Origin of the sequence: Lewinella sp. IMCC34183 (assembly GCF_003390915.1) — a bacterium.
Classification (GTDB): Bacteria; Bacteroidota; Bacteroidia; order Chitinophagales; family Saprospiraceae; genus Neolewinella.
The window spans coordinates 1-56,995 of the sequence record NZ_QMEM01000001.1 but is presented as its reverse complement, the minus strand read 5'-3'; the positions used below and the strand labels follow the sequence as shown (position 1 = coordinate 56,995).

General features: G+C 62.6%; 52 protein-coding genes (1 of these 52 cut by a window edge). 27 read left to right on the top strand and 25 right to left on the bottom strand.

The genetic code is table 11. From position 1 onward, the window contains the following. The 4 genes from DQG19_RS00260 to DQG19_RS00245 form a co-directional block, all read right to left on the bottom strand. Positions 1-40, bottom strand: the beginning of a protein-coding gene (locus tag DQG19_RS00260) for an inositol-3-phosphate synthase (RefSeq protein WP_198661608.1). 1,214 nt of this gene lie to the left of the window's left edge; the window shows 40 of its 1,254 coding nt (coding positions 1-40); its start codon is at positions 38-40; its stop codon lies beyond the left edge, outside the window. Positions 41-109: 69 nt separating this feature from the next. Further along, entirely contained in the window at positions 110-325 is a 216-nt protein-coding gene (locus DQG19_RS00255) for a PspC domain-containing protein (RefSeq protein WP_116124227.1), read from the bottom strand. A 68-nt stretch (positions 326-393) separates the two neighbouring features. Then, positions 394-981 carry a pseudouridine synthase gene (locus tag DQG19_RS00250; RefSeq protein WP_232826404.1) on the bottom strand — a complete coding sequence of 196 codons (588 nt, stop codon included), beginning with the start codon at positions 979-981 and terminating at the stop codon, positions 394-396. A gap of 4 nt (positions 982-985) precedes the next feature. Beyond that, positions 986-2,707, bottom strand: a complete 1,722-nt coding sequence (locus tag DQG19_RS00245) for a dynamin family protein (protein WP_116124225.1) — start codon at positions 2,705-2,707, stop codon at positions 986-988. Positions 2,708-2,755: 48 nt separating this feature from the next. On the opposite strand from DQG19_RS00245, the gene DQG19_RS00240 reads away from it, so the two are divergent. After that, positions 2,756-3,448 (top strand): hypothetical protein, encoded by a 693-nt coding sequence (locus DQG19_RS00240; RefSeq protein WP_116124224.1) that lies wholly within the window; start codon positions 2,756-2,758, stop codon positions 3,446-3,448. Here DQG19_RS00240 and DQG19_RS00235 read toward each other — a convergent pair. Beyond that, positions 3,436-4,020 (bottom strand): WbqC family protein, encoded by a 585-nt coding sequence (locus DQG19_RS00235; RefSeq protein ID WP_116124223.1) that lies wholly within the window; start codon positions 4,018-4,020, stop codon positions 3,436-3,438. The genes DQG19_RS00240 and DQG19_RS00235 overlap by 13 nt on opposite strands. Positions 4,021-4,097: 77 nt before the next feature. Here DQG19_RS00235 and DQG19_RS00230 point away from each other — a divergent pair, with 77 nt between their 5' ends. Further along, entirely contained in the window at positions 4,098-5,012 is a 915-nt protein-coding gene (locus DQG19_RS00230) for an SDR family oxidoreductase (protein ID WP_116124222.1), read from the top strand. Between the two features lie 37 nt (positions 5,013-5,049). Continuing rightward, positions 5,050-5,901: a ChaN family lipoprotein gene (locus DQG19_RS00225; protein ID WP_116124221.1), complete on the top strand. Its 852-nt coding sequence runs from the start codon at positions 5,050-5,052 to the stop codon at positions 5,899-5,901. Positions 5,902-5,912: 11 nt separating this feature from the next. Here DQG19_RS00225 and DQG19_RS00220 read toward each other — a convergent pair whose 3' ends face one another. From DQG19_RS00220 to DQG19_RS00205, 4 genes are all read right to left on the bottom strand, one after another. Then, a complete protein-coding gene (locus DQG19_RS00220) occupies positions 5,913-6,281 on the bottom strand; it encodes a diacylglycerol kinase family protein (RefSeq protein ID WP_116124220.1) in 369 nt (122 codons plus the stop codon). A 39-nt stretch (positions 6,282-6,320) separates the two neighbouring features. Continuing rightward, positions 6,321-6,581: a hypothetical protein gene (locus DQG19_RS00215; protein ID WP_116124219.1), complete on the bottom strand. Its 261-nt coding sequence runs from the start codon at positions 6,579-6,581 to the stop codon at positions 6,321-6,323. Beyond that, positions 6,578-7,942, bottom strand: coding sequence for a vanadium-dependent haloperoxidase (locus tag DQG19_RS00210; RefSeq protein ID WP_116124218.1), 1,365 nt, complete (start codon positions 7,940-7,942; stop codon positions 6,578-6,580). Before DQG19_RS00210 ends, DQG19_RS00215 begins: the two co-directional genes overlap by 4 nt. Positions 7,943-8,048: 106 nt before the next feature. Then, entirely contained in the window at positions 8,049-9,005 is a 957-nt protein-coding gene (locus DQG19_RS00205) for an alpha/beta hydrolase (RefSeq protein ID WP_157974239.1), read from the bottom strand. Between the two features lie 96 nt (positions 9,006-9,101). Between DQG19_RS00205 and gldG the strand changes: the two genes are divergently transcribed. From gldG to tpiA, 6 genes are all read left to right on the top strand, one after another. Continuing rightward, on the top strand, positions 9,102-10,835 hold the full coding sequence (gene gldG, locus DQG19_RS00200) for a gliding motility-associated ABC transporter substrate-binding protein GldG (protein WP_157974238.1): 1,734 nt from the start codon (positions 9,102-9,104) through the stop codon (positions 10,833-10,835). Further along, positions 10,832-11,806: a DUF4340 domain-containing protein gene (locus DQG19_RS00195; protein WP_116124216.1), complete on the top strand. Its 975-nt coding sequence runs from the start codon at positions 10,832-10,834 to the stop codon at positions 11,804-11,806. The genes gldG and DQG19_RS00195 overlap by 4 nt, the downstream gene beginning before the upstream one ends. A gap of 1 nt (position 11,807) precedes the next feature. Beyond that, positions 11,808-12,989: a zinc dependent phospholipase C family protein gene (locus tag DQG19_RS00190; protein WP_157974237.1), complete on the top strand. Its 1,182-nt coding sequence runs from the start codon at positions 11,808-11,810 to the stop codon at positions 12,987-12,989. Then, positions 12,982-14,427, top strand: a complete 1,446-nt coding sequence (locus DQG19_RS00185) for a glycosyltransferase family 39 protein (protein WP_116124214.1) — start codon at positions 12,982-12,984, stop codon at positions 14,425-14,427. The genes DQG19_RS00190 and DQG19_RS00185 overlap by 8 nt, the downstream gene beginning before the upstream one ends. A 93-nt stretch (positions 14,428-14,520) precedes the next feature. After that, on the top strand, positions 14,521-15,528 hold the full coding sequence (gene bioB, locus DQG19_RS00180; RefSeq protein WP_410503613.1) for a biotin synthase BioB: 1,008 nt from the start codon (positions 14,521-14,523) through the stop codon (positions 15,526-15,528). A 122-nt stretch (positions 15,529-15,650) separates the two neighbouring features. Continuing rightward, the gene (gene tpiA / locus DQG19_RS00175) at positions 15,651-16,406 is read left to right on the top strand and encodes a triose-phosphate isomerase (RefSeq protein WP_116124212.1); all 756 of its coding nucleotides are present in this window, start codon (positions 15,651-15,653) and stop codon (positions 16,404-16,406) included. 26 nt (positions 16,407-16,432) lie between these two features. Here the strand turns inward: tpiA and DQG19_RS00170 are convergent, their stop codons facing one another. Both DQG19_RS00170 and ubiE read right to left on the bottom strand, forming a co-directional pair. Then, a complete protein-coding gene (locus tag DQG19_RS00170) occupies positions 16,433-17,173 on the bottom strand; it encodes a porin family protein (protein WP_116124211.1) in 741 nt (246 codons plus the stop codon). Beyond that, complete coding sequence (ubiE, locus tag DQG19_RS00165) at positions 17,122-17,859, bottom strand: bifunctional demethylmenaquinone methyltransferase/2-methoxy-6-polyprenyl-1,4-benzoquinol methylase UbiE (RefSeq protein ID WP_116124210.1); 738 nt, start codon at positions 17,857-17,859, stop codon at positions 17,122-17,124. The genes DQG19_RS00170 and ubiE overlap by 52 nt, the downstream gene beginning before the upstream one ends. A gap of 136 nt (positions 17,860-17,995) precedes the next feature. On the opposite strand from ubiE, the gene gyrA reads away from it, so the two are divergent. Then, positions 17,996-20,578, top strand: a complete 2,583-nt coding sequence (gene gyrA / locus DQG19_RS00160) for a DNA gyrase subunit A (RefSeq protein ID WP_116124209.1) — start codon at positions 17,996-17,998, stop codon at positions 20,576-20,578. Between the two features lie 227 nt (positions 20,579-20,805). Beyond that, complete coding sequence (locus DQG19_RS00155; RefSeq protein WP_116124208.1) at positions 20,806-22,125, top strand: tetratricopeptide repeat protein; 1,320 nt, start codon at positions 20,806-20,808, stop codon at positions 22,123-22,125. 110 nt (positions 22,126-22,235) lie between these two features. Here DQG19_RS00155 and DQG19_RS00150 read toward each other — a convergent pair whose 3' ends face one another. Continuing rightward, positions 22,236-23,495 carry a putative DNA modification/repair radical SAM protein gene (locus DQG19_RS00150; RefSeq protein WP_116124207.1) on the bottom strand — a complete coding sequence of 420 codons (1,260 nt, stop codon included), beginning with the start codon at positions 23,493-23,495 and terminating at the stop codon, positions 22,236-22,238. 518 nt (positions 23,496-24,013) lie between these two features. Then, positions 24,014-24,799, bottom strand: coding sequence for a formylglycine-generating enzyme family protein (locus DQG19_RS00145; protein ID WP_116124206.1), 786 nt, complete (start codon positions 24,797-24,799; stop codon positions 24,014-24,016). A gap of 43 nt (positions 24,800-24,842) precedes the next feature. On the opposite strand from DQG19_RS00145, the gene DQG19_RS00140 reads away from it, so the two are divergent. The 6 genes from DQG19_RS00140 to DQG19_RS00115 all read left to right on the top strand — a co-directional run bounded on the left by DQG19_RS00140 (position 24,843) and on the right by DQG19_RS00115 (position 33,065). Further along, on the top strand, positions 24,843-25,832 hold the full coding sequence (locus tag DQG19_RS00140) for an agmatine/peptidylarginine deiminase (protein ID WP_116124205.1): 990 nt from the start codon (positions 24,843-24,845) through the stop codon (positions 25,830-25,832). A 16-nt stretch (positions 25,833-25,848) separates the two neighbouring features. After that, the gene (locus tag DQG19_RS00135) at positions 25,849-26,865 is read left to right on the top strand and encodes a N(4)-(beta-N-acetylglucosaminyl)-L-asparaginase (protein WP_116124204.1); all 1,017 of its coding nucleotides are present in this window, start codon (positions 25,849-25,851) and stop codon (positions 26,863-26,865) included. Further along, entirely contained in the window at positions 26,858-27,601 is a 744-nt protein-coding gene (locus tag DQG19_RS00130; RefSeq protein WP_116124203.1) for a copper homeostasis protein CutC, read from the top strand. The genes DQG19_RS00135 and DQG19_RS00130 overlap by 8 nt, the downstream gene beginning before the upstream one ends. A gap of 223 nt (positions 27,602-27,824) precedes the next feature. Further along, entirely contained in the window at positions 27,825-29,579 is a 1,755-nt protein-coding gene (locus DQG19_RS00125) for a DUF4331 domain-containing protein (protein ID WP_116124202.1), read from the top strand. A 65-nt stretch (positions 29,580-29,644) separates the two neighbouring features. Further along, positions 29,645-31,723, top strand: a complete 2,079-nt coding sequence (locus DQG19_RS00120) for a DUF4331 family protein (protein WP_232826403.1) — start codon at positions 29,645-29,647, stop codon at positions 31,721-31,723. A 94-nt stretch (positions 31,724-31,817) separates the two neighbouring features. Continuing rightward, on the top strand, positions 31,818-33,065 hold the full coding sequence (locus DQG19_RS00115; protein WP_116124201.1) for a tetratricopeptide repeat protein: 1,248 nt from the start codon (positions 31,818-31,820) through the stop codon (positions 33,063-33,065). Here DQG19_RS00115 and DQG19_RS00110 read toward each other — a convergent pair. Both DQG19_RS00110 and lysA read right to left on the bottom strand, forming a co-directional pair. Then, positions 33,058-33,882, bottom strand: a complete 825-nt coding sequence (locus DQG19_RS00110) for an MOSC domain-containing protein (RefSeq protein WP_116124200.1) — start codon at positions 33,880-33,882, stop codon at positions 33,058-33,060. The two genes, DQG19_RS00115 and DQG19_RS00110, sit on opposite strands and share 8 nt — an antisense overlap. After that, a complete protein-coding gene (gene lysA, locus DQG19_RS00105; protein ID WP_116124199.1) occupies positions 33,882-35,135 on the bottom strand; it encodes a diaminopimelate decarboxylase in 1,254 nt (417 codons plus the stop codon). Before lysA ends, DQG19_RS00110 begins: the two co-directional genes overlap by 1 nt. A gap of 89 nt (positions 35,136-35,224) precedes the next feature. On the opposite strand from lysA, the gene DQG19_RS00100 reads away from it, so the two are divergent. From DQG19_RS00100 to DQG19_RS00080, 5 genes are read left to right on the top strand one after another with little or no spacing between them, the layout of a single operon-like run. Then, positions 35,225-35,551: a hypothetical protein gene (locus DQG19_RS00100; protein WP_157974236.1), complete on the top strand. Its 327-nt coding sequence runs from the start codon at positions 35,225-35,227 to the stop codon at positions 35,549-35,551. Positions 35,552-35,587: 36 nt separating this feature from the next. After that, positions 35,588-37,294 carry an LptF/LptG family permease gene (locus DQG19_RS00095; protein ID WP_116124197.1) on the top strand — a complete coding sequence of 569 codons (1,707 nt, stop codon included), beginning with the start codon at positions 35,588-35,590 and terminating at the stop codon, positions 37,292-37,294. A gap of 13 nt (positions 37,295-37,307) precedes the next feature. After that, a complete protein-coding gene (locus DQG19_RS00090) occupies positions 37,308-38,057 on the top strand; it encodes a phosphatase PAP2 family protein (protein ID WP_116124196.1) in 750 nt (249 codons plus the stop codon). Continuing rightward, a complete protein-coding gene (locus DQG19_RS00085) occupies positions 38,058-39,284 on the top strand; it encodes an NAD(P)-dependent oxidoreductase (RefSeq protein WP_116124195.1) in 1,227 nt (408 codons plus the stop codon). An 8-nt stretch (positions 39,285-39,292) separates the two neighbouring features. Beyond that, complete coding sequence (locus tag DQG19_RS00080) at positions 39,293-40,312, top strand: threonine aldolase family protein (RefSeq protein ID WP_116124194.1); 1,020 nt, start codon at positions 39,293-39,295, stop codon at positions 40,310-40,312. Here DQG19_RS00080 and DQG19_RS00075 read toward each other — a convergent pair. The 7 genes from DQG19_RS00075 to ppk1 all read right to left on the bottom strand — a co-directional run bounded on the left by DQG19_RS00075 (position 40,284) and on the right by ppk1 (position 47,024). Further along, positions 40,284-40,520: a 4Fe-4S binding protein gene (locus tag DQG19_RS00075; RefSeq protein WP_116124193.1), complete on the bottom strand. Its 237-nt coding sequence runs from the start codon at positions 40,518-40,520 to the stop codon at positions 40,284-40,286. The genes DQG19_RS00080 and DQG19_RS00075 overlap by 29 nt on opposite strands. Next, positions 40,517-41,692, bottom strand: a complete 1,176-nt coding sequence (locus tag DQG19_RS00070; protein WP_157974235.1) for an NAD(P)/FAD-dependent oxidoreductase — start codon at positions 41,690-41,692, stop codon at positions 40,517-40,519. Before DQG19_RS00070 ends, DQG19_RS00075 begins: the two co-directional genes overlap by 4 nt. Positions 41,693-41,765: 73 nt before the next feature. Continuing rightward, positions 41,766-42,368: a hypothetical protein gene (locus tag DQG19_RS00065; RefSeq protein WP_116124191.1), complete on the bottom strand. Its 603-nt coding sequence runs from the start codon at positions 42,366-42,368 to the stop codon at positions 41,766-41,768. 36 nt (positions 42,369-42,404) lie between these two features. Next, a complete protein-coding gene (locus DQG19_RS00060) occupies positions 42,405-43,901 on the bottom strand; it encodes an ATP-binding cassette domain-containing protein (RefSeq protein ID WP_116124190.1) in 1,497 nt (498 codons plus the stop codon). Positions 43,902-43,913: 12 nt separating this feature from the next. After that, on the bottom strand, positions 43,914-44,378 hold the full coding sequence (locus DQG19_RS00055; protein ID WP_232826402.1) for a type I restriction enzyme HsdR N-terminal domain-containing protein: 465 nt from the start codon (positions 44,376-44,378) through the stop codon (positions 43,914-43,916). Continuing rightward, positions 44,371-44,949: an ACP phosphodiesterase gene (locus DQG19_RS00050; protein ID WP_116124188.1), complete on the bottom strand. Its 579-nt coding sequence runs from the start codon at positions 44,947-44,949 to the stop codon at positions 44,371-44,373. Before DQG19_RS00050 ends, DQG19_RS00055 begins: the two co-directional genes overlap by 8 nt. Next, on the bottom strand, positions 44,946-47,024 hold the full coding sequence (gene ppk1, locus DQG19_RS00045) for a polyphosphate kinase 1 (protein ID WP_116124187.1): 2,079 nt from the start codon (positions 47,022-47,024) through the stop codon (positions 44,946-44,948). Before ppk1 ends, DQG19_RS00050 begins: the two co-directional genes overlap by 4 nt. Before the next feature lie 134 nt (positions 47,025-47,158). Between ppk1 and DQG19_RS00040 the strand changes: the two genes are divergently transcribed. Both DQG19_RS00040 and DQG19_RS00035 read left to right on the top strand, forming a co-directional pair. Beyond that, positions 47,159-48,085 carry a methyltransferase domain-containing protein gene (locus DQG19_RS00040; protein WP_116124186.1) on the top strand — a complete coding sequence of 309 codons (927 nt, stop codon included), beginning with the start codon at positions 47,159-47,161 and terminating at the stop codon, positions 48,083-48,085. Between the two features lie 3 nt (positions 48,086-48,088). After that, positions 48,089-48,937, top strand: coding sequence for a methyltransferase domain-containing protein (locus DQG19_RS00035; protein ID WP_116124185.1), 849 nt, complete (start codon positions 48,089-48,091; stop codon positions 48,935-48,937). A gap of 437 nt (positions 48,938-49,374) precedes the next feature. On the opposite strand, the gene recN is transcribed toward DQG19_RS00035, so the two are convergent. Then, positions 49,375-51,039: a DNA repair protein RecN gene (gene recN, locus DQG19_RS00030; RefSeq protein WP_116124184.1), complete on the bottom strand. Its 1,665-nt coding sequence runs from the start codon at positions 51,037-51,039 to the stop codon at positions 49,375-49,377. Between the two features lie 151 nt (positions 51,040-51,190). On the opposite strand from recN, the gene DQG19_RS00025 reads away from it, so the two are divergent. From DQG19_RS00025 to cysM, 3 genes are read left to right on the top strand one after another with little or no spacing between them, the layout of a single operon-like run. Beyond that, entirely contained in the window at positions 51,191-51,709 is a 519-nt protein-coding gene (locus tag DQG19_RS00025; RefSeq protein WP_116124183.1) for a DUF1761 domain-containing protein, read from the top strand. Continuing rightward, the gene (locus tag DQG19_RS00020) at positions 51,709-52,830 is read left to right on the top strand and encodes a helix-hairpin-helix domain-containing protein (RefSeq protein WP_116124182.1); all 1,122 of its coding nucleotides are present in this window, start codon (positions 51,709-51,711) and stop codon (positions 52,828-52,830) included. Before DQG19_RS00025 ends, DQG19_RS00020 begins: the two co-directional genes overlap by 1 nt. Next, positions 52,827-53,702, top strand: a complete 876-nt coding sequence (gene cysM, locus DQG19_RS00015; RefSeq protein WP_116124181.1) for a cysteine synthase CysM — start codon at positions 52,827-52,829, stop codon at positions 53,700-53,702. Before DQG19_RS00020 ends, cysM begins: the two co-directional genes overlap by 4 nt. On the opposite strand, the gene DQG19_RS00010 is transcribed toward cysM, so the two are convergent. Together DQG19_RS00010 and lipA are read right to left on the bottom strand one after the other, a co-directional pair. After that, positions 53,684-55,042 carry an HTTM domain-containing protein gene (locus tag DQG19_RS00010; protein ID WP_116124180.1) on the bottom strand — a complete coding sequence of 453 codons (1,359 nt, stop codon included), beginning with the start codon at positions 55,040-55,042 and terminating at the stop codon, positions 53,684-53,686. The genes cysM and DQG19_RS00010 overlap by 19 nt on opposite strands. Positions 55,043-55,051: 9 nt before the next feature. Further along, entirely contained in the window at positions 55,052-55,924 is an 873-nt protein-coding gene (lipA, locus tag DQG19_RS00005; protein ID WP_116124179.1) for a lipoyl synthase, read from the bottom strand. Positions 55,925-56,995: the final 1,071 nt, after the last annotated feature.

Genomic DNA, 56,995 nt, shown 5'->3' with positions numbered 1-56,995 from the left:
GGGGGGTGGACGCGTTCGGGGTTTCTGTTGATTCGGTCACGGAGCAGAGTATTGGTAACGGGCCCGCAATGTAGGTTACCGTCGCTACACCGCACCCGCGTCCGCGCCGTTATAGCCCCATCTGTCGGCGTCCTTCACGCATGTACTCGCGAACGTTCAGCCAAAAGGCGGCGAAGAAATAAAACAGTAAGGAGGAGCCGAGGGAAAGGCACGAGAGGTAGATGAAGTAAAGCCGCACGCGCGTCCGCCGGATGCCCATCTTGTCGCCCAGCCAGCCGCACACGCCGAAGGCGGAGCGCTCGAGGGTTCTGCGTAGCCGTTCCATAGGGGTGGGGTGTTTGGTTACCAATGCGTTGGCTAAGAACGCGATTTATTCGTAGAATACCAACCCCCCTACCGAGGTTCGAGGCGATCGCGGAGCCAGTCGCCGTCCACCTCCCGTACCCGCTCCCCCAGCAGGTCCGCCCGGCTGACCCCGGCTATGGCTTGCCGCACCAGCCGCAGCACCGGATAGCCCACGGCCGCACACATGCGCCGTACCTGCCGGTTTTTTCCCTCGGTCAGGGTAAGGGCCAGCCAGCTGTCGGGTACGTTCTTGCGGTAGCGCACGGGCGGATCCCGGGGCGGGAGCGCGGGTGCGATGGGTTCAACCGTCAGCGGCAGCGAAGCGTGGCTTTTACCCTTGATGCGTATGGTAGGTCCGGCGGCCAGGCGGTGCAGGTCCGCGGGCGTCGGTGCCCCCTCTATCTGTACCCAATAGGTGCGCCGGTGCCCGTGGGCGGGTTGCAGCAGGCGGTGGTTCAGGCGGGTATCGTCGGTCAGGATCAGCAAGCCCTCACTATCCCGGTCGAGCCGGCCCACGGGGTAGACACCGGCCGGAAAGGCGTGCAGGTCGGCCAGTGTCCGGTGCTCCGGTAGCTCGCGGGTAAACTGCGAAAGCATGCCGTAGGGCTTGTCGAGGAGAAAGTATCGATGGGCCACGGAATCAGGGCGTTAGCTCTTCCTCCAGCACCGCCAGCTCCTGCCGCACCTCCCGGTGGGTGCCCTCGAGGATCAGCAGGTTTTTCTCCTCGCGCTCCAGCATCTCGTCGAAGCGGCCGAAGTTGCCCTCGATGCGGCGGCGCAGGGTGGCGATGTAGCTCTTGAGCTTCTCCTCGAGCTCGGTAGCCAGCCGGGTGCGGCCCGTGCTGATCTCCTCCTCGAAGCCTTCCACGATCCGCTTGCGCTTGCCGCGAGTACTGAAGCCGGCAAAGATGATGCCCACGGTGGTCAGTACGCCACCGGTTACGTCCACCACCGGCAGCGTGCTCAGGGCCATCAGGATGACGCCGAGTGCCGCGATACCCCCGCCGGCAGCCAGGTTGGGAGCAATATTCTCCCGGTCGGCGAAGAGGCTCTCGTCGGTAAAGTTCTCCGTCTTGCTAACGAAGCGATTGAACTGGTCCTGCAGGTCGCGCAGGACGTTCTCCCTACGTTCGGCGATGCTGCTGAAGATTTCGTGGTCGTTGCTGAGGATCGTCTGGCTGCCCCGCAGTTTCAGGTCGATGGTCTTGACCATTTGCTGGATGGTCTCGGCCAGGTCCACGACGTTTTCGTTGAGGCGGGCGCGCAGTTTTTCGTTCAGGTCGGTCTCGAGGCCGCTGGCCAGGTTCTCGAGCCACTCCTTGGCGCCGGGCGTACTGCCGAAGGTGGAGGCGATGCTGCGCTTCACCAGGCCGAACATACTTAGCCCGCCCCGCAGCTCGGCCAGCTTGTCGCGGGTGATGCCGTCGTAGGTGAGCAGCAGGTTCTCGACCATCAGGTCCACCTGCTTGTTACTCTGGGCTACCTGCTCGTCGAGGGTCTGCTGGATATCCTGCCGGAAGGCGGCGTCGGCCTCGTACTGCCGGCGGCGGGTCAGGAGGCCGTCGGCGATCTTTTCGTTGATGGTCTGGGCGGTGAGCACGCTGTTGTTGAGCTTCAGGCGGGGCGCCCGTCCGCCGGTGATGTTGTCGGCGATGTACTGCCGCAGCGGCGCGAAGCCGGTATCGGCCTGGCCGGCCTGTTCGTCGCGGGCGCTCACGGCAAAGACCTGGGGCGCCTCGATTCCCTCCTTTCGCGCCTTTTCGGCCACGCCCTCCCGGTTGACCGCCAGTTCCTGTTCGGTGGCCAGGTCGCGCTGCTGGAGCACGAAGATGGTCTTCTTGCGCCAGTCGCCGTGGATGTACTTGAAGAAGTCCCAGGCCGACTGCCGGTAGGGGTTCTTGGCTTCGAAAACGAAGACGATCAGGTCGCTGGCGGGAATGAACTGCTCGGTGATCTCCTGGTGGTATTCCACAATCGTGTTGGTACCGGGCGTATCGACGATGGCGATCTCCCGGAGGATCTCGACCGGCAGGAAGATCTTCTTCAGGTAGGGGTTCACGGTCACTTCGCGCCGCTCTTCCCCGTAGATGATCTGCTGGATGGTATCGGTCATCGGCTGGGGGGCGGCCTTGGCGATCTCCTCACCGGTAGCCAGCAGGGCGTTGACGAAGCTGGACTTACCAGCCTTCACCTCCCCGACGATCACGAACATGAAGGGTTCGAAGATGCGGTTGCGCAGGTCGCTCACCGTACGGGCCATCTCTTCGTGGCCGATACGGATGGTGAGTTCGTGCAGCCGCTTGATGATCTCCTCAAGGCGGGCGCGGTCGGCCTGGAGGCCGGCGTCGATTAGGTTGGACATGCTACGAAGGTAAAGCAGCGGCGACTACCCGCACCGCGTTGTCAGGTCATGAATGCTCGCCACCCCCGGTTCCTGCCAATCATCGTACTGGTCATCTGCGCCGCTTCGGTGATGTCCGGACAGTCGATCGCGGAAACCGCCCCGGAAGGTCGCTTGCGGCCGTACGTCGCCTGGTCGCCGCCCAAACTGCTCGAACCAGTCAATCGGGGACTCCTCGGAGCCGTGGGCCTGGTCTGGCCCGCCGGCTGGTCGGCCGAGGTCGGCTACCTGTGGCTCCTCCCCCAGGATGAACCGACGGTCAATGTCAGCGATCAGCGGGGCGGGCGGCTGCACCTTACCGGCCGGCGCTATTTCGTGCAGCGCCCCGAAACCCCGCTCGTTCCCTTCGTGCAGGTCCGGGGCGATCTGCTTTGGCGCACCCACCGCACCGTGGCCACCTTCCAGGAAGAAACGGAGACCGGCGAGTTCATCCTTCACGATGATTCGGTCGGGGTGGATACCCGCACCCGTACGCTGAACCTGATGGTCGGCGCAGACTGGGCCATCACCGCGCACCTGGCGGTAGAATTTTCCGCAGGGGTCGGTACGCGCTTCCGTCGCGTGCGCCACGTCGACAGTGCCTACGGGAGCGATACGGAATACCGCCTGTTCCTGGAGGACGCCTGGGACAGTCGTAACAACGTGGGTGAGTTTACCACCTTCAATCTTCCGTTCGACCTGCGCCTGATTTACCGCTGGTAAGCCAGCAACGGCAATTCCGGGCCCAGGCAAAACAGCCCGTCGAGCAGGGAAAGCTGCCCCTGAAAGCCGTGCCGGTCGGCAAAAACCTGCGGATATTCCGGTACCGGCTGTTCCACCGCACCCGCGTCCGCGCCGAGAAACTCCTCAGTCGATGAGAGCGTCAGGTCCGGGCCCAACGCATCCACAACGTGCTCGATCAGCCTCCAATTGAGGTCCCACAACTGCTCTGGCGGGGCATCCAGTAGGGTCAGCAACGACGGGCCGTAGTGCTCGAAGTAGGGTGCCCGCCCGTAGGCCGAGCGGATAGCCTGCTGGTGCTGCCGGGGCCAGTCGTCGTGGTAGCTGATACCCACCTCCCGAATCGGCCGTTGCTGGTGCTTACCTTTATCCAGCGGAATAGTAAGCAGGAGCGGTCCGTTGGCGGCAGCGATCCGGCAGCGGTTGCGCCACCCGCCCTTCTGGTAATTCTCGTGCGCCTCCCAACACCACTCCCCCCGGCGCAGGGCGGCCAGCAGCCAGGAGAGCGGCGGGAAATAGGCAGTTGTGGTAGTAAGCGGCTTGTTAGGCTCCAGCGGTCGAGGGTTTTGGCAAACATATGGGAAATGCTGCCCGTTAGCCGGGTATCAAGTGCATTAATAAACAACATTTTATGTCTACTACCACCAACAACCTAACCGACCGGTACCGTAAGCAGAACCCGCTCGAACAGTACCCCGCACCGCCCTTCCCCCGCCAGCCGCAAAACCGTCCCGGCAGCGTCAACAAGATGGAGCCCGAGCCCGATCACGGCGAAGAAAGCTACGTGGGCTTCGGCCGCCTGGAAGGTCGCAAGGCCCTGATCACCGGGGGTGACTCCGGTATCGGCCGCGCCGCCGCCATCGCCTACGCCCGGGAGGGTGCCGACGTGGCCATCTGCTACCTGCCCTCGGAGGAGCAGAACGCACAGGAAGTCATTAAACTCATCGAAGCCGAGGGGCGCAAGGCCGTAGCCATTCCCGGCGACATCGTCGAGGAGTCCTTCTGCCAGGAACTGGTCGAGAAGGCCGTTTCCGAGCTCGGCGGTATCGATATCCTCGTGAACAACGCCGGTCGCCAGACCGCCGTGAAGAAGATCGACGAGCTGACCACCGAGCAGTTCTCCAATACCTTCCACGTTAACGTCTTTGCCCCCTTCTGGATCACCAAGGCCGCACTGAAGCACATGGAGGCCGGAGCCGCCATCATCAACACCGCCTCGGTACAGTCCTTCGACCCCTCCGCTACCCTGATCGATTACGCCCAGACCAAGGCCGCTAACGTAGCCTTCACCAAGGCCCTGGCCGCCCAGGTAGCCGAACGCGGCATCCGTGTCAACGCCGTAGCTCCCGGACCCTTCTGGACGCCCCTGCAGTCGTCCGGTGGACAGCCCCAGGACAAGATCGAGAAGTTCGGCAGTTCCACCCTGCTCAAGCGCCCCGGCCAGCCCGTCGAGCTTGCCCCCGCCTACGTACTTCTCGCCAGCCAGGAAGGCAGCTACATGACCGGTGAGGTCATCGGTGCCACCGGCGGTGAGATGCCCTACTAAATCGTAACTTGGCGGGTCCCCAACCTACCCCGCCGCGATGCTTCGACTTACGTTTTTCCTGTTGTTCTTTTCCACTATCCTGGTCGCCCAGGACAATCCGGCCTACCAGCTGTACAACCAGAAAGGTCGCTCGGTAAAGTTTGGAAAGATGATGCGGGAACTGCGCGACGCAGACGTGATTCTGTTCGGAGAATACCACGACAACCCCATCGCCCACTGGATGGAACTAGAGATCCTGGATCATCTGGACCGCTACACTCTGGGCATGGAGATGTTTGAGACCGACGAGCAGGAGGCGCTGGACGCCTTTCAGGCCAATGAGGTCACCGTCGGTGAGCTCGACAGCCTCACGGGTGGCGTGTGGCCCAATTTCCACACGGACTACCTGCCCATCCTGCAGGCCGCTCGCGCCGACAGCGCCAAAGTGATCGCAACGAATACGCCCCGCCGGTTCGCCAGAATGGTGTTCCAGCGGGGCTTTGTTGTGTTACGGAGCCTGCCCGCGGAAGACCAGGCCCTGCTGCCGCCCCTCGCGCCGGTCCCCTACGACCCGGAATTGCCCGGCTACAAGGCCATGCTGGTCGAGGGCCACGGATCGCCCCACGGCGGAGAGAACTTCCCCAAGGCCCAGGCCATCAAAGACGCCACCATGGCGTGGTACATTGCCAAGAACGCGACGGAGGGCGTGCCCTTCGTCCACCTAAACGGGAGTTACCACAGCGATAATTTCGAAGGAATCAGCTGGTACCTGCGGCAGTACAAGCCCCAACTCAAGGTCGTGACGATCACCACCCTACAACAGCCGGACATCGACGAACTGCAACCAGCATCGGAGGGAGTCGCGAACTATACGTTACTGGTGCCGGCCAACATGATCAGCACCTACTAGCCGGTAACGGTTTATAGCAGGGCGTCCACGACCAACAGGATCGCCACCAGCCCGGAAAACACCGCCGTAAACAGCACCGCCCCCGCCGCCACGTCCTTGGCTTTGCCGGCCAGAATGTTGTACTCCGGGCTGACCAGGTCGACGACGTACTCGACGGCGGTATTCAGGGCCTCGGCGGCCAGCACCATGCCGCTGCAGATGAAGAAGGCCACCCACTTCCACAATGGGAAATCGAGCACCCACGACAGGGCGAACATGGCCACGAAAGCGGCCATGTGAATCTTGGACGGGGCATGGTTCCGCAACAGGTCGTAGGCACCGCGGAAAGCGTAGCCAAAAGCGGACAACCGCCCGCGGGAGTAAGCAAGAAATCGCTTCATACGCCTAATCAAGCAGCACCGTGCCGCACATGTTCGGGCTCACAACCAGGCAACGCCTCCCCGGAGAAAAATGAAGCCGAGCAAAGCGATGAGCGGAGCGACCCAGACGGTCAGCAGGTAGCGGTAGTACCGCGGCGAGACCCGGCTGGCCTGTATCCACTCCACCACGTAGCTCAGAACCCATACGGCAAGGGCGATCACACCCAGAATGAGGGCCAGCAGCGTGCCGAGGTAATCGTCGTATAGCAATATGAGCAGATACCCGATCAGCTGGGCAAGCAGGGCCAGGAGATAATTCACCGGCCCGGGCGCTCCTCCGTAATGAGGGGGCGGGTGCTCACGCGTTCCAGCAGGTGCTTGCCTACGGCCTCACCCTGGGCAATGCCGTATTCGATCGCCGGGCGGTAGTGAATACCCCCGTAGAGGCGGCTTAGGGCGGCCTCCTCGCTGGCGGCCAGGAAACTGGGAAACTTGCGCGTCGGCAGGTCGTATTCCTCCTCGCTGTCGTCGGCGAAGGCAAAGTTATCTCCGTACAGGTCGGTCAGTACGATGGCGCAGGCGCGGCTCACGACCGAGTGCCCGCTGGTGTGCTCCGGGAAGGGCGGCGTCTGCAGCAGCGGACGCCATTCCTGGTCGATGTGGCGGTTGATGAAGGTCTCCGGGCGCACCAGTTTGCTGCGGTACTTCTCATCCCAGCAGCTGATGAAGGCGTCGTACATGGCCATGCTGGTGAGGGCGTAGGTTTCCACCGTTCGGGTGAAGTCGGCGTCGGCCTTCTTGGCCGCGATGGCGGCGATGTTGATCCAGTGCCCCCCGGGGGTGATCTTTTTGGTGGCAAACATCAGGTGGCCCACGGTGTGACTCACGTAGGGATTACAGTCCCAGAACTGCGCGATGGCCTGCCGCTCGGCCGATTGCTGTTCGTCCACGCCGGAGAACACGGTATACACCTCATTGACTTCCCGCATCCACTTGCTATCCGGGTCGAGGCTGTATTCGGTGGGCGGCAGCGGGCGGAACTGGCTGGCACTGTCGAGGGCGAACGGCCGGATCTTCATCCAACTCGGTTCGATACCGTCCATGTAGTCTGGCGGCGTAGGTTGCCACTTGCTTTCGTCCTGCGTAATGGAGTATTTGGGGTAGGTACGCGTCTGCTTGTACATGTCGCCGTTGTACCAGGCGATCACGTGATCGGCAACGGCCTCCCCGTAGGCTACCGATGCGTCATAAACCTCCACGGGCATACGTATCTCAAGCATTTCGGCCATCAATTGATTACGGAATTCGTCCATTCTATCCTCACTGAAAATGAGGCTTTTACCAACTTTAAGCTGCGCCGTTATTGCGGCCAGCGGGTAGGCGATCTCGACGCCGGCGGGGGGCGCGGGCGCGGGTGCCAGGTGGGGGATCTGTCCCGCTAACGACTGCAGGTTAGGGTCTCCGGCGGCCAGGGCTTCGTAGCCGGCTAGGCTAGAGTAACTGTAGATCCGGCTGGCGACCGGCGGGGAGAAGATATCGTGGACGATCACGTCGGTGAGCTGCTTTACCGAGCGGTGGAAGTAAGCGGGGTTGGCCACTTCCTTCTGGTAATCGGGATTCACGTCCTCGGTGCAAGCCGACAGCAATGCCAGCAAAAGAAATAAGGGGAGCAGTCGATTCATTCGTAACATGGCGTGCGCGATTTGCTAATGATCGGAGTCGGGCACGTCTTTGGTGGGCCGTCAAAAATACAACGCCAGCGGTCAAACAACTAACTCCCGTGCCTTTCTATCGCGGCGTGCGGGTGACGGAAGTGCAGAAATCTGGTGCCCGTTCGGCGATAAAACGCCTGACCAGGTCCGCGTATTCCCCGGGGCGCCACACGATATTGTGGGCGTGCCACGCTCCCCAGTTGAGGCGGCGGTAGGTAAGCAGCTCCTCCGGCAGGCGCTCGGCCAGCAGGTCCGACTGGGCGGGGTCCGTAAGGGTATCTGCCAAAGAGTGGATCAGCAACACGGGTGCGCGCACGTCCGGCGCCGCGCGCAGCGGACTGGCCGCCGCCACGTCTACACCGCTGCGGTAACTGGCCCAGCGGAACGTGCCCGGTGCGATGACCGACAATACGGGGCCGTACTGCCGTGCACCTCGTTCGGTGATCGCCGACTCCCAGTCGGCGTAGGGGCTCTCGGCGACCACGAAGGCCGGCCGGCCGGAGCTGTCCGCCGCCGCGATCAGGGCCGCCGAGGCACCCCAGCTTTCCCCTACCCACCCGATACGTTCGTCGGGCAGTCCCGTTGCCGACCGCAGGAAGGCGTGGGCCGCCAGCAGGTCGCGCGCCTCGTTCACGCCCCCCGTGGCGTAAGCTTCGTCGCTCTCGCCGAATCCGCGATGATCGTAAAGCAGCAGGTCGCAGTGGCAGTCGGCGAAGACCGGGGTGTACTTCAGCATGCTCACGCGATTGTCGTGGTAGCCGTGGGCGAAGAGCACGGCGCAGTCGCTTTCCGGGCGGCGATACAGCCAGCCGCGCAGGGTGATGCCGTCGACCGGGCTTTGAAAACTGACGCCCTCCGGGGTCGGCAGCGCGGCCCGGAGGCTGTCCATATTGAGGTGCCAGCGTTCGGAACCGATGCGGTACGATTCCTCGAAGGTACGGAGGGGGGTGTCCAGGACCTGGTTGCTGACCACGAAGGTGATGAGCAGGTAGATGACCAGAAGCGTACCGAGGCCGACAAGGAGTTTTTTCACGGGAAAACGGATTTCGTGCAGGCCGACGTTAGGGAACCGGGCAGCCCCCTACGGGGCAGTGTCCGCCAGTACCTATCTTCGCCGTCCAATCGACCTATGCCCTCTCTCGAACGAAAGCACCGGATACAGAGCCTGATCCAGTTTGCCCTCGCCGTGGTCCTGCTGGTCGCGGTAAATGTACTGGCTAATGCCCGCTTGGGCGGTACGCGCCTATACGGAGCACTGGACCTCACCGAGGACAAGCGCTTCACCCTCACCGAAAGTACCCGCGACCAACTGTCGCGCCTGCGGGAGCCCGTCTTCGTGCAGGTGTTGCTGGAGGGGGAGCTGCCCGCCAGCTACCAGCGGCTGCGGACCGCGGTGGAGGAAACACTACAGGACTTTACAGCCTACACCAACCAGATTGAGTACACTTTCGCCGACCCCCTCGCGGGTTCCCCGGAGGAGGTCAAACAGCGGCAGGAGGACATGCTGCAGGACGGCATTATCCCGATGACCGACTTCCAGCAAACGGCCGGGCAGCGGTCCACCCAGGCCGTTTACCCCTACGCGATCGTGTACTACGGTGACCGGCGCCGGATCGTGCCCCTGCTGCAGACCGCCCGCCCCGACGTGCCCCTGGCCCAGCAGCTCAACCAGGCGGAAAGCCTGCTGGAGTACAACCTGACCGCCGCCATCGACGGGCTGACCGACAACGACCGGCCGGTGATCGGATTTACCCTCGGCAACGGGGAGCTGGGTGCCCGGCAGTTCGCTGACCTGGTAGCCGAGCTCCGCCGCGATTATGAGGTCGGTCCGGTGTATTTGGACAGTTTCGCCACGCTCTCCACCGACATCGACCTGCTGATCGTGGCCAAGCCCACCGTACCCTTTACCGATTTCGAGGCCTTCAAGCTCGACCAGTACGTGATGAACGGGGGGAAGATCATCTGGGCGGTAGACGCCGTGGCCATGGACTTCGACAGCCTGCGCGCCACCGGCGAAGCTTATCCCCAGAGCCGGGAACTGGGCCTAGACGCACTGTTCTTCAAGTACGGATTCCGCCTCGGCAACCAGCTGGTCCTGGACCTGGTCAACACCCCCATTCCGATCGCCACCAGCCAGGGACCGAGCGGCCCGAAGGTCGACCTGGTCCCCTTCCCCTACCACGTTCTCGCCCTGCCGGAGGCCGATCACCCTATCGTACAAAACATCGACGCGGTAGACCTGCGCTACCCTACCCTCATCGAGCTGGTCGGCGAAAACCCTGGTACGGAAGAAACCACCCTGCTGGCCAGCAGCGACCGCAGCCGGCGGCAGCGGCTGCCTTCGCCCATCGATCTGGACGCCCAGAAATTCAGCGTCGACCTCGACCGCTTCAACGAAGCGGGCCTGCCCCTGGCGGTACTGCTGGAGGGAACCTTCGACAGTCCCTACGCCAACCGCCTCAGCCGGGAAAATGAACAGCTGCTACGGCAGAACGGAATGGAGTACCGGGCAACGTCGGTACCCACCGCAATGATCGTCATCAGCGACGGCGACGTACTGGCCAACAGCGTCAACAGTCGCGGAGAAGTGGGCTACCTGGGCGTGAACCCCTGGAACAAGATCCCCTACGCCAACAAGACTTTCATACTGAACGCCGTGGAGTACCTGCTTGACCCCGAAGGCGTGATCACCAGCCGGAGCAAACAGGTTCGGCTGCGGCTGCTCGACCGCGATACCGCCGTGGCCGAGGCCGGCTACTGGCGAGCCCTTAATCTGGGAGTACCCCTACTGGTGCTGGCCCTATTTGGCATCGTATTCAATTACTTGCGGCGTCGGCGGTACGCTACCAACCGCCCGGCATGAAACGTACCCTGATCCTGCTGACGGCTACCCTGCTGCTGGCCGGCCTGGCCTACCTGGCCACAACCTACACGCCACCGGCCCCCGATGCGGCGGAGCGGGCCTTTGGCTACGCAGATACGAAAGACATCGCCCGCATATTCATTGCCGACCGGGAAGGAAACCAGGCCACCTTCGAGCGCGGCGGCCCGACGAGCTGGCGCTACAACGACTACCCCGCCAACGAAAACGCGATGAAGAACCTGCTCCAGGCCCTCGAACGATTGGAGGTACAGCGACTCCCCCCAAGCGCCGCCGTGCCCACCCTGGTCCGCAGCCTGGCGAGCGCGGGCATTCTGGTGCAGCTCTTCGACGCATCCGGCAACAAGCTGCGGGGGTACTACATCGGCGGCGGCACGAACGGAGAAACCGGCACGGCGGCCATCGTGGAGGGCAGCAACAACCCCTACGTGGTGCACCTCCCCATGTGGACCGGCAACGTGCGTCACCGTTTCAACCTGCGCGGCGACGAGTGGCGCTCCAAGGAGCTGTACCACGCCGACCCGGAGCGGGTCACGTCGCTCAGCATCGAATATCCCCGGCAGCAGAACAAAGGGTTCCGGCTGGAGCGGTCCGAGGAAGGCACCTTCCAATTGTCTCCCCTGGTGCGCGGACAGGCACCCGCACGCGAGGTTCCCAGGGGCGTGGCCGAGGGAATCCTCAGTCGCTACGAATCGTACTATATAAGCCGGTGGGAGAACGGCGATACCGCCAGCATCGCCGCGGCCCGGGAGCGCCTGCCCTTCGCGATCATCCGGCTACAGGAGGTGGGCAAAGCAGAGCAGGTCGCCCGAATCTTTCCCCGCTACCGCTGGCCCGACACCCCCGACCAGACCCTGGAAGCTTATACCGCCCTGGTGAACGACGACCGGGACTGGGCCCTGCTGGCCGTGGAAACCACCCAACCCTTACTCCTTGGTTATGACTCCTTCTAGCATGAGGTACGGGACAATGCTGGTGGTTTGCCTGTTGGCATTGGTCGCCGTTGCCCCCGCACCCACGGCACCGGAGTGGGGTTTCTTCGGGCACCGGCGCATCAACCGCCTGGCCACCTTTACCCTGCCGGCCGGTATGGGACTATACTTCCGCGACCACATTGACTACCTCAGCGAGCACGCCGTGGATCCCGACAAGCGGCGTTACGCCAGCGACTACGAGGCGGTCCGCCACTATATGGACCTCGACCACTGGGGCCATCCGCCCTTCTCTACCCTTCCCCGTACCTACGCCGATGCCCGTGCGGCCTACGGCCACCTGCTTGACATCGGTCCGACGGGCGATACCACGGTCTGGTACCCGGATACGCTCCTGGCCGACCACGACCTGCTGCTCCTGCGCTCCGCCGACCACACCGTAGACGTGGCCTACGGCGAATACCGGCGCCTATGGTACGCACGGATGGAGGAAGTAGCGGGGGATTCGCTTCGCAATTTGGGTATCCCCGTCACCGGCGAGCTGTCCCTCCTGGAGGATCCCCTGAGCGCCCACGGCATCCTGCCCTACTACCTTCCGCAGCACCACCGTCGCCTCACCCAGGCCTTCGTTGACCGCGACGCCGAACGAATCCTGCAGTTGGCCGCGGAACTGGGCCACTACGTTGGCGACGCCCACGTGCCCCTGCACACCACCGAGAACTACAACGGGCAACTGAGCGGGCAGACGGGCATCCACGCCTTCTGGGAGAGTCGGTTGCCGGAGCTGTTTGCCGACGCCGAGTACGACTATTTCGTCGGGCCGGCCGATTACATTGCCGACCCGGAAAGCTATTACTGGGACATCGTACTGGAGAGCCACGCCCTGGTCGACAGCGTACTCAATACCGAGCGCCGCCTTCGCGCCACCTACCCGGTAGACCAGCAACGCTGCTACGAGGAGCGGCTGGGCCGGACCGTAGCTACGGAATGCAGCGAATTCTCCCGGGCGTGGTCCGCTGCCATGAACGGCATGGTGGAGGCGCGTTTCCGGGCCGCCATCCGGGCGGTGGGGTCGGCCTGGTACAGCTGCTGGGTCGATGCCGGCCAGCCGGACCTGCGCGAACTCGATCCGGCCCTGGCCGCCACGCTGGCGGACACTACTCGTAGTACCGTAGGACAACACCCCCTCCGCCCCCATGAGTAGGCGCTGGTGGGCGGCGGCCGCCCTGTTGTTCGCCGTAGCGGCCTGGGGATCGGAGGGCCACCACCAGGGCGACGAGCACTTCCAGATCCTTGAATTCGCGGGCTACAAACTGGGGCTGGCGACGGCGGACGACCTGCCCTGGGAATTCCACGAGCGGATGCGGCCAGCCCTGCAGCCCGCCATCGCGTACGCTACCTACCAGGTGGTTGGCCTGGGCGGCCCGGCCAACCCCTTTACGGTGGCCCTCATGCTGCGGCTGCTGTCGGCGGTCTTTACGTTGCTGGTCGCGCGGAGCTTGTGGCGCCGTTGCCGGCATAGCCTGCCGGAACCCTTGCGGCGCCCCTTCCTGCTGGCGCTGCTCTTTCACTGGTGTGCGTACTACTGCGGAGTGCGTTTTTCGAGTGAAAACTGGTCGGGCCTGACGGCCGTCATCGCCATGTTGCTCTATCCGCTGCCGGCGGTGGGCACCGGGCAATTTCTTCCCGCCGGGGGCCGCAGCGTCTTCGGGGCCGGCGTGCTCTTTGGAGTGGCCTTCCTGTTTCGGTACCAAGCGGCCCTGCTGGTGGCGGGTTTCGGGCTGTGGCTATTGGTCGTGCGGCGGGAGCACTGGAGTCGGTTGCTGGCGTGCACGGGCGGTGGGCTGCTGGCCCTGCTTGTCGCGTATCCGCTCACCTACTGGCTCTACGGCACCTGGACCCTGCCGGCCTGGAACTACTTCGCACAAAACCTGGTAGCGGGTAAAGCGGCCGGCTACGGTATTTTGCCGTGGTACGGCTACGTAGAACTAGTGCTGCTGCGGGGTATCCCGCCGGTGAGTTTGCTGTACCTGGGAGGCTTCGGGTATTTCTGCTACGCATACCGCCGCGATCCGCTGGCGTGGGCGGGGCTGGTCTTTGTTCTGGTGCATTCGCTGCTCGGCCGCAAGGACATCCGGTTTCTCTTTCCCCTGGTGCCGCTACTGCCGGTCTACGTGGCCGGAGCCGCCGCCGCGCTGCACGATCGCTACGGCGCGTTCTGGCACGGGCGGTGGATACGGATTGCCGGCTGGACGGTAGTAGCCGTAAATGTGCTTCTGCTACTGTCGGTGCTGCTGCGCCCGGCCGCTTCGGAGATCGGCCCGTCCCGCTTCGTTTACGATACCTACCCTTCCGGGGTCCGCATGACTGGTCCGCAGCCGCAAATCATTCGGGCGGAGGGTGCCGTGTCGCGCTTCTACCACCGCCCGGCGACCGTGGTGGATACCGCAGAAAGCGCCGTGGCTCCCGTCGATTCAACATTACCGCTGCTGTGGCTCGACCACACCCGCGACAGGCCGTCGCCCGCGCCCGGCGCACGCCTGGTGTACGCCGGCCGGCCCGCCTGGCTCGCCCCCCTGAACGTGGGCGGCTGGCTCGACCGGCAAAAGTGGTGGTACATATATGCCCTCCCCGACGGTTGATTTCTATATTTGCGGCCTATGACCGCTTCTCCCGCCCCAACCCTCACCACCTGGACCCTGGATGATCTGCAGACACTGCACGATCTCCCGCTCATGGAACTGCTCTTCCGTGCGGCCACCGTGCACCGCGAGCACCACGATCCGAACGAGGTTCAGGTATCGAGTCTTGTAAGTATCAAAACGGGGGGTTGCCCCGAAGACTGCGGGTATTGCCCCCAGGCGGCGCGCTACCACACCGACATCGAGGAAAATGCCCTGATGTCCGTCGAGCAGGTAAAGACCGCCGCCGAGCGCGCCAAGGGCCTGGGCAGCAGCCGCCTCTGCATGGGGGCCGCCTGGCGGAACGTGCGCGACGACGGCGAATTCGAGCAGGTATTGGAGTTGGTCCGGACGGTCAACGGCCTCGACATGGAAGTCTGCGCTACCCTCGGTATGCTTACCCCCAACCAGGCCGAGCGCCTGGCCGCTGCCGGTCTGTACGCCTACAACCATAACCTGGACAGCAGCGAAGATTACTACAAGGAGGTGATCTCTACCCGCGGTTACGAAGACCGGCTGGAAACGATCGGCAACGCCCGCAAGGCCGGACTGACCGTCTGCTCCGGCGGCATCATCGGCATGGGTGAAAGCATCACCGACCGCCTGAAGATGCTGCTCACCCTGGGCAGCCTCCGGCCCGTCCCGGAATCGGTCCCCATCAACGCCCTCGTTGCCGTACCGGGCACCCCCCTGGAGGACCAGCAGCCCGTCGATATCTTTGAGATGGTGCGCATGATCGCGGTCACACGGATCGTCCTGCCTACCACCACCGTACGCCTCAGCGCCGGCCGCACCGAGATGAGCCCCGAAGGTCAGGCGCTCTGCTTCTTTGCCGGTGCCGGCTCCATCTTCGCCGGCGACAAGCTCCTCACCACCCCCAATCCAGAGGCCTTTGCCGACATGGAACTCTTCAGTGCCCTCGGCCTCAAAGCCACCCGCGCCTACGCCAAGGGCGAGCGCCCCGTCCCGAAGGAAGATCCCGGCCCTCCCGGCGAAAAGCAACGCATCAAGTGGAGCCGCCCCGGCCACCGCATCGAGCGTAACGAAGCCAAACGGAAGTGACGGGAATGTTAGTTCGGTAGTTCTGTAGTTCGGTAGTCCGTCCCTACCCGACTAAAGAACTACAGAACTACCCGACTACAGAACTACAGAACTACCCGACTAAAGAACTAACCTCCCACCCTATGAGCCGCTCCATCGTCGCCGGAAATTGGAAAATGAATACAACGCCCAGTGAGGGCAAGGCACTCGTGCAGAAGATCCTGTCCGAAGTGCCGCAACCCGGTACCCGGGTGATCTTCGGTGTTCCGGCCATCCAGCTGATGCAAATTCAGCAGATAGTATCCGGTCACGCCAACTACGCCGTAGCGGCGCAGAATATCCACGAAAAGGAAAGCGGTGCCTACACCGGGGAGATCAGCGCTGCCATGCTCGTCGACGCCGGCATCGAGTACGTGATTCTCGGCCACAGCGAGCGGCGCGACTACAACGGGGAAGATGACGACCTCATCAACCTGAAGCTTACCACGGCCCTCGAGCACGGCCTCAAGCCAATCTATTGCTGCGGTGAGAAACTCGACATCCGCGAGGCGGGTAACCAAGAGGTCGTGGTCGGCCGCCAGATCGAGCAGGCGCTGTACTCCCTCGACCCCGAACAGATGAAACAGGTCGTCATCGCCTACGAACCCGTCTGGGCCATCGGTACCGGTAAGACGGCCACCAACGAGCAGGCGCAGCAGATGCACGCCTACATCCGCCGCATGATCACCAACCAGTTCGGTAGTGACATTGCCAACAACACCAGCATCCTGTACGGGGGATCCGTGAAGCCGGGCAACGCCGCCGAGCTGTTCGCCGAATCCGACGTGGACGGAGGACTAGTCGGTGGCGCCAGCCTCGACGCTGCGGGCTTTGCGGCCATCATCCGCGCGGCGCGGTAGTAAGCTGTTTGGGCGGGGTCCTATCCTTACCCCTCGATGTGGAAGGACAGGGTGAAGGTGCGACTGGTCACCTTCTCCAGTACCCGGCTTTCCGGCAGCGTAGGATTGAAGAGCAGGGTGTTTCCGATACCGTGGCTAATCTTGAATTCCGGTGACAGGATAAAGTAGGGGAAGAAAATCTGGATACCCGCCCCGTACTCGATCGAGTAGTCGTGGGGACTGATGCGTACCAATTCCTCCGCCTGCCGGGTCCGCGACTCGCTGGCCACGTCGAAGCTATACTTCATACCCGCGATGAGGAAAAGTCGCTTGTCGCGGTAGGGCGCCGACTTATACCGGAAGTAAAATGGCATCTCGATGAAGACCGATTCTACCTTCTCCTGCGTCTCGACTTGCTGCTGCCGGTTCTGGGTGTAGTTCAGGGTACGCTCCGCGAAGCTGAAGCCAGGCGTGAACCGGAAATCGAAATACTTGCCCAATTTGAGGTTACCGATCAGGTTAAGGTTGAAGCCGGGTCCATTAAGGCTTTCTACGCCCACGATGGAGTCGGTAAAGATGAACTCCTCGCTCCGGAAGGGCGTGTAGCGGCTCGAGTTGAAGCCCAGCGTAATCCCGAAGTAGTAGGGCTTATTCTGAAAGTCGTAAAAGTTACGGTTGTTACCGCCGGTGAACTGGGCGCGGGCGCAGGTGCTGAGGGCCAGCAACAACGCGAACGTCAGCGGGTAGCGGTATAGATGGAAGCGATTCCGAAAGTAAGTGCGTGGCATTCAGTGTTGTTATAGCCGACCCGATCCAGGATCGTTACGAAATCCGCGCCGCTCGGGAAGGCCTGTACACTCTCGAAGAGGTAGGCATAGGCCCGCGGATCCTTACTCTGTAAACGGCCGATCAGCGGCATAATTTTGCCGAAGTACAGATTAAAGCCCCAACGTACGGGTGCGTACCGGATCCGACTGAATTCCAGCACCACCAGTTTGCCACCGGGCCGGAGCACGCGGCGCATCTCGGAGAGGCCACGCTCAAGGTTCTCGAAGTTACGTACTCCGAACGCCACGGTCACGGCATCAAAGGTCTCATCCGCGTAGGGCAGGTTCTCGCTGTCGCCCTGCTGCAGGGTGATGCGGTCCTCCAGCCCGGCGGCTTTCACCTTCGTGCGTCCGTAGGCCAGCATGCCCTCGCTGAGGTCCAGTCCGGTGACGTGGTCGACGTTGGCGCGCCGCACCGTCTGTATCGCCACGTCGGCGGTACCGGTGGCGACGTCCAGGATGCGACGGTGAACGGAGGGATCGAGCTGGGCGATCAGTTTACGGCGCCACAGCGTATCCACCCCGAGGGAAGTACCGCGGTTGAGGAGGTCGTAGGTAGGGGCGATCGCATCGAACATGCGCCCCACTTCCTGCTTCTTGGAATCCCCTTCCCCGTAAGGTTTGACTACTTTTTCGCTGGCTGACATATGGTGAAGGTAACCCCTGACAAAGCCATTGGTTTAGCTAGGTTTTCCGGCACGATTTTTGTACCTTCGCGCGTAGGCGAATGCGCCCCCAAACGGGGAAAAACCTGGCTTTTTCCCATCTAATTTTTAGCACTTTATGCCAAATCAACGCATCATCCCGGTTAACATCGAGGATCAGATGAAATCGGCCTACATCGACTATTCGATGTCGGTCATCGTAAGCCGCGCGCTGCCCGACGTCCGCGACGGCCTGAAGCCGGTGCACCGGCGGGTCCTGTTCGGCATGTCCGAGCTCGGCCTGAGCTACCGAGGCTCCCACAAGAAGTCGGCACGTATCGTCGGTGAGGTGCTGGGTAAGTACCACCCCCACGGCGACAGCTCCGTGTACGACACCATGGTCCGTATGGCCCAGGAATGGTCCCTGCGCTACCCCCTCGTCGACGGCCAGGGCAACTTCGGCTCCATGGACGGCGACAGCCCCGCCGCCATGCGCTACACCGAGGCACGCCTGCAGCGTATCTCCGATAGCATCCTCGGCGACCTGGACAAAGACACCGTCGACTTCCAGCTGAACTTCGACGATACCCTCAAGGAGCCCACCGTGATGCCCACCCGCATCCCCAACCTGCTGGTCAATGGCGCCTCCGGTATCGCCGTAGGTATGGCCACCAACATGCTCCCCCACAACCTCAATGAGGTGGTCGACGGCGTGATCGCGATGGTCGACAACGCGGACATTACGGTAGACGAGCTGATGGAGTACATCAAGGCTCCCGACTTCCCCACGGGTGGTATCATCTACGGTATGGACGGCGTGCGGGAAGCCTTCCGCACCGGCCGCGGCCGCGTCGTCGTGCGCGGACGGGCCGATATCAAGGTCGATAACAACGACCGCGAGACCATCATCATCAGCGAGATCCCCTACCAGGTCAACAAGGCCACGCTGGTGGCCAAGATCGCCGAGCTGGTCAACGACGGCAAGATCACCGGCGTCAGCGCCGTACGCGACGAATCAGACCGCGACGGACTCCGCATCGTCATCGAGATCAAGCGCGACGCGATGGCCTCTATCGTACTCAGCTACCTTTACAAGTACACCCCGCTGCAGACCAGCTACGGCGTGAACAACGTGGCACTGGTCGGCGGACGGCCCATGACGCTCAACCTCAAGGACCTGATCGAGGAGTTCGTTGCTTTCCGCCTGGAAGTGATCCAGCGGCGCACGGTCTTCGAACTTAACAAGGCCCTCGCCCGCGCCCACATCCTCATCGGCCTGCTAATCGCGCTGGATTACCTCGACGAGGTGATCCGCCTCATCCGCGCCAGTGACAGTCCGGACGAGGCCCGCGACGGACTTATGGCCGGCGACTTCGTCGAGGACAAGACCGCCTTCTGGAACAAATTCGGCGGGCTCGTTAAGGAGGTGCAGACGGAGGAGCTGATCGTCCTCGAAGGCAACGTCATGAGCGAAGAGCAGGCACGCGCCATCCTGGATATGCGCCTGCAAAAGCTTACCGGCCTGGAGATCAACAAGATCCGGGAAGAATACGCCGAGATCCGCGAACTGATCGACCGCCTGCGGGCCATCCTGGAAAGTGAGGAACTGCAGCGTGGTATCATCAAAGAAGAACTGCAGGACGTCCGGGCCCGCTTTGGCGACGAGCGCCGCTCGGAGATAAGCCTGGACACCGCCGATATCTCGATCACGGATATGATCGCCGACGAGGACGTGGTGGTCACCATCTCTCACCTCGGATACATTAAGCGTACCCCGGTGGCCGAGTACCGGGCCCAGGGCCGCGGAGGCCGGGGCAGCCGGGGTAGCAAGACGCGCGACGCCGACTTCGTGGAGCACCTCTTCATTGCCAGCAACCACAACTACCTCCTACTCTTTACCGAGCAGGGACGGTGCTTCTGGCTCCGTATCTACGAGATCCCCGAAGCCGGCAAAAACAGCGGCGGCCGCGTCATTCAGAACATCCTGGCGATCCCCAAAGAGGACAGCGTGCGGGCCTACATTAGCGTAGCCGACCTCACCGACGAGGAGTTTCTGCAGCAGCATTCCGTCATTTTCGCCACCAAGCGCGGGCAGGTTAAGAAGACCAGCCTGGAAGAGTACAGCCGTCCCCGTACGAATGGCGTGAATGCCATCACCATCAATGAGGGCGACGAACTACTGGAAGCCCGCCTCACCAACGGCAGCAGCCACGTTTTCCTGGCCACCCGCAAGGGACAGGCAATTCACTTCGAGGAGGAGAAGGTGCGCAACATGGGCCGCAACGCCGCCGGCGTACGGGGCATCAGCCTTAACGGCGAAAAAGACGCCGTTGTCGGCATGGTAACGCTCGACCACGAGCGGGATACCGACAAGACCATCCTGGTAGTTAGCGAGAAAGGAATGGGCAAACGCTCCGACTGGGGCGACTACCGCATCACCAACCGCGGCGGCAAGGGCGTCTCGACGATGAAGATCAGCAAGAAGACCGGCGAGCTCGTGACCATCAAGGCCGTCAGCGACGACGATGACCTGATGATCACCAACCGTTCGGGAATCCTCATCCGCACCTCCATGGAAGACCTGCGGGTCATGGGCCGGTCCACCCAGGGGGTTCGCCTAATCAAGCTGGATGGCGACGACGCCATCGCCGACGTGGCCGTGGTCAGCATCGACGAGGAGCAGCTCAGTGCCGAAGGTATTCTGGGTACCGAAGAAGAGTAAGTTTGCCAGGAAACGCGGGGAGGATACCCGGGGGACGAAGTCCGCCGGGCCCCTCCTCCTCTACCTCTACCCCGCATGAACACTAGCTATTGCGGGGCGTTTCACTAACTTTAGGAAGGTATTAACGATACTTGCCCGCTATAATAACGTTTTGCATATATCCTTTGCGGCCCGAAACCGTCTACAGGACAGCACACAAACCAATCAACAACCAACAAACTTTACCCATGCGTAATTTTATGCTTAGCGCGATCATCGCCGTCTTTGCCGTTTCTGCCGCCTTCGCGCAGAGTGGAGAAGACGCGTTTAAGAACGCCGAAAAATCGTACAAAACTTACCAATCCGGTCAGGACCTGATGGACCTGCAATCCGCCGTCGACGCTATCCAGGTAGCTATGGACGACTCCCAGATGCAGTCCGACGTCGATGCTTACCTCACCGCCGGTGACATCTACGCCACCGCCGTTCAGCGGTACATCCAGGACCGTGCCCTCGCGGGTGACCAGCCCATGGAACCCGTCGTGGCTCAGGCCGCTGTGAAGTCTTCCAAGATGTATATGAAGGCCTACGAAATGGCCGATAAGAACCGCGACCGCAAGACCGCGCTCAAGGGTCTTGAGGAACTGCAGGCCAATATCTCCAATGAAGGCATTTACGCCATCCAGGACAAGAACTACAACGACAGCTACCAGGCGTTCAACACAAGCGTGGCCGTTCACGAGTTCCTGATGGAAAACGGTGGTTCGAGCACCTACGAAGGCAACGATGCCAAAGTACAGGAGGAGCAGTACTACTCCGCGCTGTCCGCCGTCCTCGCCGAGGACTTTGACGCCGCCGAGCCCATCCTTATGAAGCTCTACGAGAACGATTACGAAGACGCCGGTATCTACGACGGCCTGTACAAGGTCTACAGTGGCAAAGGTGACATGGAAAAGGCCGGTCAGTACCTCGCCGAAGGTCGCGAGAAGTTTCCCCAGGAAACCCAGTTGCTCTTCACCGAGATCAACTACTACCTCGCCCAGGGTAAACTCGACGAGCTGACCGATAAGCTTCAGGAAGCCATCGACGCCGAGCCCGATAACATGAGCCTCTACGCTACCCTGGGTCGCGTGTACGAGCAGCTCTACCAGAAGCGCCGGGACGAAGATCCCGAAAAGGCAGCTGAGTACTTCGACCTGGCTAAGAAGAACTACGAAGCCGGTCTGGAAATCAAGCCCGACGACGCTTCCCTCATCTACAGCCTGGGAGCCCTCTACTTCAACCGCGCCGCCAAAATGACGGAGCAACTGGTAGAACTCGGTAACGACCTCAGCAAAGAGGGTCAGAAGAAGTACGAAGCCCTGAACGAGGAAATTAACAACGAATTCGCGTTGGCTTTCCCCTACTTCAAGAAGGCCGAGCAGACCGACCCCAGCAACCTGAACACCCTGATCGCTCTCAAGGAGATCTTCGCCCGTCAGGACGATTATGACGGTTCCAACGAGATGAAGGCCCGCATCGAGAAGGTACAGGCCGGTGAAACCATCACCGAAAGCTACTTCAACTAAACCCGGTACCCGCCCCACGCGGAACCCAATAGTAAGCCCCTCCGGATCGCGATCCGGAGGGGCTTTTTCATTTTACGTCGGACAGGTCCGCAGTGGGAAGCCGGCGGTACCTATCCGAAGAGCACGAGTTGGTCGGCGTCCCTGGCGTGTCGCCCGGTCTTTGATGCGCCGTGAATGACTTGCTGTCGAATAATGCCGGGATCAAAACCGAGCTGGCGGAAATCCTTGTCGGCACAGATCAGAAAATACTGCGCGCGCTTCCAGACGACGCCGATCTTGCGGAGGTGCTCCCGACGCAGGGGGCGGAACCGACGGGCGTCAACGATTTTTTTTGCCGACTTGACCCCTACCCCCGGAATTCGGAGGATCATTTCGTAGGGCGCCTTATTGACGTCCACGGGAAAGCTCGCCGGGTTACGGAGAGCGTAGGCCAGCTTGGGATCCACTTCGGGATCAAGGTTGGGATTGGCGTCGTCCACGATCTCCTCGGCGCTGAAGCCGTAGAAGCGCATCAACCAATCGGCCTGGTAGAGGCGGTTCTCGCGGCGCAGGGGTGGCGCGGAGAGGGTGGGAAGCCGACTATCGTCGCTGATCGGAACGTAGCCGCTGTAGTAGACCCGCTTGAGCTGCTGCTCGGAGTACAGCGAGGTAGCCAGCTTGAGGATATCCTGGTCGCTCTCCGGGCTCGCACCGATCACCATCTGCGTGGATTGGCCGGCGGGAGCAAAGTTGGGCGTCTTCATAAGCGACCGCTTTTCCTCGCGGTAGCCGGTGATCGACGACTTAAGGAAATTCATGGGCTGGTACACCTCCGCGTAATTCTTCTCGGGCGCCACCTTCTTCAGGCTCATTTCTGAAGGCATCTCCAGGTTGACGCTTAGGCGGTCGGCGTAGAGGCCGGCCTCGTGGATCAGCTCGTCGCTGGCCCCCGGAATGGCTTTGAGGTGAATGTAGCCGTTGAATTTATGTTCCGTACGGAGATTCTTGGCGATGCGGACGAGGCGCTCCATGGTGTAGTCGGCGCTCTTAAAGATGCCGGAGGAGAGAAAAAGCCCCTCGATGTAGTTGCGCCGGTAAAAGTTGAGCGTCAGGTCGACCACTTCGTCCACGGTAAAGGCGGCGCGCTTGACGTCATTACTCCGACGGCTCACGCAGTAGGCGCAATCGAAGATGCAGTGATTGGTAAGCAGGATCTTCAGGAGAGAGACGCATCTGCCATCCTGGGTGTAGGTATGGCAGATGCCCATGCCCGTAGCATTGCCGAGCCCGTCGGGCGTGTTTCGGCGCTTGCTGCCGCTGCTGCTGCAGGACACGTCGTACTTCGCGGCGTCGGCAAGGATGGTTAGTTTCTCGGCGGTTCTCTCGTTCATGGGAAGGGGTCGGATGCACAATTTACAACAAAAATGACTGTAAAAGTTGCTAAATCAATCACTTGTTTTTGAAAGCCACGACCACCCCACCATCACCCCTGCGCATTATCTATCCCTCGATGAGCGTATTTTAACCGATTTAATGTAGGTACCGCTATTATCTTGTGCTTGAACGTGACAAATCACCGTGAACCATATTCTAACATGCCAAATATTTAACTTCCAATCGGTCAATATTCAAGCATAATTTGGAAATTGTCATTCTGACAATGGTTTAATCTGCCATCAGCCTTCGGCCTCCCCGGTGTCGGGTTAGTGGAGGTGACATAGCCCGGTAAAAGACACCAGCATGGCACGCGTTTGGGCTCCTATCTTTGACTTGTCAATCGGGGGAAACGAATGACGCCGCACTTCACCAGACCCGGTAGTGCAAGCATCTTCCGCCCCGGTTCTCTAGCACGGCATGATCGACTTTAAGCTTTATACTAGCGGCCTCCCGATTTGGAGGCCGCTTTTTTTTAGCCCGCTACGCAGCGGAAGCCAAGATGATTGAGCCCACTGTCGGCCGCCGTGAACTGCCGCTCCTGCAGGTTAAAGCCCGTGCAGTAGCTGGTGCTACAGAGAAAGGATCCTCCCTTAATTATAGATTCCGTAGTTCCCGGCCTGTGCGACACCGTCCACTCCCACACATTTCCACTTATATCGTAGAGCCCGTTGTCGGTCGGGGGGAACTGCCCGACGGCGGCAATGCCCGCGTAGCCGTCGGCCACCTCATTGCGGTAGGGGAAGGGGCCCTGCCACCAGTTGCCGAGAAACGTACCGTCCGGGGTGATCTCCTTGCCCCACGGATAGGCGCGCAGGGTATCGCCCTGGGTCGCCGCGTACATCCACTCGCGCTCGGTGGGCAGGCGCTTGCCGGCCCAGGCGGCGTAGGCCTGGGCATCCCTCAGGCTGACCTGGGTCACCGGTTCCTCCGGCATAGCGGCCGGCTGCGCGGGACCCCGCGGATACTCCCAATTGGCTCCGTTGACGGGCAACCACGTCAGCTCTTCCAGCGAGAATACCCCCGACCAGCCAAAACTGTCCGCCTCGGTGCGGTAGCCGGTGGCGGCGATAAACTCGCCGAACGCTGCGGTGGTGACCTCGGTAACGTCCATATAATATCCGCCATCGGGATGGGAGATCCACACCATGCCCGGATACTCGCCTTCGCGGCCGGGTTCGGAACCGGGGGGGTCCGCCGGAGAACAGGCGAACATGGCACCCGCGAACGCGCCAAGGAGTAAGAGTTGCTGGATCGACATAAGCAGATAAAAACGATATTGCCCACGCAAAATAGAAAACACAATGCTTAGACTGCCGGCCGAGTGGGAGCCGCAACAACGGGTGTTCTTTGTTTTCCCCCGTCGCTCCGGCGACTGGGGGACGGTCCTCGACGCGGCTTCCGCGGCTATGGTGCGCGCCGCCAACGTCGTTCAGCGGGTCTGCCCCACTACGCTGATCGTCAGCGACCAGACACACTTTGCGCCCTATGCCGACCGGTACACCGGCGAAGTGCTGCACCTGCCCACCGACGACAGCTGGGTACGCGACTCCGGCCCGATCACGGTGTTGGACGGAGGCCCGCGCCTGCTCGACTTTACCTTTAATGGCTGGGGGGGCAAGTTCGACGCCCGACGCGACAATGAGCTCCCGCAGCACATCCACGCGGCCCTGTATCCCGGGGCCGACTACCGACGCGTGGAAACGGTACTGGAAGGCGGCTCCATCGAATCGGACGGACGGGGAACGCTGCTGACCACCAGCCGCTGCCTGTTGTCCACGGGCCGCAACGATTTCACCACGCGGGCCGCCGCCGAGGTGGTCCTGCGGGAGCAACTCGGTGCCCGCCGCGTCCTGTGGCTAGACCACGGTGAGCTGGAAGGCGACGACACCGACGCCCACGTCGACACGGTGGCCCGCTTCCTCGACGAGGAAACCATCGCCTACGTGGCCCCTCCGCCACCTACCGACCCCCACCATGCCGACTTCGTCGCCCTGCGCGAAGAATTGCGGACGATCGCGACCGACTACCGGCTGGTGGAGTTACCCTGGGCTGAGACCCTTACGAGCCGGGTCGACGGGCACCGGCTTCCCGCTTCCTACGCCAACTTCCTCATCAGCAACGGCACCCTCTTCCTACCTACCTACGGCAGCCGCGCGGACCAGACGGCATTAGATATTCTGGCCAACGAAAGTGATTACCATATCGTGGGCGTCGACTGCCGCGCATTTGTGGAACAGCACGGTGCCCTGCACTGCCTCACCATGCAAATCCCCACCTGGAAAATCTCCTGAAAAAACCCCATCAGATATGCCCCCGATTACCCGCCGCCGGTTTATCCGCCGCGCGCCACTCGCCCTTTCCGCCACCGCCCTGGCTGCCGGCTGCTCACCGGGTACCGATAGTGCGGCCGCCGAGCAACCCGCCGCCACCACCGGGCCCGGAGGCCCCGTGATAATATCCACCTGGCGCCACGGCCTGGCCGCCAACGAGGCGGCCTGGGCCAACTTACAGGCCGGCGGCAGCGCCCTGGACGCGGCCGAGGCCGGCGTGCGGGTCACCGAGGCCGACCCGGAAGTCAGCACCGTCGGGATTGGCGGGCGGCCCGATCGCGACGGCATAGTCACCCTGGACGCGGCCATCATGGACGGGGCGGGCGACTGCGGGAGCGTACTGGCCCTGCAGGAAATCCTACACCCGATATCCGTAGCCCGCCGGGTAATGGAAAACACCCCCCACGTAATGCTCGCCGGCGAGGGAGCCCAGCAGTTTGCCATCGCCGAAGGCTTTCCCCTGACGGACCTCCTGACCGACGCCGCACGCGTAGACTGGGAAACCTGGAAGCGTGACAACCCCGGCTACCGCCCCCCGATCAACGTCGAAAACCACGATACTATCGGATTGCTAACGCTCGACCGCAACGGCAACATCGCCGCGGCCTGTACCACCTCGGGTGCCGCCTTCAAGTACCACGGGCGGGTGGGCGACTCCCCGATCGTCGGCGCGGGACTGTACGCGGACAACAACGTCGGCGCGGCCACGGCCACCGGCTGGGGGGAAGCGGTAGTGCGGGCGTGCGGTTCCTTTCTGGTGGTCGAGTTGATGCGCCAGGGCCACTCCCCCACCGACGCCTGCCGGCTGGCCGTAGAACGGGTGATCGAAAAGAACCCCGACTGGCGGGAAATCCAGGTAGGCTTCATCGCCCTGGATAAGCAGGGCAACACCGGCGGCTACTGCATTCATCCCAATTTTGACTATGCCGTCTACACCGAGTCAGAAGGCAATCGTATGGTCGTACCGGGAAGCAAAGTACCCAGTGATGAGTAAGGTCAAATTCGAAGTGTGCCTGCAGAGCGCGGACGACGTCCACGCCGCGCACGCGGGCGGTGCCGACCGGGTAGAACTGTGCTCGGCCCTGGTCGAGGGCGGGCTCACCCCCAGTCTCGGTTCCATCGCGGCCAGCCGCGAGATCCCCATCGAACTGCGGGTCATGATACGCCCGCGGGGGGGAGACTTTGTGTACACCTCCCGCGAACTGGTGGCCATGGAACGGGACATCGAGGTGTGCCGCGACCTCGGCGCCGACGGGGTCGTATTCGGGATGCTGACGCCGGACGGGGGGGTGGCGGAGGCGCAGGTGCAGCGGTTGGTCCGGGCGGCGGGTCCCCTATCCGTCACCTTTCACCGGGCCTTTGACGTATGCCGCGATCCCTTCGCGGCGCTCGACCGCCTCCGCGACCTGGGCGTAACGACGGTCCTCACCTCGGGCCAGCGTGCGACCGTACCCGAAGGAGCGGCCCTCATTGCCCGTCTGGTCGAACACGCTGGCGCGGACATTACCATCCTGCCGGGCTGCGGCATCACGCCAGAGAACGTGCAGGAGGTGCTTACCGTGACCGGGGCTACCGAATTTCACGCTACCGCATTCGAGCTTCACCAAAGCTCCATGGTACACCGCAATCCGGAAGTCTATATGGGCGTACCCGGCCTGCCGGAGTACGAGCGGGAGGTCGTCACGGCGGACCAGGTTCGGCGCTACCTCAATCAAATTAAGGTTTCGTGAAAAATCCCCGCACCGGGGCAAAATTTTCACACACCTTTCTTCACCTTTTATCCCCCGGATGGGGCATCATTTTAACGCAATCGGAGTTAAGATGAAATAATATGCTTTTTGGACGAGTTTTGGCAGAATTATTGTCGTGAACAAAACCGAAATACCGGCGCTTGCCGTAGATGTATCGGTATGTCACCGTTTTCACCAACTCTTTAATCCAAGTACAGCATTTATGCATCAACTTCTACTACGCTGTCTGGGTAGTTTCGCTCTCATTTTCGCCGTTTCTCAGGTAAGCCTGGCCTCCTCCCACCGGGAGGCTCCCCTGATTGCGGACGATCCGTTAGCGGATAACACGGACGTATACGCGTTCGTCAGCCCCGACGATCCCTCCACGGTCACCCTCATCGCGAACTACATCCCGATGCAGCTCCCCCAGGGCGGCCCCAATTATTACACCTTCGGCGAAGACATCCGGTACGAAATTCACGTCGATAACGACCACACCATCGTGGGCGACGAGATCACCTACCGCTTCACCTTCACCCGGATGAACCAGGACCCGTCGACCTTCTTCAATATCCGACTGGGCGCGGAAAACATCAAGGCCACCTACGTCCTCGAGCGCAGCCTCGACGGCGGCAACACCTTCCAGACCATCGTGGAGGAGGGCATCGTGCCCCCCTACAACATCGGGCCCCGCTCGATCGAGTCGCCGGTCGGCCTGAACAGCAATTACGAAACCCTGTGGGAAAGCGCGATCACCACGGCCAGTACCGGTGAAATGGTATTCGCCGGTCCCGCCGACGATCCCTTCTTCGTCGACCTCGGCGGCATCTTCGACCTGGGCGACAGCCCGCGGCAGGGTGAAGACGACATCAGCCGCGACGGGCTGGCGCAGTTCAACGTCCACACCCTGGCCCTGAAGGTGCCCATCACCACCCTGAAGAAAAAGAGCGCCGCCAACACCCCGGCCGACATTCTCGACGGCGACTACGTCATCGGCGTATGGGCCTCGGCCAGCCGTCCGGCGATGCGCACCATCAACAGCGGCGACGACATCGAGGACTCCGGCGCATACGTCCAGGTCAGCCGCCTCGGCATGCCCCTCACCAACGAAGCGGTCATCCCCATCGGCATGAAGGACTACTGGAACGCGCTGACCCCCTACCAGGAAGCCGCCGACCTCACGCTCGACCCCTCCTTCTACAACCCCGAACTGGCCCTGTACATCTCCCCGGGTGCCTTCGCGGCCTCCGTACCGGCCTTCTCGCCCCTGATGATCCAGTCGAGTAGCCTCGGCGCGTTCGACTTCTCCAACGGAGGCAACGGACTGTTCGACCTGAAGGGCTCCGCCGCCCTGGACGGTACTGTACTCGCAGCCGGCAGCACCTACGAGGACTTCCTCCTGCCGGGAGCGAACCTGCCCCGCTCGGTCGACCTGTGGCCGATCTTCCACACCGGCGTTCCCAACCTGCGCCCCTACCAGCTGGCCACCGGCAAAATGGGCGATCCGCTCGCCGCCGGCAAGCCCTTCATCAACAACTTCCTGCCCAACGGCGGTGACATGCTGCGGCTGAACATGGCCGTGCCGCCCACCCCGCGCGACAGCGACAACTTCAGCTCGCTCGGCCTCGTGCAGGCCGCCGTGCTGGGCCTTACCGACGGGGCGTTCAACAGCTCCGCGGAACTGCAATTCATCCCCAACATGGACGGCTTCCCCAACGGGCGCCGCCTGGAGGACGACGTGACTCGCATCGAGCTGCAGGCCGTATCCGGTATCGTACTCGCCGCCATCGGCCTCTGGTACGACGACTACGACGCTGCCGACCCCAACGCCAGCCCCGTGACCGAGGACCTGCTGAGCGTGCTCAGCTACACCACCGAGGTGGAAATGAACGACAAGCCGTTCCGCGCCACCTTCCCGTACGTCGCCATGCCCTGGCGCGGTACCGAGGTGGATCACACCAACACGATCAACGAATAGCCGCCGCGCGCTGCCTCATTAACTGACCACCCCGCCCCCCGGGGGCGGGGTCTACAATAAAAACAATGCAATCATTTCAACCCTTTAAAAACGCGGTGCTGCTCCTGCTGGCGGTACTGATGGGCTCGGCGGCCTATGCCTCCTCCCACCGCGAAGCTCCCCTCATCTCGGACGACCCGCTGGCGGACAACGTGGACGTGTACGCCTTCCGGACGCCCGGCGAGGATAATATGGTGACCCTCATCGCCACCTACATCCCGATGCAGCTGCCCCACGGCGGCCCCAACTGGTACCACTTCGGCGAGGACATCCGCTACGAGATCCACGTAGACAACGACGTCGCCACCCCGGGTGACGACGTGACCTTCCGCTTCACCTTTACCCGGACCAACGAAGACGAATCCACCTTCTTCAATATCCGACTCGGCAAGCAGAACCTCAAGACCACCTACCGCCTCGAGCGGATCATGGCCGACGGTACGACCGACGTCATCGTCGAGAACGGCGACGTGCCAGCTCCCAATATCGGACCGCGCTCGATCCAGTCCGAAGTCGGACTGAACCAGGAGAGCTACGAGGCCTACTCCAACTCCACCGTGGAAACCACGGCGGAACTGATCACGGTTTTCGCCGGACCGGTAGATGATCCCTTCTTCGTCGACCTGGGCGGCATTTTCGACCTGGGCGACGCGCCCCGGCAGAACGGCGACCCCATCGACGGACTGGCCTGCTTCAACACCAACGCCCTGGTCCTCAACGTGCCCATCGGCGCGCTGCTGAAGGAAGGCGTAGGCTCTACGCCCGACGACATCCTGGACCCCGATTTCATCATCGGCGTGTGGGCCTCCGCCAGCCGGCCCAAGGTGCGGGTACTCCAGAATGACGGTTCCAAGCCCGTCGTGCAGGACAACGACTACGTACAGGTCAGCCGCCTGGGCATGCCCCTCACCAACGAGGCCGTCATCCCCGTGGGCATGAAGGACTACTGGAACGCCCTGACGCCCTACGAGGAACTCAGCGACGTGCTGCTGGACTCCTTCTTCTACAATCCCGAACTGGCGCTCTACATGGACGACGATAAGTTCGGCAGTGCCGTACCGGCCTTCGCTCCCCTGCGCATCCAGACCGCCAGCCCCACCGTCCTCGGCAACGTGGACTTTAGCAACGAGGCCGACGGTCTCTTCATCCTGAAGGGCAACGCAGCCCTCGAGGGTACCGTGCTCGAAGCCGGCAGCACCTACGAGGACTTCCTCCTTCCCGGCCCCAAGCTGCCGCGCTCGGTCGATCTGTGGCCCATCTTCCACACCGGCGTACCCAACGCCCGCCCCTACCAGCTGGCCACCGGCAAACCCGTCGGCAACCCCCTCGCCGCCGGTAAGCCCTTCATCAACAACTTCCTGCCCAACGGCGGTGACATGCTGCGGATCAACCTGGCCGTGCCCCCCACCGACCGCGATTCGGAAGACTTCAGCTCGCTGGGCCTCATCCAGGCCGCGGTACTCGGACTGACCGATCCCCGCTTCAACACCACCATGGACCTGGAAATGATCCCGAACATGGACGGCTTCCCCAACGGACGCCGCCTCGAGGACGACGTGACCCGCATCGAACTGCAGGCCGTTTCGGGACTGGTCCTGGCCGCCATCGGGCTCGGATACAACGACTACGACATTACGGCCGAGACCCCGAACCTGGCCACCGATATGCTGCTGGGCGTGTACAGCTACACGACGGGCGTCGAAACGAACGACGAGCCCTTCCGCAGCGAATTCCCGTACCTGGCCCTGCCGCACAGCGGCAAGGGTGAGTGCAGCGGTGCCCTGCAGCCCAACGCGGTCGCCGACTTCTTCAACGCGGAAGGCCTGGGAGCCGACGCGCCCAACGTAATCGGCGTGAACTTCCCCAACCCCTTCCAGAACCAGACCAGCATCCGCCTGCGGATACGGGAAACCGCCGCGGTCAACATCGATCTGTACGACGTCAACGGCCGCATGCTCCAGAACCTGGCGCGCCAGACCTACCCCAGCGGCGAGCACACCATTCCGGTGCAGGTGAACCAGCTGCCCCGGGGCGTCTACTTCGCGGTCGTATCGAACGGCAACGGTAGGATCCTGCAGTCGATCCGCATGGTAAAGTCCAACTAAGGACCGCCCCACCCGCGAATTGTGAAATCAGCGTGGTATCCGTCGAGCAATACGGGTACCACGCTTTTTGTTTATCTCTTATAACCCGCCTTTCATGTCTACCAACCTACTTCCCTTCCTTTCCCTGTTATTTCTGCTCCTTGGCGCGTGCTCGGGCGAGACGGCTCCGGGAACCGACGATGCCGACACCGTTTCCATACCCGAACTCCTCCCCCGCCCCGAGGCCCTGCAGCAGACCATGGAGTGGGACCAGACCCAGAGCGGCTACATGCAGATGGCCGGCGAGTTGCGGCTCGAAAACCCGGACGCGATCGAGCCCCGCATCACGATCGCCAAGATCTTCGTAAACGAAGCCCGCGTCACCGGCGAGCACGGCCACTACTACCCCGCCGCCCTGCAGATGCTCGACGAGGCCCTCGCGCTCAACCACGCCGGGCCCAAGGACCCCAACCTTGAATTTGACGCCCTCTCCACCAAGGCCGGCGTTCAGCTCTCGCAGCACGCCTTTCCCGAAGCACTCGCGACCGCCAAGCAGGCCATCAGCATCAACCCCTACAACGCACAGGTCTACGGTGCCGTGGTCGATGCCAACGTCGAGCTGGGCAATTACGCGGCCGCCATTGCCGCGGCGGATAAAATGAACGAAATTCGGCCCGACCTGCGCTCCTACAGCCGCGTGTCCTACCTCCGTGAGATCCACGGCGACGTAGACGGCGCCATCGAGGCCATGAAGCGTGCCGTGAATGCCGGCGCCCCCGGCTACGAATCCACCGCCTGGGCCCGCCTTACCCTGGGTGAACTCTACCACCGCTACGGGCAGCCCGACAAGGCCGCCGAGCAGTACGCCATCATCCTGCGGGAGCGGCCCAACTACCCCTTCGCCCTCGCCGCCCAGGCGGAGCTGGCCATGGACAACAAAGAATACGAAGAAGCCGAGCGCCTGCTGAACGAGGCCCGGGACATCATCCCCGAAGTAGGCTACTACACCCAGCTGGCGGAGATCTACCAGCTGCAGGGCCGCACCGAAGAGTCGGCCGCCATCGAAGAGGAGATCCTGGCCATGCTCGAAGACGACGTGCAGAGCGGCCACAACATGGATATGGAATACGCCGCCTGGTACCAGGACCACCACCGGGACTACGATAAGGCCCTCGAATACATGAAAGGCGCGTACGAAGTGCGCCCCGACAACATCGACGTGAACCGCATGCTGGCCGAAATCTACGCCCACCGCGGCGACCTGGATAAGGCCCGCGAGCACCTGGCCAAGGCCGCGGCCACCGACAGCAAGCACCCCGATCTGGAGCGCATCCGGTCCCTGACGTCGGCCAGTTCTAAGTAGCCGGTACCGGTTGCCCGCCGGGCGACACGGAGTCCCCGCAAGCGATTGCACCCGCGCCCCCCGCCCACAGGGCGTTCACGCCGAAAAGCACCTTGTTCCCGCGTTTCCGGTAGGCGGCGAGGCCGGCCAGAATGGACGGGTCGCGTTCGCCGGTGCGCGGGTGCTGGGTGACCATGATACACCGGGCGCAGGGCTTGGGCAGGTAGAAGGTATGCGCCCCGACGTGCAGGGTATCCCACGTATCCTCGGCGTAGGCACCGGCGCCCGCCACGACCAGGTTGGGACGAAACCGCAGCATCTCGACCGGGCGACCGAGTCGGTCGGCCAGGTCCGCCAGGCTGGCGGTCGTCGCGATAAGGTAGGGATAGCCGTCGGCGAAGCTTACCCGCTCGGCCTGCCGGGCGTAGCGCGGATCGACCGGGCGGTTCCCCCGCTCGCTCATGTACACCAGGCGGGTGCTGCGCGGCAGCCCCAGGCGCTCGCCCAGCTCCGCGGGGGTGGGTACCAGCCGGGCGGCGAAGGTGTCGTCCCATACCGTCACCTGCATCTCCTGACCCCCTTCCGGGCGGGCTTCCTGCGTTTCCCAGACGACGGCTCCGTCGGACACGGACCGGATGCGGAGCCCTTCGGCCTCCCGAAGCTCGGCGGAGAACTGCGCGAGTTCGGGGTGGGTACGCTGACTGATAAATGTCCCGTCGGCGTCGACGAGCATCCAGCGCCGGTCGTCTCTAAACCCGCGCTCGCGGGGTACCAATTGGTGGACGGATTCACCCCCGAGGCTTTTCACCGGGTAGCGGTACAGTGCCGCGACCTCCATCACGCCTGAACGGCGTCGACCAGCTGGGGCACCTCCACTTGGGTACCCAGCAGATCCTCCATGGTTTCCCGGCGGCGGATCAGGTGGGCCTTTCCGTCAAGGATCATCACCTCGGCCGGCCGGTAGCGGCTGTTGTAGTTGCTCGCCATCATGTAGCAGTAGGCGCCGGCGTTGGCCATGGCCAGGATGTCGCCCTCCCGTACCTCATTCAGCTGCCGGTTGATCCCGAAGGTGTCGGTTTCGCAGATGTAGCCGACCACGGTGTAGATGCGGTGCTTGCCGCCCGGGTTGCTGATGTTGGTGATGTGGTGGTAGGCGTCGTAGAACATGGGGCGGATGAAGTGATTCAGTCCGCTGTCGACGCCGGCGAATACGGTGGCCGGCGTAGTCTTAACGACGTTGGTGCGCACGAGGAAGGTGCCCGCTTCACTCACCAGGAACTTGCCGGGCTCGAACATAAGTTCAAGCTCCTTGCCGTAGTTCCCGCAAAATTCATTGAATCGCTCGCTCAGTCGCTGGCCGAGGTCCTCGATGTCGGTGGCAATGCCCCCCTCTTTATACGGCACCTTGAAACCGGAGCCGAAATCGATGTAATCCAGGTCGGGGAAGTCGGTCGCGGCGCGCAGCAGGATCTCCACACCCTGGAGAAACACCTGGGCATCGAGAATATCGGAACCGGTATGCATATGCAGTCCCTCCACGGTCAGGCCAAGCGCGTTGACCACCTTAAGTACGTGGGGTACCTGGTGGATGCTGATCCCGAACTTGGAATCGATGTGCCCCACGCTGATTTTGCTGTTGCCGCCCGCCATGATGTGCGGATTAAGCCGGATACAGACCGGCACCCCGCGGTGCTGGTCGCCGAATTGCTCCAAAATGGAGATGTTGTCGATGTTGATCCGCACGCCCTTGCTGACCGCCTCGTTCACCTCGTCGAGTCCCACGCAATTGGGGGTGAACAGGATATCGTGGGGGTCGAAGCCGGCCATCAGCCCGAGATCGAGCTCCTGCATCGAAACCGTATCCAGTCCGCTGCCCAGCTGACGGAAGAGCCGCAGCACATTCAGGTTGGTGAGGGCCTTACAGGCATAATTAATGCGCAGCCTGGGTACGGCCGAAAACGCTTTTTGGATACGTGCGTACTGGGCTTTCATGCGATCGGCGTCGTAGACGTATACCGGGGCACCGTACTCCTGAACAAGGGAAAGTAGATCGACGCCCGCGACTGCGTAGCGTCCGTTGGCAAACTGCATAGTAGTAAGGATTTGCTGGGGCTTTAACGTGAAGGTAGGTAACGTCTGAACATATGCGGGTGGCCGACAGGTTTCATGAATAAATGCAAATGTCACTTTACCTCCAATCCAACGAGCTTTCCGAAGACGTGTGGTGGATCCTCGGCGCGCTGATCGTACTGGCCGTCGTCTTCTACCTCACCAAGCGCGCACAGAATACCCAGCGCGCCAAAGAAGTAAAAACGAACGATCCCCGCCAGAACGTGGTCAACGATACCAGCTACAACATCAACCAGGACGGAATCGATGGCCACCGCTCCGAAAACATGAGCCCCGACGAGGCCCGCCGCACCATAGATGACATGAAGGAGACTGGCCACATCGCCAGCGACGAGGAGTTTCGCGACCTGAACGACGATCTCCGCAAGGAGAAGTAGGCAACATTCTCCGCCCCCCCGGCGTCTTTACGTGCGATGAAGCAGCTGGATAAACTGATGGCGAAGTCCTTCGTAGGCCCCTTTATCGTCACGTTCGCCATCGCGCTTTTCGTGTTGTTGATGCAGATCCTGTGGCTCTACCTGGACGACATCGCCGGTAAAGGGCTCAGCTTTTTCCTCATCATGGAGCTCCTGGCCTACAAGTGCGTAGGCCTGGTCCCGCTCGCCCTGCCCCTGGCCCTCCTGATCTCTTCCGTGATGGTGCTAGGCAACCTGGCCGAGCATTACGAACTCTCCAGTTTCAAGTCGGCCGGCGTAGGCCTGCTGCGCGTCATCCGTATGCTGGTCATCTTTGGTAGCATCAGCGCCCTGGTCTCCTACCTGTGCAGCGACTATGTGATCCCCGCGGCGAACTTGCAGTTTGGCTCCCGGATGTACGACATCCAGCAAAAGAAGCCGACCCTGAATATGGAACCCGGCGTCTTCAACGAGGACTTCAACCAGTTCACCATCCGCCTCGGTGGGCGAAGCGACGACGGGCGCGACATCAGTGACGTGCTCATCTACGACCACTCGAAGGCCAACGTGGGGGAGCTTACCCAGATAACCGCCACCAACGGCGAAATGTACACTTCCGACGGCGGTGACTATTTCGTGATGCGGCTCTACGACGGACACCAGTACGTCGAACAGCGGGCCAGCGGTCGCGGCGGCCGGGATGCCCCCTTCATGCGCACCAGCTTCGCCAGCTATACCAAGACCTTCGACCTCAGCGAATTCAAACTCGAACGCCACGCCGCCTCTCTCTTTTCCACAAACCGCAGTATGCTTTCGACTTGGCAACTGCAGGAAGGCGTGGATTCCATCGATATCGACATCGCGGTCCGCAAGCAGGGACTGAGTAATCACCTGGTAGCCTACTTCCCCGAATTTCCCCGGGACACGGTACGCTACCGTCCCGTGGCACAGGAGCAACAAGACCTTACCGGCATCGACTCGGCCGCCTACTCCGGGGTCGAGTACGGAGACGATGGCCCGGCGGCCGATTCCAGTGGTCTGCCGTACCGCCCCATTGACGCGGCACCCTCACCGGCCCGTCGGTCGACACCCGTAAATACCAGACTGATCCGCAAACGGGAGGCGGAATTGGAAGAGCGTCGCCTCGCCCGTCTGAGCCAGGCGGAGGATTCCCCGCTGGTCGCCGGGGCCACCACGTGGTCCGGGGTGGCTTCCCTGATGGACAGTCTGCCGGCCGACGACCAGACGCGGGTGTACAACCGCGCCCGTTCCAATATCCGTTCGGTGGTCGCGCAGGCGGAATCCACCCTGCGGTTGCTGCCGGGCATCCGCGAGAGCCGGGTGAAGCACATCTTCGATATGCACATGAAGTACAGCATGGCGGTGGTGTGCATCATCTTCATTTTCATCGGCGCGCCGATGGGCGCCATCGTACGGAAGGGAGGTTTCGGGTATCCTATACTGGTGAGCATCATCTTTTTCGTGGTCTTCATCATTCTGACCATTCTCTGCCGAAAGCTGGCGGAGAGCTTCGTCTTCGACGCCACCTTCGCCGGCTGGCTGCCGTGCATCATCCTGTTTCCGGTCAGCCTGTGGATCACCTTCAGCGCGCGCAACGATGCCAAACTCGTCGATACCGACCGCGCCAAGCAGCTTTTCCGCTCCGCCCGCGACAGCAAGCAGGTAGCGGCCATCCGTCAGCGCCTGGCGAAGTCGCGGAACTAAGTACCTTCGCGGGATGCCGTTCACCCGACGCCATTTCACCCCGCCCAGCCTGCGCTGGAAGACCTTCGTCCGCGCCAACCGCGTGTTCCTGATCGGCGTGGTGCTCCTCATCCTGTTCAACCTCTACCTCGTCCTCACGCGGCAGCAGGGCGACGCACTGGTGGCCATCAACCAGCTTCGTACCGACCCCTTCGACGTACTGTTCATCTACGGCACCCTCCTCGGCGAACCCATCGCCTACGTAGCGGTCATCCTGGTGGCGGTGACCTTCCGACTGCGCACCGCCCTCTTTGCCGCCTTTACGGGGATTGCGGTGGCCGCGATCACCGGCGTGCTCAAGCTCTACTTTGCCGAGGCGCGGCCAATGCGCTACTTTTTCGACAATTTCGAGGCCCTCTGGCACAACCTGAACCTCTTCGACGAGGGCATGCGCAACTGGGGCTACACCAGTTTTCCGAGCGGTCACTCCGCCTCCGCCTTCGCGCTGTACAGCTTCGTGTGCTTCAACGTTCGCCGCCCGAAGCTGGTGATCAGTTTCTTCTGCTTTCTGCTGGCCATCCTGGTCGGATTCAGCCGGATGTACTTGCTGTACCACTTCCTGCGCGACGTCACCGCCGGGGCCTTCCTCGGCCTCCTGATCGCGGTAGCAATGTTCTTCCTCCAATGGAAGCTTTTCCCTACTAACACCACCCTCGACGACGGCATCTGGTGGACGCCGAAACAGCCCCTCCCGCCGGTCGAGGAACCCGTAACTCCTGACTAAATGACCACCGCCCCTACCCTGCCCCGGATCGCCGTTCTCCGCGAAGACAAAACACCCCCCGACGCCCGCGTACCGCTCACCCCGCGACAGTGCGCCGGACTGATCGGCCGCGGTTATGACCTGATCGTGCAGCCCAGCTTGCACCGCTGCTTCCCCGATGAGGACTACCGCAAGGCCGGGGTGCCCGTGCAGGAAGACATCACGTCCCAAGATTTACTGCTGGGCATCAAGGAGGTCCCCATCGACCGCCTCATCCCGGGCAAAACCTACTGCAACTTCGCCCACGTGGCCAAGTTTCAGCCATATAACCAACCCCTTCTGCGCGCCCTGCTGGACAAGGAGGTAACCCACCTCGACTACGAATACTTTACCGACGACCGCGGCCGCCGCCTCATCGCCTTCGGCTACTGGGCCGGCATGGTGGGCGCCCACAATGGCGTGTGGGCCTACGGCGAGCGCACCGGCCGCTTCTCGCTTCCGCGCCTTCGCGATGTCTACGACTACGCCGCCGCTATTAAAGCCTACCGGGCCGTGGACTTACCCGAGATGAAGGTCGTCCTCACGGGTACCGGACGCGTAGGGGCCGGCGCCGCGCGGGTGCTGAAGGATATGGGATTCCGTAAGGTGACCCCGGCTGAGTTCGTCGGAGACACCACGGGGCCCGTCTTCACCCAGCTGGCCGTCGAGGACTACGTCACCCATCCCACGGGCAAGGCGGTCAAGCGCAGTCACTTCTACCAGCACGGGGAGGAATACCGCAGTGCGTTCGCCCCGTACGCCCGCGTCGCCGACGTCTTCATCAACGGCATATTCTGGGACGGCCGCGCCCCGGCGTTCTTCACCATCGGAGACATGCACTCGCCCGAATTTCACATCCAGACCATTGCCGACATTACCTGCGACATTGCACCTGCGGCCAGCGTCCCCTCCACCATACGACCTTCCACGATCGCCGATCCGGTATTTGGCTTTGACCCGGCCGACGAGACCGAGACCGAGCCCTTCCGCCCCGAATCCGTGGACGTAATGGCCGTCGATAACCTCCCCAGCGAACTGCCCCGCGACGCCAGCAAGGCCTTCGGCGAAACCCTCATTAAGGAAATCCTGCCGGAATTTTCCCGGGAATCCAGCGAGATTCTCGAGCGGGCCACCATCACCCGGGGCGGCGAACTGGGACCGCACTTCACTTACCTGAGCAACTTCGCCGAAGGAACCATCGAATCCTGAGCCCCGCCATGACCGTCAACCTGATCTCCGACACCGTCACCCAGCCCACCCCGGCGATGCGTGACGCCATGTTCTCCGCGCCGGTGGGGGACGACGTTTTCCGCCAGGACCCTACCGTCAACGAGCTGGAGGAATACGCCGCGGACCGCTTCGGGATGGAAGCCGCGCTCTTCTGTCCTTCCGGGACCATGACCAACCAGATCGCCATCAAGTGCCACACACGGGCGCTGGACGAGGTGATCTGCGAGGAAAAGAGCCACATCTACCAGTACGAAGGGGGCGTCTACGGGCTGATCTCCAACGTGAGCATCGCCCTGGTGCACGGGAAGCGGGGCAAGATCCTGCCGGGGCAGGTGAGCGCCGCCGTGAAACCCGAATACGACTGGCTGCCGCGCAGCCGGTTGCTCGTCCTGGAAAATACCTGCAACAAGGGGGGTGGAAGTATCTACCGCCTCCACGAAGCCCGTACCCTGATTGCCGAGGCACGCCGCCACGGTCTGGCGGCCCACCTCGATGGGGCCCGTCTGTTCAACGCCCTTGTCGAGACCGACGAGGAACCACGCGACTGGGGGGAAGCTTTCGACTCCATTTCGCTGTGCCTCAGCAAGGGATTGGGTGCGCCGGTGGGAAGCCTGCTGCTCGGTTCCGCCCCCCTGATCGCGGAGGCGCGCCGCTACCGCAAGGTACTGGGCGGCGGCATGCGGCAGGCCGGCTACCTGGCCGCCGCCGGACGCTACGCCCTGGAGCACCACGTCGACCGCCTGCGCGAGGACAACGCCCGGGCCCGTAGACTAGCGGAAGTGCTGGCTCCCCTACCCTTCGTGGCGTCGGTGGCCCCGGCGGAAACCAACATCTGCATTTTCGAGCTGGCCGGTGACCGCACCGCGGCGGCCTTTCTGGATGAGCTCAGGGCCGAGGGTATCCTGGCTACCCCCTTCGGGCCGCAAACGGTACGCTTCACTACCCACCTGGGCGTGGACGACCAACAGATCGACTACGTTATCGAACGCCTGCACCGTTTTGCGTAGCGGGTGCCGGGGCCGGCACGTGGGTAATGGTATCGACGGGGCAGATCTGCTCACACAACAGGCAGGCGATGTCGCAGGGCCGGTCGACCGCTATGGTGTCGAACGGACTGACGAAGCCCGCCTCCTGGGGGCAGATGGCTACGCACGCTCCGCAGTTGATACAGGCATTCCAGCCGATGTTGAATAATACGGGCTGTTGCTTGCTCATATTTTTTTGAATTCTGAGGTCGGGCTAAAGTAGTCGGCCATGGTGGCGTAGAGCTGCTCGTCGCGCTCGCGGATGTTCATGTTGTGAAAGATGTCGGTCTTTATCCCGTAGAGCTTCCACATCTTGTCGCCCAGTGCGTCCAGCCATACGTCCTGGTAGGCTCGGAGGGCACCGTCGCGCAGCGGCATTCCGTCTTCGAGGTGGCCGGTGATGAAGCCGGCGGCGATCTTCCCCCCCGCTACGGCCGTATGCAGTCCGCCGCCGGTGATGGGATTGACGTGGCGGGCGGCGTCGCCGACCAGAATCAGGTTGTCGGCGTACTGGGTCCGCAATGGGGCCGCGAGGGGTACGCCCCCGCCCTGCACCTCGAGGATGCGGCAATCGGCAAAGCGCTCACGAAAGAAGCTCTGCGTCATGAATTTATCGAGGTGCCAGCGGGCCGGCTTATCGGTCATCGTGGCGATGACACCGAGGCCGATCTCCGCGTAGCCGTGCCCCTTCGGGAACACCCAGGCGTAGCCCCCGGGGGCCCACTCGTGGCCGGTGACGATCTCCAGCAGGCCCTCGGTCTCCACGCGGTCGACGATAAACTGGAGACAACCCGCCAGCTCGGTGATCTTGATGTGGGTCTGCAGGCCAGCCCACTTGCCTACCTGCGACTGGAGCCCGTCGGCACCCACCAGCAGCCGGGCGCGCACGTCGATATCCTGGTTGTAGCGCCGCAGGTGCACGGTACAGCCGCCATCGTCGGTCGGGGTGTACCCCCGCCCTTCGGTTTTGAGCCAGGTGTCCGCGCCCGCTCGTTCGGCCTGGGTAAGCAGGTAGCGATCGAAGCGGCGGCGGTCGACTACGTAGCCGAGCGGCTTTCGGCCGGGGCCGCTGCCGTATTCGTCGGGCTTGAGCGAACGGTAATCGTGGACGTGGCGCTCGCCGGTTTGGTCGTAGATGGCGAAGCCGTAAATGGCCTCGTGGATAAACTCGTCATCCGGAACGATGCCCACGTCTTCCAGGGCGTGGCGGCTGATGGCACCGGAGCACTGGATGGGGGCCCCCAATTCCTGCCGTTTGTCGACGAGCAGCGTGCGCAGGCCGGCAGCGGCGGTGAAACGGGCGGTGGTGGAGCCGGCGGGGCCGGCCCCGATGATGACTACATCGTACTCTGGTTGGGGCATTGGGGCGGTTTGTCTACTGCCAAACCCCATCGGGGGGAGGGTGTTCAAGCGGGGCGGCCGCCGGCGGTCGGCGCTACTCGCCGGCCTTCCAGAATTGGAACCACCGCTTGTCCGAACGCCGCCGTTCCTCACGCCGCCCCTCGCGGTCCCGGACGCGCCGCCGCTTGCGGATCTCCTTTTCCTTGCTGCGGTCCCAGATGCTGTACCGCTTGCCGATGACGTAGCGCACGCTCACGGCGGTGTGGGTGTCGAGCACCGAGGCCCCACCGGCGACGTTGAGCGCGGGCTTGAAGTCGTAGCTGATGTTGATGCGGGCAAACGTCGCCTCCAGGCCGACGATCCCGGTTATCCCTTTCGGACCGTTGAAGGTCTGCCCGGTATCCCCGTCGACCTCGTTGCTCCAGCCGGCGTGCAGTCCCGCCCCGTAAAAGAGGTTGAGCCGCCGGCTCAGCAGCGGCTGGTGCTGCTTGCCCAGCAGGGTCAGCGTGCCCTCGTCCTTGCCTATGGAACTGAGCAGGATACCTTCCAGCACGAAGTTCTTGTGGATCTGCGGAACCCGGAGTTGGGCCGTAGCCCCCCATTCGGTTCCTACCCGGATGCCCAGGGCGGCGTCGTAGGATTGCGCCAACAGCCAGCACGGGCCCAACAGGAAGAGGAGTAGGGACGATCGCTTCATAGCCGTCTTAACGTACCCGCCCGGTGCTTTAGTTCTTTACCAGTTGCGGGCCGCGGCGAAGCGCCGACCCAGTTCGCTCGTGGGAGCACCGAATACTTCCGAGGTCCGGCCGCGCTCCACGATCTCTCCCTCCTCCATCAGCAGCACGGTATCCGTACATTCCAGTGCCGTTTCCAGATCATGGGTGATGAGCAGTACGCTGATCTTCCGCGCGGCGCAGACCCGCCGCAAAAGCGCGAGCACCTCCATGCGCAGCGGAAGATCGAGACCGGAGAAGGCTTCGTCACAGATAAGCAGGCGGGGGGCAGCGGCCAGGGCCCGCGCGATCGCGACCCGCTGACGCTGCCCGCCACTGAGCTGGTTAGGATACTTGGGCATGGTCCGGTCCGGCGGCAGGTCGACCTGACGGAGCAGGGTCCGTACGTCGTCGCCTCCGCCGGGGCGGAGCACTTCGCTGATCGCACGGCCGATGGTCATGCGGGGGTTAAGGCTGCCGGCCACATCCTGGAAGATTACCTGTGCACCGGTAGCCTGCCGGATCTGCCGCCCCCCAAGGGTTGCCGGCAATTCCAGTTCCGCCGCCCGCAACCGGCCGGACTGGGCGCCCTGCAGCCCTACCAGCCAGCCGGCGAGCGTGCTCTTGCCGCAGCCGCTGGGGCCGATGAGTCCTACCCATTCGCCGGACCGTATGTGAAACGAACAATCGCGTATGGCGGGTTTCCGGGCCTCCCCGTACCCGATGCGCAGCCCCTCGACCGAGAGCGTCCGCTCCGACGTGTCCTCCAGCTCCCTCCGCTCCGCGACCGCCGTGGCCACTGGATAGCTCGCAACAGCGGTACCGGGGACCTGCACCTGCCGGTCCGTAACGCGGCGGATGAGGCGGGGGTCGTGGGCGATGAAGAGCATACCCATGGCGTGCTCACGCCGCAGACGGTCCAGCAGGACGATAATTTCCCGTTCCGTAAGCGCGTCGAGGGAGGTCGTGGGTTCATCGGCGATGAGCAGCCGGGGACGCCCCGCAAGGGCCATCGCGATGAGCAGCCGTTGCAGCTGCCCCCCGCTCAATTCGCCCGGCAGGGCCGCCAGTACGCGCCGGCCGAGGGGCGCCAGCCCTACTTGTTCCAAAAGTTGTTGGGCCGTTTCCTCCGCGGGCCCCTCTTCCCCCCCGACTTCCCGGATGGTCTCCAGGAGCTGCCGGCCACAGGAAAGTACGGGGTTCAACGCGCTCTGGGGTTCCTGGAAGATAAGGGCGATCTCACGGCCGCGCAGTAATGCACGCCGCCGCTCGGAGCAGGACAGCAGGTCCACCGTTTCTCCCCCGCGGCACTGAAAATCCGCCGTACCACGCCGGAGGCGTACGGCCTCGGGCAGCAGGCCTAACAGCGCATGGGTGGTGAGGCTTTTGCCACAGCCGGAAGGACCGATCAGCCCCACCGATTCGCCGGCCGCCACCTCGAAGCCGAACCCGTCAATGACCGGAGTACCGTCCGCCAGGGACAAAGACAAATCGTCGACGTGGAGCAGTTTGGGCACGGGCTGAGGATATCACCATTCGGGGACGTGCCTCATCAGGCGGTAGTCCTCCGCGGTGTAGTCGATGGCGGCTACGTAGGATTCGCGGCCGTTGGAGATCATAAGGTACGGTACGCGCAAGGGTCCGTTGTAATTTGCCGCCTGCCGGAACACATCCGTTGTAAGCGGCACCTTGGGCGCCTTGCACTCAATGAGCAGGAACGGCCGCATATCCTGGTCAAATACCAGAATATCCGTCCGTCGCGGTTCGCCGTTCACCGCCACGCCGCGTTCGACGGTAATGCGGTTGCGGTTGTAGCGCATATCCCGGATCAGGAAGTGCAGCAACAGCTGCCGGACAAATTCTTCCGGCTGGAGGACGAGCCACTTTTTCCGGATCTCGTCGCGGACCATACGCTGGTTGCCGCTCACCTTCACGGTGAGGTAGGAGGAAAACCGCTCAAGGCGTAGATCTATTGCATAAGAGGAGTCACTCACGGTAGGATTCGGCTAGCTGTTGTAACCGGGGGAACAGTCGCAGCAGGGCCTGGTTGATGGGTTCGGTGAGATGAACCAGGGAAAGGTGCGCATCCCGGACCAGCTCCGGCCGGCTGAGCCGCGGCGTCATACGGCGGAAGACGTCGCGCATGCCGTTTTGCGTCGCGTACATACCCAGCCACTCGTGCCGCACGATCGCGTCGATATGACCGCAGATACGCATTGGCATGTCGTCGCGGGCCGCGTCGAGCCGGCGATATACCTGCGCCGTAAACTCATCGAAGGGGGCGGGACCGAACCGATCCCAATTGAGGTACAGAAAGTGGTCGAAGGCCACGTCACTGACCACCGGCGCGTACCGTCCGTGGCGTTCGCGGATGCGGGCGTTCAGGGCCCGCACGTCGGGATCGGCATCGGTGAGCGCGTCAATGGCGCGGTGCATCAATACGCCCCGGCGGATGCCCGGTGGCAGTTGCGCCAGTTCCCGGCCCCGGATAAAGTCGCCGACGAAGTTACCGACCTGGAGGTCGGCCGAAAAGTGGGAGAGCGTCAGGTGCGCCAGGAAGTTCATGCCCCGTCGAGTTGGCGGCGGAAATAGTCGTAGATATCCTGCTGTGCCCGGAAGGTACCGGCATCGGGCCCCGCTTTTCGGTAGCGATTAAGCTCCCGCTCGGAAATGTGCCGCGCGCGCTGGTTATCGCGCCACTGCATATCCATGATGCGGCGCAGCTCTAGCTTGATGAGGTGGTCGTAGATCGGCGTCACCACCTCCACCCGCCGGTACAGGTTGCGGTTCATCCAGTCGGCCGAGCCCATGTACACCTTTTCGGCTCCGTTATTGCCGAAGATGAAAATGCGGGCGTGCTCCAGAAAGCGGTCGATGATGCTGATGATCTTGATGTGCTCCTTTGGTCCGGGGACCAGCCGGCAGATGCCGCGCACGATCAGCCGTACCTGTACCCCGGCCCGCGCGGCCTCCCGGATCTTCGCGATCATGGTCTCTTCCTCGAGGCTGTTCATTTTCAGGAAAATGTAGGCGTGGCCTCCCTCGCGAGCGATCTCGATCTCGTGGTCGATCAGGTCCAAAAATTCCTCCTCCATATTGAAGGGGGCGACCAGCAGGTGCTTGCAGCGGGGCAGGATGAGCCTGCCCCGTAGCAGGTCGAAGACCCGCTCGACGTCCTTACCCAGGGCGGGGCGCGCGGTCAGCAGGGCGTGGTCCGTGTAAAGTTTGGCCGTTTTCTCGTTAAAGTTGCCCGTGCCGATGTAGCTGTAGTGGATCGTGTCACCCTCCTCGGTACGCCGCTCGATGTGTAGCAGTTTAGTGTGGACCTTGACGGCCGGATAGCTGTACCGCACGTAGGCACCTGCCTCGGTCATTTCCTTACCCCAGTAAAGGTTGCTGGCCTCATCGAAGCGGGCCTTGGCCTCCACGAAAGCCTCCACCTGCTTACCCTGCTGCAGGGCGTAGAGCAGGTTGCTGACGACCTGCGACCTCTTGGCCACCCGGTACAGCGTAATGCGGATCTTGCGCACTTCCGGGTGATCGGCGGCCTCGCGGATCAGCTGCGGTACGTAATCGTACTTCTGGTACGGAAAGCTCAGCAGCACGTCGGTCGCCTGGATCACGTCCATGATGCTGGTGGCGTTTTCCAGCTTCAGGTGCGGCAGCGGGGGCAGCGGTTCGTACGCCAGGTACTCCCGGCCGGGGGGCTGCGGGAAGGTGAAGAAGTCGTTGAAGTTGTGGTAGCGCGCCCCGGGGATCATATCGTACTTCGACAAGTGCAGGGCCCTCTTGAGGCGGTTGAGCATCCAACTGGGCATGTCGCCGTCGTAGAGGAAGCGGGTAGGCAGGCCGGTGTCGCGCGTGGCCAGGCTGTGCTCGATCTTGCGGAGGAGGTCGCCGTCGAACTCATTGTCGATGTAGAGTTCCGCGTCGCGGCTGAGCTTGAAACTGTAGCCGAAGTCGACCCGTCGGTCCATCCACCGGCCCAGGTTGGCGCGCACCACGCTGTCGGTGAAGATCACGTAGTAGCCTTCCGGGTCGTCCTCCGGACTGGGCAGTACCAAAAAACGCCCCGTGCGGTCGACGGGCAGCGGCACCAGGGCCACCTCGCCGGTTTCCTCGGCTTCGGGCTCGTTGAGGCTCACGGCGAGGCAGAGCTGGCCGTCGTCCAGGAAGGGGAGTTCATGACCGGCTTCCTGCTCGTCCTCGGTGGGGAGCCAGTGGAGCTCCAGGTGGGGCTTGATGTTGTGGTCGAAGTGCTCGGCGGCAAAGGCGCGCTGGGCATCGTCCATCTGGTCGGAGTGGATCAGGTGGATGTTCTCGTCTACCAGCTGGGGCAGGATCTCATCGCGGAAGATGCGCCCGAACTCCTCCTGCTGCCGGTACACGGTGCGGCGGATGTTCTTCAGCTCCCGCTTCGGCCGGAAGGTGAACAGGCGGCGCCGCTCGTTCTTCGGCAGCTTCTTGAACTGACGCAGCGACGATACCCGTACGCGGTAAAATTCGTCCAGGTTGGAGCTGTAGATGGCCAGAAACCGGATCCGTTCATATAACGGGACGCGGGGGTCGGCAGCTTCCTGCAGTACCCGCGCGTTGAATTCCAGCCAGGAAGAATCGCGTTTGACTAATTCGTTTGCCAAGGTCGGGGTGGATTAAACGCCAAGGTAGAGTTAATGGCGGGAACGCAGGTGCGGAGGCCGTGTTGTTCCGATGGCGAAAGATTGGCGCGAACAAAGGGCCGGCTGGCGTATTACATGGAGCAACTGATTCGCCCATGAGACTAATGCAGCACAAGCGGGAAGCCTTCTGGTTTTACCGCTACCTGTCCAACTTTTACGATAAGCTGGTTAACCCCCTGTTCTGGACCGAGCCCATGCGGGAGAAGGCCCTCGACATCGTGGACTGGTCCGAGCCCGACAAGCTAAAGGTGCTGGATGTAGGTTCGGGTACCGGGTTCACTACCCAGGGCATCGTGCAGCGGGTACCCGCCCGCAACGTCATCTGTCTCGACCAGAGCCCCCAGCAAATGGAGCGCGCCATGGTCAAACCGGAACTGGAAAACTGCCGCTTCCGCCTCGGTGACGCCGAGCACCTGCCCTTCCCCGACGATACCTTCGACCGGTATGTTTCCGCCGGCTCCATCGAGTACTGGCCCGACCCCCAGCAGGGGATCTTCGAGGCCTACCGCGTGGTCAAGGAGGGCGGTCAGGCACTCATGATCGGCCCCATCGAACCCGTCAATCCGGTCAGCAAGTTCATCGCAAACGCCTGGATGCTGTTTCCGCCGGAAAACGACTACCATCTTTACTTCCAAACTGCCGGCTTCACTGATATCGACTGGGTATACGTACGGCCGCAGTGGCAGGCGAACGAACGCTACGGTATCGCGATCGTGGGCACCAAGCCCGCCCCCGGTCCAAGTGCCAAGGCCGGTCCGCGCCGCTCGCGCGCCCTTACCGCCCACGAACCCGAGGGCGGCTGGCTCGGCCGTAACCTCCTGCTCACCGGCCGCGTGCTGGTGGGTTCTACCGCCGGCTTCCTGTTCATTCCGATGGCGCTGCTGGCCCACGTCACCGCTCCGCTACGCGGCGTGGAAGGCGAGCAACAACCCCTCAACAAGGAGCAGAAGGCCGTACTGTACGGCCTCGGTGCCGTCGCCGTCTTCTTCATCGGACGGGCCATCCTGCGCCGCCGCCGCTGACCTATGGAAGAACTCAACGAGCGCATTCGGGACTTTTACGACCGGTCCACCCCGCTGTGGCTGGACACCTGGGGTGAACAGATGCACCACGGCTACTACGGCCCCGACGGCAAGCGGAAAGTCTCCCACCAGCAGGCCCAACTCGACATGATCGACGCACTATTGGAGTGGGGCGTAGCCCCCACATCGGATGTCCAGCGCTTTCTCGACGCCGGCTGCGGCGTGGGGGGCAGCAGCCGGTACCTGGCCCTGCGCTACCCCGACGCGGAGGGTATCGGCGTCACGCTGAGTCCCGTACAGGCTCACCGCGGCAACGGCTATAACCGCGAGGCGGGCCTGTCTGACCGCCTGAACCTGATCGCCAAGAACGTTTACGACCTCGACCCCGAGGTGACCGGCCGCTTCGACCTGATCTGGAGCATGGAGTCCGCCGAGCATATGGAAGATAAGGTGCAACTCTTCCGGCTGTTTCGGAGTCTGCTGCGCCCCGGCGGGAAATTGCTGATGGCCACCTGGTGCCACCGCGACGAGCCCCCCTACCTCTCCCCCTCCGACCAGTATACCCTGCAGCAGATCTGCGACCTTTACCACCTCCCGCCCCTGGTCAGCGTCTCCGAGCTCGAGGCGGCGGCCGCCGAGGCCGGGCTGACCAATCTCCGCACCGACGACTGGTCCGACTCCGTGGAGCCCTTCTGGGGCGCGGTGATCCGCAGCGGACTGGATCCGCGCAACTGGCCAGGGCTGGTCCGCGCCGGCAAGGGGACCATTATGGGAGCCTGGGCGATGAAGTATATGCGGAAGGGCTTTGCTAGTGGTGCTATCCGGTATGGGGTGCTTACGGCTAGTCGATAGGATGTTCCCAGTAAAGAACATTCCGCGGAATACGGTACCTCTCAGTTGCACGATGAACTCCCTGCCGCACTCGGATTGTAGTCGACCGCAAAGGACTTGAACCCGGGCTATCATTTTTTTATGCGTAACGGTTCCATAGCGGGTTGAGCCCCTCCGGCGCGATAGAAATGCACGGGCCATCTCGTAAGGGTTGAGCGCCTCCGGCGCGATGTAGCCTCACGGGGCACGACACACGGTCGGAAGAGAACCCCACAATCCCGCCTTTAATCACTAGCCCCTCGCTCCGCTCGAGTGTGTATTGGATCAGAAACCCTCATCACGGACTAACCAGCCCCTCGCTCCGCTTGGGTGTAGATCGGATCAGAAACCCTCATCACGGACTAACCAGCCCCTCGCTCCGCTTGGGTGTGGATCGGGTCAGAGACCCTCATCACGGGCTAAACAGCCTCAATCAACTCCTTAGCATTCTTAAGCGCAGACTCACTAGGCGGGTTCTGGCTGAGCATGGTAGCGATAGCCCGCACCCGCTCGTCGCGGTCCAGTTCACGGACGCGGGTGATCGTGCGGTCGGCGTCGGACTTGTCGGTCTTGTAGACGAAGTAGTGGCGGTGGGCCCGGCTGGCCACCTGGGGCGAGTGCGTGATGACCACCACCTGGTGGTGCTTGCTCAGGTCCGTGAGGATGCGGCCCATGCGCTGGGCGACGTCGCCGCTGACGCCGGCGTCGATTTCATCGAAGATCAGGGTGGGCAGCTCCATGGCGGAAGCGACCAGGCTCTTGGTGACGAGCGCAAGGCGCGACATCTCACCACCCGAGGCGGCATCCTTGATGGCCTGCAGCTTACCGCCCTTGTTGGCGGAAAAAAGAAAGCGCACCTCGTCGAGGCCGTGGGGTCCCGGCTGGGGTAGCGGTGTGAAGTCCACCTTCAGCTGGGCGTTGGGCATGCTGAGGTCGGACAGCTGCGTCTGGACCTGCTTGCCGAAGTTGGGAGCAATGCGCTCGCGCTCCTTGCGCAGGATCAGGCCCTGCCGCTGCAGATCGGCCAGCAGCTTTTCGCGCTCCTTTTCGAGCTTGTTGATCTGACCGTCCAGGTCGGAGAAATGGTCGAGCCGGCCCGACAGGTCGGTGTAGATGGCTATCAGCTCCGCGACGGTCTTCACGCTGTGCTTCGTCTGCAGGCGGTAGATGACGTTTAGGCGCTCCTCCACTTCTTCCAGCCGCTCGGGGCTGATGTCGGTATCCTCGCCGAAGGCTTCCAGATCGGAGGAAACTTCCTCAAGTTCCAGACGGATGCTTTCGAAGCGGTCCGTGATCTCCCGGAGTTTAGGATCTCCCGCGGCCAGGGGCATCAGCTTGTTGGAAATGGACAGCAGGCGATCGGTGACGGATTCGTCGTCCTCGGTCAGGTAGCGGAAGGCACCGGAGGTGATCTGCTTGATCTCCTCGGCGTTACTCAGGCGATGCTGCTCGCCTTCCAGGTCCTCCTGCTCGTCGGGGCGCAGGGCGGCCTGCTCCAGTTCGTTGACCTGAAACTCCAGGAACTCCTGCTCGCGGCGGGCCTGGGCCTGCTCCTCCTGCAGCTGATTAAGCTTGCGGCGCACCGCCTGCAACCGCTGGTAGTCGGCCCGGTAGGCCGTCACGGCTACTCCCTGGCCGGCGAGGGCATCGAGCAGTTCCAGCTGGAAGTCGCTATTGTTGATGTACAGCGTGTCGAATTGCTGGTGCAGGTCGATCAGGACGGCGCCCAGTTGCTGCAGCACCTTCAGGTTGGCCGGCGTGTCGTTGACGAAGGCACGGCTCTTGCCGGAGGGGGTGATCTCGCGGCGGATAATCAGTTCGGGGTCGTAGTCAAGGTCATTCTCCGCGAAGAAAGCCTTCAGGTCGTAGGCGGCGATGTCGAAGCGTCCCTCGATGACGCACTTCTGGCTGTCGTCGAAGAGGGTCTTGGTATCCGCCCGGCCGCCCAAAATCAGGTTGAGCGCCCCCAGTACGATCGATTTTCCCGCGCCCGTTTCGCCGGTGATGATGCTGAGCCCGTCGGCGAAGTCCAGCGTCAGCTCCTCGATGATGGCGTAGTTACTGATGTGCAGCCGTTTGATCATAGACCTATTTGTTGGAAAAGCCCAAATTTACAACGATTCGGACGGGGATTACAATTAACGGGCGGTTGTTTGCGCGGCGGAACCGGGATTGGCGTGGCTCCCGTATTTTTGTTAGCTTCACTTTCCACTCACCCATTAAACACAAAGAACGATGAATTGGTGGCTCTTTCCGGCCACGGCCCTCATCCCCCTGCTTGTCGGCTCCGTCTACTACAACGAGCGGGTAGTGGGCGGAATGTGGATGCGCGCTACCGGACTCAATCCCGAACGGCTGCGCGGCGGCAATATGGCGGTAATCTTCGGCATGACGTACCTCTTCAGCCTGGTCATCACCGTTGTCCTGCAATTTTTTGTCATCCACCAGATGGCCATCGCCGGTCTGCTCCTCAACCAAGAAGGCTTCGCGGAAGCGGGCAGCCCGCTCATGAACCAACTCGCGGAACTGGACGCCAGCAGCGGACTGCTGACCAACCACCGTAGCTTCGGGCACGGGGTCTTTCAAGGCCTCGAGATCGCCCTCGCCTTCGTCGGCCCGATTTTCGCCATCAACGCCCTCTTCGAGCGGCGCAGGTGGAATTACGTGCTGATCCACGTCGGCTACTGGGCGATCACGCTGGCCCTGATGGGCGGCGTGCTCTGTGCCTTTCTCCGGTTACCACTGGCGGGCTGATGGCGGGCGGCTCTCCTCCCCCACCCTGGGCCTATACCCGCGCGCAGCGCGGCGGACTGATCGCGCTGCTCGCCATTCTGATCGGCGGCTACTTCGCCAGCCGGTGGTGGCCCGCCTCCGCGCCCCCGGACTTCGGTGCCGACGACGCCGCCCTGTTGGCCGCCGCCGAGCGGTTACGGCAAGCCGACCAGCCAGCACCCACGACAGCGACCGCCGCAGCCGAACCCTTCCCCTTCGATGCGAATACCGTAACGGCCACCGATCTGCAGCAACTCGGGCTTACCGGGCGACAGGCCACGGCCGTCCTCCGCTACCGGCAAAAGCGTCCGTTCCGGACGGCCGACGACTTCCGCCGGCTGCGCGTCCTGCGCCCCGAGCAGGCCGATCGGCTGGCTACCTGGGCCCGCTATCCGCAGCGACCGTCCGTGCCGTCACCACCGGCAGGGGAAGAACCCGCGCCGCCCCCGCCCCAACGTTTCACCTTCGACCCCAACACCCTTTCCGCCGACAGCCTGCAACTGCTCGGCTTCACCGAGCGGCAGGCCAACGCCCTGGTGAAGTACCGCAGCTACCGCCCCCTAACCTTCCGCCAACCCGAAGACCTCCTCCGGGTCCGCGCTTTGGACAGCACCCAAGTCCGCGGGCTGCTGAGCCTGGTCGCTATTTCTCTTCCCGATTCCACCGCACCCGCGCCGCGCCGCCCCGCCCCCGTAGCCGCTGCCGCCCCCCTCGACATCAACCGCGCCGATGCGGAAGCCTGGACGCAACTCCCCGGCATCGGCCCCACCCGGGCCGCCCGCATCGTCGGCTACCGCGACCGGCTGGGGGGCTTTGCATCCGTGGAGCAGGTCGCGGAAACCTACGGCCTGCCCGATTCCGTGTACCAGCGCATCGTGCCGCAGCTCCGCGTGAGCGGCATCTCCCGGCCCCTGCGGGTGAACCGGCTGGACGCCCAGGCCCTTGCCTCTCACCCCTACCTCGACCGGCGTACCGCCCAGATCATCGTGCGCTACCGGCAGAACCACGGCCCCTTCGCTTCGGCCGAGGACCTGAAAAAAGTGCGGGCCGTCTCCACCGAAACCCTAGCCGCGCTGTTGCCCTACCTCAACTTCGACCCATGAGCCGCGACCTCTTCTCCCTGATCGGGAACACCCCCCTCGTCGACTTGTCCAACCTGCAGGACAATCCCGCCATCAAACTCTACGGCAAGCTGGAGGGACAGAACCCCGGCGGCTCCGTCAAGGACCGCGCCGCACTGAGCATGATCCTGGGCGCACGGGAGCGCGGCGATCTGGACGGCGGCAAACGGATCGTCGAAGCCACCAGCGGTAACACCGGCATCGCCATCGCCATGATCGCGGCCAAACTGAAGATTCCCGTGACCCTCATCATGCCCGAAAACAGCACCGAGGAGCGCATCAAGACCATGCGGGCCTACGGTGCCGAGGTGATCCTTACCCCCGCCACCCGCACCATCGAGTACAGCCGCGAGCTGGCCCAGGAGATGGAAGATAGCGGCGACTACGTGCAGCTCAACCAGTTCAGCAACGACGATAACTGGATGGCGCACTACCGCAGCACGGGCCCCGAAATCTGGCGCGACACCGACGGACAGGTCACCCACTTCGTGAGCAGCATGGGTACCACCGGCACGATCACCGGGACGGGCCGCTACCTGCACGAGCAATCGGCCGCGGTGCAGATCGTGGGTGTACAGCCCACCGACGGCAGCAGCATCCCGGGTATACGCCGCTGGAGCCCGGAATTTTTGCCGGCCATCTACGACGAGACCGTCGTGGACCAGAAGATCGACGTGAGCGAGGAGGAAGCTACCGCCACAAGCGCCCGCCTGGCCACGGAATGCGGCGTGTTCGCCGGCATGAGCTCGGGTGGTGCCACGGCGGCGGCCCTACGCCTTGCGGAAGGACTCGACGCGGGCCTGATCGTCGCCATCATCTGCGACCGCGGTGACCGTTACCTCTCCACGCTCTGATCCTCGGTCCGGATCCAGGGCTTGCTACCGAGCCAGCGCCACTCCAGCGTAGCCAAGTCTACCTCGGGATCGATAAATTCCTGCCGCTGCCGCCCGTTGAGGCGCACCTGGAAGTCGCCGTAGACACGGACCGGTCCGGGCGCCACGTCGCGGAGGTGGTGGGCGTACTGGAGGATCATGTCGGGGTGGGTGACCAGCTTGGTGTACTGCCGGGCATCGAGACTGTCGCGGGGGTTCACGATCCGCACCTCGCCCGCCGGGTCGACCACGCGGTAGATGCCGCGGCCCTGCTTGCTGCGCAGCATCATGCGCCAGCTGTAGCGGTGGCCCTCCTCGGTCCAGTTGACGTCGGAGGCAAAGAGCCAGTTGCGGAGGGGCAGAAAAACGTGCACGGCCACCAGTACGGCCAGGGCGGCGGGGCGCGGGTGCCAGAGGGTACCCGGAGCAACGGGATGGGTCAGGGGCGCGCGCCAGTTGCGTTGCCAGCGGGCGACGCGGGGGCTGCGGCGGGCGATCCCGTTCACGAGACGCAGGGGCCAGTCGGGCGCGAAGAACATACTCGTCAGCACCAGCGACAGGTAGGGGAAGATCCCGATGTTGAAGATCAGGTGGTTGGTGGCGTGGAAGAAGAGCAGCAGTCCCAGCGCCACCCACCGCAGCTGCCGGTGCAGCAGGAGGAAAGGGGCCGAGAGGTCCAGCAGCATCCCGCCCCAGGCCATCAGGTAGGCGGTTTCCCGCAGCTCGAAGAGGGGTCCCAGCACGGGCATGTTCCCGCGGCGTTCCAGCCACAGGTGGAGCGGCATGGCTTCGATGAGCCAGTCGTAATTGATTTTGTTGATGCCGCCGAAGAAGTAGACCAGCCCCATCAGCAGCGGAAACACCCACACGCTCCAGCGCGGCGCTACGGGCGACCACTGGCTTGGGTCGCGCCGCACGTCGAGCGACCACTCCCGCCAGGCCGGGGTAAGCACGAGCAGCCAGGCCAACCACATGAACAGGTAGGCGTGGTTGAGGTAGTGGGCCTTCTCCAGCAGAAAGAGATAGGTGAAGCAGGCGGCGAACAGAGGTGCCGTCACCCGGAAGCGCCAGCCCAGGGCCACGGCGATGCCGGCCAGAAACCCCACGACGAAGAACAGACTAAGCAGCGGCTCCGGCAGCGGATGCACCCACTCGAAGCCAAAGTAACGGAAGGTGAAGCCGGAAAAGGCGTCGAGATACCAGTGGTAGTAGACCCCGTTGCCGAGGATGTCGCCGGCTCCGAGCAGTCCCAAGGCGATCCTCAGGAAGACCAGGGTATGGATGGGAACTAGCTTCCGAGAATTTGAAATTTTAAATCTCAAATTTGAAATTTAGAGGTGCCGCTCCGCATGGTAGCTGCTCCGCACCAGCGGGCCGCTCTCGACGAAGTCGAAGCCTTTCTCCATTCCCAGCGCCTTGTAGTGCGCGAACGTATCCGGGGTGACGAAACTGTCAACGGCCAGGTGCATGGCGGTGGGTTGCAGGTACTGTCCGATGGTCACGACGTCGACACCGACGTTTGCGAGGTCGTCGAGGATGCGGTCGACTTGTTCTTCCGTTTCGCCGAGGCCGACCATGAAGCCGGTCTTTGTGCGCTTCCCGGCGTCCTTGATGCGCTTCAGCTCCTCGAGGCTGCGGTGGTAGCGACCCTGGGGACGGACCTTGCGGTAGAGCTCCTCGACGGTTTCCATGTTATGGCTGACTACTTCCTGGCCACCGTCGATCATACGGTAAAGGGCATCCCAGTTACCGCGCACGTCGGGAATGAGGGTTTCGATGGTCACCTGGGGGGTCCGCTCCTTAATGTGGCGGACGGTCTGGTACCAGATCTCGGCGCCGCGGTCCTTGAGCTCATCGCGGTTGACGGAGGTGAGCACGGCGTGCTTCACCTGCATCAGGTCGATGGCCTCGGCCACGCGGCGGGGCTCGTCGACGTCGTACTCGGTGGGCCGGCCGGTCTTCACGGCGCAGAAGCTGCACGAACGGGTACAGACGTTGCCCAAGATCATGAAGGTGGCGGTACCGGCCCCCCAGCATTCGCCCATGTTCGGGCAGTTGCCGCTCTGGCAGATGGTGTTGAGCTGGTACTCGTCGACCAGCTTCCGCACCCGCTTGTAGTCGGGCCCGATCGGGAGTTTGACGCGCAGCCAGTCGGGCTTGCGTTGGCGTTCGGGGCGGGCGGATGCTACGGGAAGATCGATCATACCGGTGGCGGTGGTTTAGGGTAATAACGAAGCAGGACAAAAGTCGTTGAATTCTTTAGAAATCTAGTTGTTTGGGTTGGTGAGTTGTTGCGTTGTCGGGTTTGCTTGCGGCACACTTGCCCCTCGCTTCGCTTGGGTGGGTGCGTGACAGGTTTTTACCACAGGGGCTGCGCTGCGCAGAGCTTTCCACAGATTGGTGAGTTGTTGCGTTGTCGGGTTTGCTTGTGGCACACTTGCCCCTCGCTACGCTTGGGTCGGTGCGTGAAAGGTTTTTACCACAGGGGCTGCGCTGCGCAGAGCTTTCCACAGATTGGTGAGTTGTTGCGTTGTCGGGTTTGCTCGAGGCACATTTGCCCCTTGCTTCGCTTGGGTGGGTGCGTGACAGCGTTTATCACAGGGGCTGCGCTGCGCAGAGCTTTCCACGGAGATGCCACGGCGTTCGTGATGTCTGCGAGACACAATGCTCATTTGTTTTTCAGCAGGCCCTATACGGCACTATGACGGATACGGTGGCGCGCAGCACCGATCGCCCATTCGCGAAATCCAGTAGCCTTCGGGGAAATCTGCGGGAAATCCGGGTGGCGCAGCCGATCTGCGTGAAACGTAGTTGTGCGGAAAAAATCCGTGCCCCATCCGCGAAACCCATCCGCAGGCGCAAGCAATCCGTGGTAAACTACAAACATGCCGTAACACTAAAGCGCCCAACCACCTGGGGTCGAGGTTTGCAATAGCCCTGAGCTGCACGACGGCGTGGAGCGCCAGTCGCCAATCCGCGAAATCCATTGCCCTGCGGGAAAATCTGAGCAAATCTGTGGGTAATCCGCGCGGCGCAGTCGATCTGTGAGAAACCGGAGCCTTGCCGGCAAATCCGCGCCAAATCCGCGAAACCAATCCACCGGCGCAGCCAATCCGCAGTGAGACCAAAGCAACGCGTGCGTTAGAATCGCCAACGAGAAAACTAAATTGCAGTGGATACGCTTTCTCGAGCTACGGCGGCGCGCAGCGCCAGTCGCCAATCCGCGAAATCCATTGCCCTGCGGGAAAATCTGAGCAAATCTGTGGGTAATCCGC

Excerpts from the sequence above, each read along its gene's own strand:
- DQG19_RS00255 (WP_116124227.1), bottom strand. The coding sequence starts at position 325 with ATGGAACGGCTACGCAGAACCCTCGAGCGCTCCGCCTTCGGCGTGTGC.
- DQG19_RS00245 (WP_116124225.1), bottom strand. The coding sequence starts at position 2,707 with ATGTCCAACCTAATCGACGCCGGCCTCCAGGCCGACCGCGCCCGCCTT.
- DQG19_RS00240 (WP_116124224.1), top strand. The coding sequence starts at position 2,756 with ATGAATGCTCGCCACCCCCGGTTCCTGCCAATCATCGTACTGGTCATC.
- DQG19_RS00230 (WP_116124222.1), top strand. The coding sequence starts at position 4,098 with ATGTCTACTACCACCAACAACCTAACCGACCGGTACCGTAAGCAGAAC.
- DQG19_RS00225 (WP_116124221.1), top strand. The coding sequence starts at position 5,050 with ATGCTTCGACTTACGTTTTTCCTGTTGTTCTTTTCCACTATCCTGGTC.
- DQG19_RS00220 (WP_116124220.1), bottom strand. The coding sequence starts at position 6,281 with ATGAAGCGATTTCTTGCTTACTCCCGCGGGCGGTTGTCCGCTTTTGGC.
- DQG19_RS00210 (WP_116124218.1), bottom strand. The coding sequence starts at position 7,942 with ATGAATCGACTGCTCCCCTTATTTCTTTTGCTGGCATTGCTGTCGGCT.
- gldG (WP_157974238.1), top strand. The coding sequence starts at position 9,102 with ATGCCCTCTCTCGAACGAAAGCACCGGATACAGAGCCTGATCCAGTTT.
- DQG19_RS00195 (WP_116124216.1), top strand. The coding sequence starts at position 10,832 with ATGAAACGTACCCTGATCCTGCTGACGGCTACCCTGCTGCTGGCCGGC.
- DQG19_RS00190 (WP_157974237.1), top strand. The coding sequence starts at position 11,808 with ATGAGGTACGGGACAATGCTGGTGGTTTGCCTGTTGGCATTGGTCGCC.
- DQG19_RS00185 (WP_116124214.1), top strand. The coding sequence starts at position 12,982 with ATGAGTAGGCGCTGGTGGGCGGCGGCCGCCCTGTTGTTCGCCGTAGCG.
- bioB (WP_410503613.1), top strand. The coding sequence starts at position 14,521 with ATGGAACTGCTCTTCCGTGCGGCCACCGTGCACCGCGAGCACCACGAT.
- tpiA (WP_116124212.1), top strand. The coding sequence starts at position 15,651 with ATGAGCCGCTCCATCGTCGCCGGAAATTGGAAAATGAATACAACGCCC.
- DQG19_RS00170 (WP_116124211.1), bottom strand. The coding sequence starts at position 17,173 with ATGCCACGCACTTACTTTCGGAATCGCTTCCATCTATACCGCTACCCG.
- ubiE (WP_116124210.1), bottom strand. The coding sequence starts at position 17,859 with ATGTCAGCCAGCGAAAAAGTAGTCAAACCTTACGGGGAAGGGGATTCC.
- gyrA (WP_116124209.1), top strand. The coding sequence starts at position 17,996 with ATGCCAAATCAACGCATCATCCCGGTTAACATCGAGGATCAGATGAAA.
- DQG19_RS00155 (WP_116124208.1), top strand. The coding sequence starts at position 20,806 with ATGCGTAATTTTATGCTTAGCGCGATCATCGCCGTCTTTGCCGTTTCT.
- DQG19_RS00150 (WP_116124207.1), bottom strand. The coding sequence starts at position 23,495 with ATGAACGAGAGAACCGCCGAGAAACTAACCATCCTTGCCGACGCCGCG.
- DQG19_RS00145 (WP_116124206.1), bottom strand. The coding sequence starts at position 24,799 with ATGTCGATCCAGCAACTCTTACTCCTTGGCGCGTTCGCGGGTGCCATG.
- DQG19_RS00140 (WP_116124205.1), top strand. The coding sequence starts at position 24,843 with ATGCTTAGACTGCCGGCCGAGTGGGAGCCGCAACAACGGGTGTTCTTT.
- DQG19_RS00135 (WP_116124204.1), top strand. The coding sequence starts at position 25,849 with ATGCCCCCGATTACCCGCCGCCGGTTTATCCGCCGCGCGCCACTCGCC.
- DQG19_RS00130 (WP_116124203.1), top strand. The coding sequence starts at position 26,858 with ATGAGTAAGGTCAAATTCGAAGTGTGCCTGCAGAGCGCGGACGACGTC.
- DQG19_RS00125 (WP_116124202.1), top strand. The coding sequence starts at position 27,825 with ATGCATCAACTTCTACTACGCTGTCTGGGTAGTTTCGCTCTCATTTTC.
- DQG19_RS00120 (WP_232826403.1), top strand. The coding sequence starts at position 29,645 with ATGCAATCATTTCAACCCTTTAAAAACGCGGTGCTGCTCCTGCTGGCG.
- DQG19_RS00115 (WP_116124201.1), top strand. The coding sequence starts at position 31,818 with ATGTCTACCAACCTACTTCCCTTCCTTTCCCTGTTATTTCTGCTCCTT.
- DQG19_RS00110 (WP_116124200.1), bottom strand. The coding sequence starts at position 33,882 with ATGGAGGTCGCGGCACTGTACCGCTACCCGGTGAAAAGCCTCGGGGGT.
- lysA (WP_116124199.1), bottom strand. The coding sequence starts at position 35,135 with ATGCAGTTTGCCAACGGACGCTACGCAGTCGCGGGCGTCGATCTACTT.
- DQG19_RS00100 (WP_157974236.1), top strand. The coding sequence starts at position 35,225 with ATGTCACTTTACCTCCAATCCAACGAGCTTTCCGAAGACGTGTGGTGG.
- DQG19_RS00095 (WP_116124197.1), top strand. The coding sequence starts at position 35,588 with ATGAAGCAGCTGGATAAACTGATGGCGAAGTCCTTCGTAGGCCCCTTT.
- DQG19_RS00090 (WP_116124196.1), top strand. The coding sequence starts at position 37,308 with ATGCCGTTCACCCGACGCCATTTCACCCCGCCCAGCCTGCGCTGGAAG.
- DQG19_RS00085 (WP_116124195.1), top strand. The coding sequence starts at position 38,058 with ATGACCACCGCCCCTACCCTGCCCCGGATCGCCGTTCTCCGCGAAGAC.
- DQG19_RS00080 (WP_116124194.1), top strand. The coding sequence starts at position 39,293 with ATGACCGTCAACCTGATCTCCGACACCGTCACCCAGCCCACCCCGGCG.
- DQG19_RS00075 (WP_116124193.1), bottom strand. The coding sequence starts at position 40,520 with ATGAGCAAGCAACAGCCCGTATTATTCAACATCGGCTGGAATGCCTGT.
- DQG19_RS00070 (WP_157974235.1), bottom strand. The coding sequence starts at position 41,692 with ATGCCCCAACCAGAGTACGATGTAGTCATCATCGGGGCCGGCCCCGCC.
- DQG19_RS00065 (WP_116124191.1), bottom strand. The coding sequence starts at position 42,368 with ATGAAGCGATCGTCCCTACTCCTCTTCCTGTTGGGCCCGTGCTGGCTG.
- DQG19_RS00050 (WP_116124188.1), bottom strand. The coding sequence starts at position 44,949 with ATGAACTTCCTGGCGCACCTGACGCTCTCCCACTTTTCGGCCGACCTC.
- DQG19_RS00040 (WP_116124186.1), top strand. The coding sequence starts at position 47,159 with ATGAGACTAATGCAGCACAAGCGGGAAGCCTTCTGGTTTTACCGCTAC.
- DQG19_RS00035 (WP_116124185.1), top strand. The coding sequence starts at position 48,089 with ATGGAAGAACTCAACGAGCGCATTCGGGACTTTTACGACCGGTCCACC.
- recN (WP_116124184.1), bottom strand. The coding sequence starts at position 51,039 with ATGATCAAACGGCTGCACATCAGTAACTACGCCATCATCGAGGAGCTG.
- DQG19_RS00025 (WP_116124183.1), top strand. The coding sequence starts at position 51,191 with ATGAATTGGTGGCTCTTTCCGGCCACGGCCCTCATCCCCCTGCTTGTC.
- DQG19_RS00020 (WP_116124182.1), top strand. The coding sequence starts at position 51,709 with ATGGCGGGCGGCTCTCCTCCCCCACCCTGGGCCTATACCCGCGCGCAG.
- cysM (WP_116124181.1), top strand. The coding sequence starts at position 52,827 with ATGAGCCGCGACCTCTTCTCCCTGATCGGGAACACCCCCCTCGTCGAC.
- lipA (WP_116124179.1), bottom strand. The coding sequence starts at position 55,924 with ATGATCGATCTTCCCGTAGCATCCGCCCGCCCCGAACGCCAACGCAAG.